The sequence below is a fragment of the Arthrobacter sp. SW1 genome, from assembly GCF_001766675.1.
Classification (GTDB): domain Bacteria; phylum Actinomycetota; class Actinomycetes; order Actinomycetales; family Micrococcaceae; genus Arthrobacter.
Genome location: NZ_MJLT01000045.1, coordinates 1 through 56,866 on the forward strand (window position 1 = coordinate 1; position 56,866 = coordinate 56,866).

52 protein-coding genes and 1 pseudogene (1 of these 53 cut by a window edge) are annotated in these 56,866 nt (G+C 65.7%); 25 read left to right on the forward strand and 28 right to left on the reverse strand.

From position 1 onward, the window contains the following. Positions 1-32: 32 nt before the first annotated feature. From purM to uraD, 5 genes are all read right to left on the reverse strand, one after another. A complete protein-coding gene (gene purM, locus BIU82_RS13415) occupies positions 33-1,178 on the reverse strand; it encodes a phosphoribosylformylglycinamidine cyclo-ligase (protein WP_070349971.1) in 1,146 nt (381 codons plus the stop codon). Beyond that, positions 1,175-2,782 (reverse strand): amidophosphoribosyltransferase, encoded by a 1,608-nt coding sequence (gene purF / locus BIU82_RS13420; RefSeq protein WP_070349972.1) that lies wholly within the window; start codon positions 2,780-2,782, stop codon positions 1,175-1,177. The genes purM and purF overlap by 4 nt, the downstream gene beginning before the upstream one ends. A 79-nt stretch (positions 2,783-2,861) precedes the next feature. Continuing rightward, the gene (locus BIU82_RS13425; protein WP_070349973.1) at positions 2,862-3,182 is read right to left on the reverse strand and encodes a hypothetical protein; all 321 of its coding nucleotides are present in this window, start codon (positions 3,180-3,182) and stop codon (positions 2,862-2,864) included. Positions 3,183-3,313: 131 nt separating this feature from the next. Next, a complete protein-coding gene (uraH, locus tag BIU82_RS13430; protein ID WP_070349974.1) occupies positions 3,314-3,655 on the reverse strand; it encodes a hydroxyisourate hydrolase in 342 nt (113 codons plus the stop codon). Further along, entirely contained in the window at positions 3,652-4,149 is a 498-nt protein-coding gene (gene uraD, locus BIU82_RS13435; protein WP_070349975.1) for a 2-oxo-4-hydroxy-4-carboxy-5-ureidoimidazoline decarboxylase, read from the reverse strand. Before uraD ends, uraH begins: the two co-directional genes overlap by 4 nt. 233 nt (positions 4,150-4,382) lie before the next feature. Here uraD and BIU82_RS13440 point away from each other — a divergent pair, with 233 nt between their 5' ends. Next, positions 4,383-5,477: an alanine--glyoxylate aminotransferase family protein gene (locus BIU82_RS13440; RefSeq protein WP_070349976.1), complete on the forward strand. Its 1,095-nt coding sequence runs from the start codon at positions 4,383-4,385 to the stop codon at positions 5,475-5,477. Positions 5,478-5,610: 133 nt separating this feature from the next. Here the strand turns inward: BIU82_RS13440 and BIU82_RS13445 are convergent, their stop codons facing one another. Then, positions 5,611-6,381 carry a cache domain-containing protein gene (locus BIU82_RS13445; protein WP_070349977.1) on the reverse strand — a complete coding sequence of 257 codons (771 nt, stop codon included), beginning with the start codon at positions 6,379-6,381 and terminating at the stop codon, positions 5,611-5,613. Then, positions 6,378-7,181, reverse strand: a complete 804-nt coding sequence (locus tag BIU82_RS13450) for a GntR family transcriptional regulator (RefSeq protein ID WP_070349978.1) — start codon at positions 7,179-7,181, stop codon at positions 6,378-6,380. The genes BIU82_RS13445 and BIU82_RS13450 overlap by 4 nt, the downstream gene beginning before the upstream one ends. 183 nt (positions 7,182-7,364) lie before the next feature. Between BIU82_RS13450 and BIU82_RS13455 the strand changes: the two genes are divergently transcribed. The 6 genes from BIU82_RS13455 to fmdA all read left to right on the forward strand — a co-directional run bounded on the left by BIU82_RS13455 (position 7,365) and on the right by fmdA (position 13,277). Then, positions 7,365-8,420 carry an ABC transporter ATP-binding protein gene (locus BIU82_RS13455; protein ID WP_070349979.1) on the forward strand — a complete coding sequence of 352 codons (1,056 nt, stop codon included), beginning with the start codon at positions 7,365-7,367 and terminating at the stop codon, positions 8,418-8,420. Between the two features lie 58 nt (positions 8,421-8,478). Continuing rightward, a complete protein-coding gene (locus BIU82_RS13460) occupies positions 8,479-9,672 on the forward strand; it encodes an ABC transporter substrate-binding protein (RefSeq protein WP_363968131.1) in 1,194 nt (397 codons plus the stop codon). 10 nt (positions 9,673-9,682) lie between these two features. After that, a complete protein-coding gene (locus BIU82_RS13465; RefSeq protein WP_139146636.1) occupies positions 9,683-10,642 on the forward strand; it encodes an ABC transporter permease in 960 nt (319 codons plus the stop codon). A 9-nt stretch (positions 10,643-10,651) separates the two neighbouring features. Next, the gene (locus BIU82_RS13470) at positions 10,652-11,476 is read left to right on the forward strand and encodes an ABC transporter permease (RefSeq protein ID WP_070349980.1); all 825 of its coding nucleotides are present in this window, start codon (positions 10,652-10,654) and stop codon (positions 11,474-11,476) included. Between the two features lie 158 nt (positions 11,477-11,634). Next, a complete protein-coding gene (locus tag BIU82_RS19370) occupies positions 11,635-11,982 on the forward strand; it encodes a zinc ribbon domain-containing protein (protein WP_083292339.1) in 348 nt (115 codons plus the stop codon). 38 nt (positions 11,983-12,020) lie between these two features. Further along, positions 12,021-13,277, forward strand: coding sequence for a formamidase (fmdA, locus tag BIU82_RS13475; RefSeq protein WP_070349981.1), 1,257 nt, complete (start codon positions 12,021-12,023; stop codon positions 13,275-13,277). A gap of 13 nt (positions 13,278-13,290) precedes the next feature. Here the strand turns inward: fmdA and BIU82_RS13480 are convergent, their stop codons facing one another. After that, positions 13,291-13,551: a hypothetical protein gene (locus BIU82_RS13480; protein ID WP_253182782.1), complete on the reverse strand. Its 261-nt coding sequence runs from the start codon at positions 13,549-13,551 to the stop codon at positions 13,291-13,293. Between the two features lie 45 nt (positions 13,552-13,596). Beyond that, complete coding sequence (locus BIU82_RS13485; RefSeq protein WP_070349982.1) at positions 13,597-14,535, reverse strand: Lrp/AsnC family transcriptional regulator; 939 nt, start codon at positions 14,533-14,535, stop codon at positions 13,597-13,599. A 268-nt stretch (positions 14,536-14,803) separates the two neighbouring features. Here BIU82_RS13485 and BIU82_RS13490 point away from each other — a divergent pair, with 268 nt between their 5' ends. The 4 genes from BIU82_RS13490 to BIU82_RS13505 all read left to right on the forward strand — a co-directional run bounded on the left by BIU82_RS13490 (position 14,804) and on the right by BIU82_RS13505 (position 18,934). Further along, positions 14,804-15,655 (forward strand): ABC transporter substrate-binding protein, encoded by an 852-nt coding sequence (locus tag BIU82_RS13490; RefSeq protein ID WP_070349983.1) that lies wholly within the window; start codon positions 14,804-14,806, stop codon positions 15,653-15,655. A gap of 21 nt (positions 15,656-15,676) precedes the next feature. Then, entirely contained in the window at positions 15,677-16,411 is a 735-nt protein-coding gene (locus tag BIU82_RS13495) for an amino acid ABC transporter permease (protein ID WP_070349984.1), read from the forward strand. Beyond that, on the forward strand, positions 16,408-17,199 hold the full coding sequence (locus BIU82_RS13500; RefSeq protein WP_070349985.1) for an amino acid ABC transporter ATP-binding protein: 792 nt from the start codon (positions 16,408-16,410) through the stop codon (positions 17,197-17,199). The genes BIU82_RS13495 and BIU82_RS13500 overlap by 4 nt, the downstream gene beginning before the upstream one ends. 61 nt (positions 17,200-17,260) lie before the next feature. After that, entirely contained in the window at positions 17,261-18,934 is a 1,674-nt protein-coding gene (locus BIU82_RS13505) for an amidohydrolase (protein ID WP_070349986.1), read from the forward strand. Between the two features lie 148 nt (positions 18,935-19,082). On the opposite strand, the gene BIU82_RS13510 is transcribed toward BIU82_RS13505, so the two are convergent. Both BIU82_RS13510 and BIU82_RS13515 read right to left on the reverse strand, forming a co-directional pair. Then, positions 19,083-20,273: a serine hydrolase gene (locus tag BIU82_RS13510; RefSeq protein ID WP_070349987.1), complete on the reverse strand. Its 1,191-nt coding sequence runs from the start codon at positions 20,271-20,273 to the stop codon at positions 19,083-19,085. Continuing rightward, entirely contained in the window at positions 20,270-21,685 is a 1,416-nt protein-coding gene (locus tag BIU82_RS13515; protein ID WP_070350396.1) for a cytosine permease, read from the reverse strand. Before BIU82_RS13515 ends, BIU82_RS13510 begins: the two co-directional genes overlap by 4 nt. 178 nt (positions 21,686-21,863) lie before the next feature. Between BIU82_RS13515 and BIU82_RS13520 the strand changes: the two genes are divergently transcribed. Continuing rightward, entirely contained in the window at positions 21,864-22,529 is a 666-nt protein-coding gene (locus tag BIU82_RS13520) for a TetR family transcriptional regulator (protein ID WP_070349988.1), read from the forward strand. Between the two features lie 9 nt (positions 22,530-22,538). Here BIU82_RS13520 and BIU82_RS13525 read toward each other — a convergent pair whose 3' ends face one another. Together BIU82_RS13525 and BIU82_RS13530 are read right to left on the reverse strand one after the other, a co-directional pair. Beyond that, positions 22,539-23,780, reverse strand: coding sequence for a PLP-dependent aminotransferase family protein (locus BIU82_RS13525; protein ID WP_253182783.1), 1,242 nt, complete (start codon positions 23,778-23,780; stop codon positions 22,539-22,541). Between the two features lie 11 nt (positions 23,781-23,791). Then, entirely contained in the window at positions 23,792-24,472 is a 681-nt protein-coding gene (locus tag BIU82_RS13530; protein ID WP_070349989.1) for a TetR family transcriptional regulator C-terminal domain-containing protein, read from the reverse strand. 228 nt (positions 24,473-24,700) lie between these two features. Between BIU82_RS13530 and BIU82_RS13535 the strand changes: the two genes are divergently transcribed. Genes BIU82_RS13535 through BIU82_RS13555 form a run of 5 tightly spaced genes read left to right on the forward strand, consistent with a single transcriptional unit; the run spans position 24,701 to position 30,550 of the window. Beyond that, complete coding sequence (locus tag BIU82_RS13535) at positions 24,701-25,675, forward strand: ABC transporter substrate-binding protein (RefSeq protein WP_083292343.1); 975 nt, start codon at positions 24,701-24,703, stop codon at positions 25,673-25,675. Next, positions 25,672-26,568: an amino acid ABC transporter permease gene (locus BIU82_RS13540; protein WP_083292344.1), complete on the forward strand. Its 897-nt coding sequence runs from the start codon at positions 25,672-25,674 to the stop codon at positions 26,566-26,568. The genes BIU82_RS13535 and BIU82_RS13540 overlap by 4 nt, the downstream gene beginning before the upstream one ends. A gap of 5 nt (positions 26,569-26,573) precedes the next feature. Continuing rightward, positions 26,574-27,332: an amino acid ABC transporter ATP-binding protein gene (locus tag BIU82_RS13545; protein WP_070349990.1), complete on the forward strand. Its 759-nt coding sequence runs from the start codon at positions 26,574-26,576 to the stop codon at positions 27,330-27,332. Between the two features lie 22 nt (positions 27,333-27,354). Beyond that, positions 27,355-28,944, forward strand: coding sequence for a thiamine pyrophosphate-dependent enzyme (locus tag BIU82_RS13550; protein ID WP_070349991.1), 1,590 nt, complete (start codon positions 27,355-27,357; stop codon positions 28,942-28,944). A 10-nt stretch (positions 28,945-28,954) separates the two neighbouring features. Then, entirely contained in the window at positions 28,955-30,550 is a 1,596-nt protein-coding gene (locus tag BIU82_RS13555) for a peptidase M20 (RefSeq protein WP_070349992.1), read from the forward strand. A gap of 262 nt (positions 30,551-30,812) precedes the next feature. Here the strand turns inward: BIU82_RS13555 and BIU82_RS13560 are convergent, their stop codons facing one another. From BIU82_RS13560 to BIU82_RS13610, 11 genes and pseudogenes are all read right to left on the reverse strand, one after another. Next, positions 30,813-31,340: an AAA family ATPase gene (locus tag BIU82_RS13560; RefSeq protein WP_070349993.1), complete on the reverse strand. Its 528-nt coding sequence runs from the start codon at positions 31,338-31,340 to the stop codon at positions 30,813-30,815. 40 nt (positions 31,341-31,380) lie between these two features. Next, positions 31,381-31,644, reverse strand: coding sequence for a hypothetical protein (locus BIU82_RS13565; RefSeq protein ID WP_070349994.1), 264 nt, complete (start codon positions 31,642-31,644; stop codon positions 31,381-31,383). Positions 31,645-31,654: 10 nt separating this feature from the next. Further along, positions 31,655-32,752, reverse strand: coding sequence for a C2 family cysteine protease (locus BIU82_RS13570; RefSeq protein ID WP_070349995.1), 1,098 nt, complete (start codon positions 32,750-32,752; stop codon positions 31,655-31,657). 103 nt (positions 32,753-32,855) lie between these two features. After that, positions 32,856-33,407, reverse strand: coding sequence for a hypothetical protein (locus BIU82_RS13575; protein ID WP_074466449.1), 552 nt, complete (start codon positions 33,405-33,407; stop codon positions 32,856-32,858). Between the two features lie 197 nt (positions 33,408-33,604). Further along, on the reverse strand, positions 33,605-34,072 hold the full coding sequence (gene bcp, locus BIU82_RS13580) for a thioredoxin-dependent thiol peroxidase (RefSeq protein ID WP_070349997.1): 468 nt from the start codon (positions 34,070-34,072) through the stop codon (positions 33,605-33,607). Between the two features lie 68 nt (positions 34,073-34,140). Further along, positions 34,141-34,800, reverse strand: a complete 660-nt coding sequence (locus tag BIU82_RS13585) for a winged helix-turn-helix domain-containing protein (RefSeq protein ID WP_083292345.1) — start codon at positions 34,798-34,800, stop codon at positions 34,141-34,143. A gap of 10 nt (positions 34,801-34,810) precedes the next feature. Further along, entirely contained in the window at positions 34,811-36,151 is a 1,341-nt protein-coding gene (allB, locus tag BIU82_RS13590; RefSeq protein ID WP_070349998.1) for an allantoinase AllB, read from the reverse strand. Beyond that, positions 36,144-37,325 carry a glycerate kinase gene (locus BIU82_RS13595; protein ID WP_070349999.1) on the reverse strand — a complete coding sequence of 394 codons (1,182 nt, stop codon included), beginning with the start codon at positions 37,323-37,325 and terminating at the stop codon, positions 36,144-36,146. The genes allB and BIU82_RS13595 overlap by 8 nt, the downstream gene beginning before the upstream one ends. Positions 37,326-37,355: 30 nt before the next feature. Then, positions 37,356-39,134: a glyoxylate carboligase gene (gene gcl / locus BIU82_RS13600; protein ID WP_070350000.1), complete on the reverse strand. Its 1,779-nt coding sequence runs from the start codon at positions 39,132-39,134 to the stop codon at positions 37,356-37,358. Positions 39,135-39,346: 212 nt separating this feature from the next. Further along, a pseudogene (locus tag BIU82_RS13605) lies at positions 39,347-40,237 on the reverse strand (2-hydroxy-3-oxopropionate reductase); the annotation flags it as partial. A gap of 37 nt (positions 40,238-40,274) precedes the next feature. Beyond that, positions 40,275-41,075, reverse strand: a complete 801-nt coding sequence (locus BIU82_RS13610; RefSeq protein WP_070350002.1) for a TIM barrel protein — start codon at positions 41,073-41,075, stop codon at positions 40,275-40,277. Between the two features lie 341 nt (positions 41,076-41,416). Here BIU82_RS13610 and BIU82_RS13615 point away from each other — a divergent pair, with 341 nt between their 5' ends. After that, complete coding sequence (locus BIU82_RS13615) at positions 41,417-42,568, forward strand: hypothetical protein (protein ID WP_139146614.1); 1,152 nt, start codon at positions 41,417-41,419, stop codon at positions 42,566-42,568. A gap of 773 nt (positions 42,569-43,341) precedes the next feature. Here BIU82_RS13615 and BIU82_RS19725 read toward each other — a convergent pair. Beyond that, positions 43,342-44,793, reverse strand: a complete 1,452-nt coding sequence (locus BIU82_RS19725) for a hypothetical protein (protein WP_139146615.1) — start codon at positions 44,791-44,793, stop codon at positions 43,342-43,344. 470 nt (positions 44,794-45,263) lie between these two features. Then, positions 45,264-46,157, reverse strand: a complete 894-nt coding sequence (locus tag BIU82_RS13635; RefSeq protein ID WP_070350401.1) for a LysR substrate-binding domain-containing protein — start codon at positions 46,155-46,157, stop codon at positions 45,264-45,266. A 111-nt stretch (positions 46,158-46,268) separates the two neighbouring features. Here BIU82_RS13635 and BIU82_RS13640 point away from each other — a divergent pair, with 111 nt between their 5' ends. The 5 genes from BIU82_RS13640 to BIU82_RS13660 all read left to right on the forward strand — a co-directional run bounded on the left by BIU82_RS13640 (position 46,269) and on the right by BIU82_RS13660 (position 53,110). Then, positions 46,269-47,036, forward strand: a complete 768-nt coding sequence (locus tag BIU82_RS13640; protein ID WP_070350007.1) for an enoyl-CoA hydratase/isomerase family protein — start codon at positions 46,269-46,271, stop codon at positions 47,034-47,036. A 12-nt stretch (positions 47,037-47,048) separates the two neighbouring features. Further along, on the forward strand, positions 47,049-48,647 hold the full coding sequence (locus tag BIU82_RS13645) for an AMP-binding protein (protein WP_070350008.1): 1,599 nt from the start codon (positions 47,049-47,051) through the stop codon (positions 48,645-48,647). Then, positions 48,644-49,966: an MFS transporter gene (locus BIU82_RS13650; protein ID WP_070350009.1), complete on the forward strand. Its 1,323-nt coding sequence runs from the start codon at positions 48,644-48,646 to the stop codon at positions 49,964-49,966. Before BIU82_RS13645 ends, BIU82_RS13650 begins: the two co-directional genes overlap by 4 nt. Positions 49,967-50,169: 203 nt before the next feature. Beyond that, positions 50,170-52,107 (forward strand): hypothetical protein, encoded by a 1,938-nt coding sequence (locus BIU82_RS13655; protein WP_070350010.1) that lies wholly within the window; start codon positions 50,170-50,172, stop codon positions 52,105-52,107. Positions 52,108-52,252: 145 nt separating this feature from the next. Further along, on the forward strand, positions 52,253-53,110 hold the full coding sequence (locus tag BIU82_RS13660) for a prephenate dehydratase (protein WP_070350011.1): 858 nt from the start codon (positions 52,253-52,255) through the stop codon (positions 53,108-53,110). A gap of 10 nt (positions 53,111-53,120) precedes the next feature. Here the strand turns inward: BIU82_RS13660 and BIU82_RS13665 are convergent, their stop codons facing one another. After that, complete coding sequence (locus tag BIU82_RS13665) at positions 53,121-53,705, reverse strand: dTMP kinase (protein ID WP_070350012.1); 585 nt, start codon at positions 53,703-53,705, stop codon at positions 53,121-53,123. A 242-nt stretch (positions 53,706-53,947) separates the two neighbouring features. Here BIU82_RS13665 and BIU82_RS13670 point away from each other — a divergent pair, with 242 nt between their 5' ends. Together BIU82_RS13670 and BIU82_RS13675 are read left to right on the forward strand one after the other, a co-directional pair. Further along, positions 53,948-54,880, forward strand: a complete 933-nt coding sequence (locus BIU82_RS13670) for a hypothetical protein (protein WP_070350013.1) — start codon at positions 53,948-53,950, stop codon at positions 54,878-54,880. A gap of 527 nt (positions 54,881-55,407) precedes the next feature. Further along, positions 55,408-56,076: a GntR family transcriptional regulator gene (locus BIU82_RS13675; RefSeq protein WP_253182784.1), complete on the forward strand. Its 669-nt coding sequence runs from the start codon at positions 55,408-55,410 to the stop codon at positions 56,074-56,076. Here the strand turns inward: BIU82_RS13675 and BIU82_RS13680 are convergent. After that, a protein-coding gene (locus BIU82_RS13680; RefSeq protein ID WP_216099024.1) for a hypothetical protein crosses the window boundary here: on the reverse strand, positions 56,053-56,866 show its 3' portion. The gene runs 158 nt beyond the window's last position; 814 of the gene's 972 nt are visible here — the last part of the coding sequence; its start codon lies beyond the right edge, outside the window; the stop codon is at positions 56,053-56,055. The two genes, BIU82_RS13675 and BIU82_RS13680, sit on opposite strands and share 24 nt — an antisense overlap.

Consider the following 56,866-nt stretch of genomic DNA (forward strand, 5'->3'; position numbering starts at 1 on the left):
GCGGGGGAGTGGACTAGAAAGCCGGCGTTCGCCTAGGCGTAGGCGTTCACCAAACGGACCGCGCCGCCGTCGACGCCCTTGGCACCCTGGACGTAGTCCGGGCCGCTCTTGTCGATCGAATCAGAGTCCGCGGACACGGTACCCATGATCCAGGACGGCAGGCCGCGTTCGTTGAGGCGTGCCACGGCGGCATCCGCAACGGACGGGGACACGATGGCCACCATGCCGACACCCAGGTTCAGGGTGCGCTCCAGGTCGGCCAGCGGAACGTTGCCGAGCTCGGAGACCAGCTTGAAGATGGCGGGCAGTTCCCAGGTGGCGCGGTCCACGGTGGCCACGAGGCCCTGCGGCAGCACGCGGGCCAGGTTGGCTGCGAGGCCGCCGCCGGTCACGTGGCTGAAGCCGTTGACGCCCTTGCCCGAGTTCACGGGGAAGGTGCGGGCCAGGTCCAGGCAGTCCGCGGCGTACACGCGGGTGGGCTCCAGCAGTTCCTCGCCCAGGGTGCGGCCGAGTTCGGAGACCTGGCGGTCCAGGGCCCAGCCGGCGTGGTTGATGACACGGCGGACCAGGGAATAGCCGTTGGAGTGCAGGCCGGAGGAGGCCATGCCGATGACGACGTCGCCGGCCTTCACGCGCTCCGGGCCGAGCAGGGCGTCGGCCTCGACAACACCGGTGGCGGCACCGGCAACATCGTATTCGTGCTCGCCCAGCAGGCCCGGGTGCTCGGCGGTTTCGCCGCCCACCAGCGCGGTGCCGGCCACGGAGCAGGCCGAGGCGATGCCGCGCACGATGCCGGCGATGCGCTCCGGGACCACCTTGCCGCAGGCGATGTAGTCGGTCATGTAGAGCGGCTCGGCGCCGACCACCACGATGTCGTCAACCACCATGCCCACCAGGTCGAAACCGATGGTGTCGTGGATGTCCATGGCCTGGGCGATGGCGACCTTGGTGCCCACGCCGTCCGTGGAGGTGGCCAGCAGGGGCTTCTTGTACGTCAGCAGCTTGGAGACGTCGTACAGGCCGGCGAAACCGCCGACGCCGCCGAGCACCGAAGCGTTGTGCGTCGCCTTGACGGCGTCCTTCATGAGTTCGACGGCGCGGTCGCCCGCTTCGACGTCGACGCCGGCGGAGGCGTAGGTGATGCCTGCGTTCTCAGCGGCGGGGGAGGCGGAGGTCATACGGACTCTTTCTTGTCGGCGTCGGTCAGCAGATTCTCAAACTCGGCATCGGGTCCTGGATCGCAGCCCGTTGCGCCCGGCTTCTCTGCCGGGTCTTCTGAATCGTTCACGGCGGAGTCCGACGCCGGCAGGCCGCCGAGGTCGGTGCGCTCCAGCAGGTTCTTGCCCAGTTTGTCCGAGGCAGGAAGCTCGATGGGGTACTTGCCCGTGAAGCACGCGGTGCAGAGGCGTTCGCGCGGCTGCTGGGTGGCGCCGATCATGCCATCTTCGGAGATGTAGGCGAGGGAGTCGGCGCCGATGGCCTGGGAGATTTCCTCGATGGTGGCGCCGTTGGCGATCAGTTCCGCGCGGGAGGCGAAGTCGATGCCGTAGAAGCAGGGCCACTGCACGGGCGGGGAGGAGATCTTGACATGGACGGCGGCGGCGCCGGCTTCGCGCAGCATGCGCACGATGGCGCGCTGGGTGTTGCCGCGGACGATCGAGTCATCCACCACCACCACGCGCTTGCCGCGGATCACGGACTCCAGCGCGTTGAGCTTGAGGCGGATGCCGAGCTGGCGCAGGGTCTGTGAGGGCTGGATGAAGGTGCGGCCCACGTAGGAGTTCTTCACGAAACCGTGAGCGAAAGGGATGCCGGACTCTTCGGCGTAGCCCACGGCGGCAGGGGTGCCGGATTCCGGTACCGGGATGACGATGTCCGCTTCCTGGGTGTTTTCGCGGGCCAGCTGGCGGCCCATCTCCACGCGGGATTCGTACACGGAGCGGCCGGCGATTGCGGCGTCCGGACGGGCAAGGTACACGTACTCGAAAACGCAACCGGCCGGCGTCGCGTCCGCGAAACGCTGGGAGCGGACACCGTTCTCGTCGATGGCGATGAATTCGCCGGGTTCGATCTCGCGGATGAAGCTGGCACCCACGGTGGCGAGGCCGGACTGCTCGGAGGCCACCACCCAGCCGCGCTCCAGGCGGCCGAGGCACAGCGGACGGATGCCGTAGGTGTCGCGGGCGGCGTAGAGGGTACCTTCATCCATGAAGACGAAGCAGAAGCCGCCCTTGATCTTGGGCAGCAGTTCCATGGCGGTTTCTTCGAGGGTCTTGCCGGCTTCGCCTTCGAGGAGGGCAGTGACCAGGGCGGTGTCAGAGGTGTTGCCCTGCTTCATTTCGCCCGTGAGCTGGCCGTTGTTGCGCTCCAGGATCATTTCGCGCAGTTCGGCGGTGTTGGTGAGGTTGCCGTTGTGGGCCAGGGCCACGGTGCCGGTGGCGGTGGCGCCCAGGGTGGGCTGCGCGTTGGCCCAGTGGCTGGCTCCGGTGGTGGAGTAGCGGCAGTGGCCGACGGCGAGGTGCCCGGTGAGGGTGTTCAGGGTGGTTTCGTCGAAGACCTGGGACACGAGGCCCATGTCCTTGTAGACGTTGATGCGCTTGCCGTCGCTGGTCGCAATGCCAGCCGACTCTTGTCCGCGGTGCTGCAGCGCATACAGCCCGTAATAGGTGAGTTTTGCTACCTCTTCGCCAGGGGCCCAGACTCCGAAGACGCCACAAGCGTCCTGGGGTCCTTTTTCGCCGGGGAGAAGATCATGTGAAAGTTTTCCGTCGCCACGTGCCACTGGTCGATTGTCTCATGTATCGGCCGTGGTATTTTCCCGTCCCGGCAAATGTGACCCGTCGAACTCCGGGCCGGGCTGCTCAGTCTTCCTGTGCTTCGTCTTCCGGGACGGCTTCCACGATGGCGTGCTCGCGTTGCTTGAAGCTCAGGCGGTCCAGGATCAGTGCGGCGATGCAGCCGAGGATCACGCCGCCGGCGGCGAAAGCAACCGTGAAGAAGCCGAAGACCGCGCCGGCATCGAACTCCGGGTGGCTGGGCAGGCCGAACGCCACAAACGCGGCCACAATGATGCCCACCACGCCGCCGAGCACCATGAACGGCACGAAGCGCGGGGCACGCCGTACGGTGATGCGCCGCTCGGAAGTGCCGTCCGTGGAGTTGCTCGAGTTCTCAGAAACCATGCCTTCCAGCCTACCGGTTCCCGCCCGACCCCGACTTCCCGCCCAAGCCAACGCGGAGTCACTTACGGCCCATGTTTGCTGCCCGGATGGGCCGTAAGTGACCCCGCGTTGGGAAGTGTCGGGAAAGGAGGTCAGCTGCCGCGGTACGTGGAGAACGCGAAGGGGCTCAGCAGCAGCGGCACGTGGTAGTGCTCGCCGGCGTCGGACACGGTGAAGCTCAGGTCCACCTCCGGGAAGAAGGTGTCCGCGCCCTGGCCCGCGTAGTACGCGCCGGTGGCGAAGTTCAGCTTGTAGGTGCCGCCGGGCACGCGCTCGGGGCCGAGGTTCTTGATGCGGCCGTCCGCATCGGTGGTGCCTTCCGCGACGGGAGCCCAGCTGCCGCCGTCGAGCTTTGAGAGCACGACGGCGACGCCCGCCGCCGGGCGGCCCGAACCGGTGTCGAGGATATGGGTGGTGATTTGGGAAACGCTCATGCGCCGATAACTCCTTCAAGGCGGAGCAGCGCGATTTCGCGGAGCTGCTCTGCGACGATGCGGTCTTCTTCTTCCGGGGTGTGGCCGAGGCGTTCGTTGAGGGACGCCAGGATCTCGGCGGCGCTGCGGCCGGCGGCGCGGATCAGGAAGACCCGGTTGAACTTTTCTTCGTAGGCGCGGTTGCCTTCGGCCAGGGCACGGGCGGTGGCGTCGTCGCTGGGATCGACGCCGGACTGCTCCGAGCGGGACATCGCGGCCTCAGTCGTGGCAGCCTGCGGGCGTTCGCCGATGCGCGGGTGGTGGGCAAGCGCGGACTCGAGTTCTTCCGCGGTGAAGGGGGTGGCGGCGTCCTTGGCGAAGGCCAGGAGATCGTCCTTGCCGTTGAACGGGCGGGCATCGGCGATTTCGCCGACCCAGCGCTCGACGTCGAGGCAAGGGCGCAGGACTCCAACGGCGTCCGCACGGTCTGCGCTGTTGAATACTGCAAGCTGCATGCTTGTTCATTCCTCGTGCAAATGCTGGCATCCATGGTGACGGCTATGTGGAGCTCCGGCGGTGGTGCCGAATAGGTGCCCGGTTGCCTTACGCAGCCCAGAACCTTCCACATCATGGAACTGTTATTTCAGCATGCGTAATAGTCAAGCCGAGTCGCCGCGCCGCTGTCAAGAGCGTACCGTCCGCGGCGGCGCTGCGGCAGAATGGGCCCCAACACGCGAAGGAGTCCGCCATGCCAGCCATCCTGACGTCAAGGTTCCTCTTCGGCCCCGGCCCGGGCAACGCCTATCCCGAGGCGATGGCCGCGCTTTCCCATCCGGTGATGGGTCACCTCGATCCCGTGTTCATTGAACGACTGGACCGCACGTGCGCCGGCTTGCGGGCGGTCTGGGGAACCGCGAACACCCGCACGCTGCCGCTGAGTGCCACCGGATCCGGCGGCATGGAGGCCGCCTTCGTGAACACCGTGTCCGACGGCGACGTGGCCGTCGTCGCGGTCAACGGCCTCTTCGGTGAGCGCATGTGCGAGGTGGCCCGGCGCTGCGGCGCTACGGTCGTCCGGGTGGACCATGAGTGGGGGCAGCCTGTCGACGTCGAACGCGTCCTTGCGGCGCATCCGGCACCCAAGGTGATTGCCGCCGTCCACGCGGAAACATCCACGGGAGTCATCTCGGACATCGCCACCCTCGGCGCGAACAAGGGTGACGCCTTGCTGATCGCCGACGCCGTGACCTCAATCGGCGGCCTGGAGCTGCTGGCCGACCAATGGGGGATCGACGTCGGCTACGCCGGAACCCAGAAATGCCTCGGCGTGCCGCCGGGGCTCTCGCCGTTCACTGTGTCCGAGCGGGCCTTCGAGCGGCGCATCCACGAGCCTCGCTCCTGGTACCTGGATATCGGCCTGCTCGGCGGCTATGCGGGTGCCGCCACGGGGAGCCGGACCTACCACCACACCGCGCCGGTCACCATGATTGCCGGGCTCGAAGCCGCCCTGGACCGCATACTCGCTGAAGGCCTGGACGCCGTGCAGGCCCGCCATCATGCGGCCGGCGCCGCCCTGCGCGCTGGCCTGCAGGAGCTGGGTCTGGAACTTTTCGCGGCGGAGGGCAGCCGCCTGGACAGCCTCACCACCGTGAAAGTGCCCGACGCCGTGGATTCCGTTGCCGTGCGCGCTTACCTTTTGCGGAACTTCAGCATGGAGATCGGCGCCGGAGTGGGGGCGTTCAAGGACTCGGTCTGGCGGATCGGAACCATGGGACCGAACGCCTCGCCGGCCGCAGTGACCCTGGTGCTCGGCGCGCTGGAGGAGGCGCTGGCGAAGGCGTGATGGTTGCCTCTATCCGGCAGCCGCGGTAATTGGTCCTGCAGATCAGGCGACATACGAGGCTTGAACGTCGCCTGATCTGCAGGATCGATGGCGGCGCCGCGGTGCGGCGAACGCCCCGCAGCCCAGCTCAGCCTCAGCCCAGTGCCGCTTCCACCGATGAGTAGATGCGGAACTGCCGGCCCGCCGGCCAGCTCTCCGCGCCTGAGGCGGGCACTACCCGGTCTCCGGCGTCAATGTCCGCGGTGGCGCAGATGACTGCGCGGCCGCCGTCGTTCGCAACAGCGGAGTCAGCGGAACCCGCCGCGGAAACGTTCACCAACGCGGCCCGCGGTCCGATCCGCCGCAGCGGCGGCAACCCGAGCCGCTCCAGGGTCTGCGCCGTGACATCCACGCCCACGATGCCCGCGATCTGCCCGCCCCTGAAGACGGGATGCGTGAACGTCAGCACGTACTCGTCGGTGCAGAGCAGGTCGATGTACGGGCCGGTGACATGCGGCCGCCCGGTCTCCACGGGGATCCTGAACCACTCGGCGCGGGTGTAGCGGCTGAGGGATTGCGGGCTGAAGTTGGCCAGGGCGTCCACGCGTTCCATGTCATCGCCCTGCCACCAGGCAATGTAGCTGCGGTCCGGGCCCAGCAGCCCGAGTGTGGCGATGAAGCCCGCCCCGGCCACCTTTGCGCCCGGCCCTTGGAGCAGGGTCTGCACCGAGGGACGGATGAACTTGTCCACGGCGGTGCCGGTGGGCTTGCCGCAACCGTCGAGCCAGGCCGAGGTGGCGGCGGCCCACTCGGCCACCTGCCCTTCGATGCCGGCCACGATGGCCTCGATTTCCCGCATTTCCGCGGAGTGGCCGGTGGTGTCACCGTGTGCAGGCGTGGTCACGCCGGCGCCGTTGCCGTTCATGGTGTTGCCTTCGTTTCGTGCGGCTGCCCGGCAGACAATTCGGCCAGGAGCCACGTGGTGGTCAGGTTGATGAGTTCCTTGGTGCGGGCCTCGGCAGCGGCGGCGTCGTGCCGGGACACGGCGTCGGCGATGGCCGCATTGAGCTCCGCGGTCTGTTCGCAGAAGGACGGATCGTTGAACGGCAGCAGCGTGAGGGTGCCCATGTCCACCTGGATCCGCAGCAGTTCCCGGGCCAGCCTCGCCGAGCGTGCCGCGGCTGCCAGTTCCAGCAGGAATTCCGACGCCGAAAGCCGCCACTCCAGCGGCGTGGCGGTTCCGCCTCCGCCCGGCTCAGCCGGGGCTGGGTCCGCTCCCGCGGGACGGATGTATTCGCGCATCGCCTGCACGTCGTCGTCGCCGGCGCGCTTGGCGGCCACGGCCGCGCAGGTGCCCGCGATCGCCTGGTAGTGCAGGCCGAGGTCCGTGATCTGCAGGCGGGTGAGGTCTTGCAGGCGCTCGCGGGCCCGGGCAGGGGAGGGCAGGGCGTCCTCGGCGATGAAGCTGCCGCCGCTGCGGCCGCGCACGGTGCGGATGAGGCCTTGGCCGCGCAGCTGGGAGAGGGCTTCGCGGGTGGTGACGGCGGAGACGCCCAGGGCGCTGGCCAGTTCGATTTCGTTGGGCAGCCGTTGCCCGCTCACCAGCAGCCCGGTTTCCACTGCCAGTTCGATGCGGCGGCACACCTCGTCCACCAGGCCGCCGGACTTGATGGGTGTGAACACCGCGGCCAGGCTGCGTGATGCCCCGAGCGGGGAAAGCGACATGGGCGGCCTCTCTGGTGCCTGGTGGTCCGGTGCTTACGCCATCGTAGCCGTCACATTTCCAAGGGTCTATACATAAAACCTCTTATGTAATAGTCTTTCCGGCAGATCGGCTGGAAAGTGCTCCGCATCACACGGATCGCTGGCCATATATGTCCCCTCATCACCCGCACGGAAAGGCACATCATGAGCGAAACGGCTCCCAGCGCAGAGGTCCCCGCCATCCGCCTCCGCCAACTGGTCAAGAGCTTCGGCGACACCAACGCGGTGGACGGCGTGGACTTGGACATCCGGCAGGGCGAGTTCTTCTCGATGCTTGGCCCCTCCGGCTCGGGCAAGACCACGGTGCTGCGGCTGATCGCAGGCTTCGAGCTGCCCACTTCCGGCACCATCGAACTCGAAGGCAAGGACGTCAGCGGCAAGGCCCCCTTCGAACGGGACGTCAACACCGTGTTCCAGGATTACGCGCTGTTCCCGCACATGAGCCTGGTGGACAACGTGGCCTACGGGCTGCGGGTGCGCGGCATGGCCAAGGCCGAACGCCGGGAGCGCGCCGTCGAAGCCCTGGAGCGGGTGCAGCTGGGCAAGTTCGTCTCCCGCCGCCCGGCCCAGCTGTCCGGCGGGCAGCGGCAGCGCGTTGCCCTGGCCCGGGCGCTGGTGGTGGAGCCCAAGGTGCTCCTCCTCGACGAACCGCTCGGCGCCTTGGACCTGAAGCTGCGCCAGCAGATGCAGATCGAACTCAAGGAACTGCAGCGCTCGCTGGGCATCACCTTCATCTTCGTCACCCATGACCAGGAAGAAGCGCTCACCATGAGCGACCGGATCGGCGTCTTCAACAACGGCCGGATCGCCCAGACCGGAAGCGCCCACGAAATCTACCAGCGCCCGCAGTCCGAGTTCGTGGCCAACTTCGTGGGCACCTCGAACATCTTCGGTTCCGAACTCGCCCAGGACATCTACGGCCGCCGCGAACAGTTCGTGGTGCGGCCCGAGCGGCTCGCGCTCGCCTGGGACGCGGTGTCGGGTTCTCCAGCCGGCGACGGCGGTGCGGCCTTGCGCGGCACGGTCACGTCCGCCGTCTACGTGGGGCACGCGACCCAACTGCACGTGGCGCTCGACGCCGGGCCCGCCGTCGTCGTCCTCAGCGGAGGTGAGCTGCCCCCGGCTGACCAGCTGATCGGCCGGCAGGTGACGGTGGGCTGGGCCGGACACGACGCCGTCTGGCTCCCCGACGCTGCATGAACAAAAGCAGCCTGAACAAAGACCCCAAGAAGTACCCGTACCAGGAAAGGCAAGAACAGTGGCAAACAAGATGAAAGCGCTCCGCACCGCCGGAGCCCTGGCCGTGGCCGCACTGGCCCTGGCCTCCTGCGGCACCGCCTCGGGAAGCAACACCGGCGGCAACGGCGCCGCGACTCCGGCCAAGACCGAAATCGGCGCAGGCGAAGGCAAGGTCTCCATCCTGGCGTGGCCCGGCTATGTGGAGGACGGCAGCAACGACCCCAAGGTGGACTGGGTCAGCGCCTTCGAAAAGGAATCCGGCTGCCAGGTGGAATTCAAGCCCTTCGGCACCTCGGACGAAGCCGTGACCCTCATGCGCACGGGACAGTACGACGTCATTTCGGCCTCGGGCGACGCCTCGCTCCGGCTGATCGCCGGCGGCGACGTCCAGGAAGTCAACACCGAGCTGCTCAAGAACTACGCGGACGTCTACCCGTTCCTCAAGGACAAGGCCTGGAACACCGTGGACGGCAAGAACTACGGCATGCCGCACGGCTGGGGAGCCAACCTGCTCATGTACCGCTCCGACAAAGTCACCCCCGCGCCCACCTCCTGGAGCGCCGTGTTCGACGACGCCGCCAAGAACACCGGCAAGGTGACCGCCTACGATTCGCCCATCTACATCGCGGACGCGGCCCTGTACCTGATGAAGCACAAGCCGGAACTCGGCATCAAGAACCCCTACGCCCTGGACGCCACCCAGCTGGCCGCCGCGGTTGAGCTGCTCAAGGAACAGCGCAAGCACGTGGGCGAGTACTGGTCCGACGTCGTCAAGGAAGTTCAGTCCTTCGCCTCCGGCAGCTCCCTGGTGGGCACCACGTGGCAGGTGGGTGCCAACATCGCCAAGGCCGACGGCACCAAGGTGGAAACCGTGCTTCCCGAAGAAGGCGCCACCGGCTGGTCCGATACCTGGATGATCAGCTCCAAGACCAAGAGCCCCAACTGCTCCTACAAGTGGCTGGACTACATCGCCAGCCCGGCAGCCAACGCCCAGGTGGCCGAGTACTTCGGCGAATCCCCGGCCAACCCCAAGGCCTGCGAACTGACCAAGGACAAGAAGCACTGCGAAACCTTCCACTCCGGTGACGCCTCCTACGCGGAGAAGATCTGGTACTGGACCACCCCCGTGAAGAAGTGCGTGGACGGCCGTACGGACGCCACCTGCACGGACTACTCGGAGTGGACCAAGGCCTGGACGGAAATCAAGGGCTAGGACAATGACAATGCAGCTCAGGCAGCCCGGCACCGGACCGGGCACCCAGAAGGCCCCGGGAAGCGGAGGCGGCGGCACCACCGCGCGCGCCGCCGTCCCGCGGGCCAGGAAGAACTCCCTTTCCGCCCTGCTGGACCGCTCACCGCGGCTCCGGCTGGCGGGCCTGCTCACGGCGCCGGCTGCCTGGCTGGGCATTGTCTACGTGGCCGCGCTCGCGGCCCTGCTCATCACCGCGCTGTGGACCGTGGACAGCTTCACCGGCAAGGTCTCGCAGACGTGGACCCTGGACAACATCCTCCAGGCGCTCACGGATCCGGTGTACCAGGCCATCGCCCTGCGGACGCTCTGGATCGCGCTCGCGGTGACCGTTATCGACGCCGTGCTGGCGCTGCCCATCGCGTTCTTCATCGCCAAGGTGGCCACGGCCCGCTGGCAGAAGCTCCTGGTGGTGGCGGTGCTCATGCCGCTCTGGGCCAGCTACCTGGTGAAGGCCTACGCCTGGCGCAACGTGCTGGCCGAGGGCGGCTTGCTCGAATGGCTGGGCACGCCGCTCGGCCTCAGCAGCCCCGGCTACTCGGAAACCGCCGTGATCATCACCCTGGCCTACATCTGGCTGCCGTACATGATCCTGCCCATCCACGCGGGCTTCGAGAAGGTTCCGGATTCCCTGCTGGAGGCCTCCAGCGACCTCGGCGCCAAGCCGTGGACCACCATGCGCCTGGTGGTGTTCCCCATCCTGGTGCCGTCCATCATCGCGGGAACCATCTTCACCTTCTCGCTGTCCCTGGGCGACTACATCACGGCACAGATCGTCGGCGGCACCACGCAGGTGCTCGGTACCGTGGTGTACGCCAACGTGGGCGCGGCCAACAACCTTCCGTTCGCGGCCGCGGTGTCCCTGATCCCGATCGTGATCATCATGGTCTACCTGTTCGCCGTCCGCCGTACCGGCGCCCTGAACAACCTCTAGGAGCATGCTGTGAGACTTTCCCGCAGTGCCAAGACCGTCCTGGGCATCATCACGGCGCTCATCCTGCTCTTCATCTACGCACCGCTGTTGCTCGTGGTGGTGAACTCCTTCAACACGGACCGCACCTTCGGCTGGCCGCCCAAGGGCTTCACCCTGGAATGGTGGGCCAAGGCCTTTGACTCCGCCGGCGTGCGCGAGGCCCTGGCCACCTCGCTGTGGGTGGCGCTGGTGTCCACGGCCATTTCCCTGGTGCTGGGAACCCTGCTGGCGCTGGCCCTGCAGCGCTACCGCTTCTTCGGCCGCGAAGGCGTGAACCTGCTGGTCATCCTGCCTATCGCCCTGCCCGGCATCGTCACCGGCATCGCGCTGAACAACATGTTCACCACCATCATGGGCGTCTCCCTGAGCATGTGGACGGTGATCATCGCCCATGCCACGTTCTGCATGGTGACCGTGTTCAACAACGCCATCGCCCGGCTGCGGCGTATGAACGGGCGGCTCGAGGAAGCGTCCGCGGACCTCGGCGCCGGGGTGTTCACCACCTTCCGGCTGGTGACGTTCCCGCAGCTGCGTTCGGCACTGTTGGCCGGCGGCCTGTTGGCCTTCGCGCTCAGCTTTGACGAAATCATCGTCACCACCTTCACCATCGGCGCCGGCGACACCACCCTGCCCATCTGGATCCTGCAGAACCTGTTCCGGCCCAACCAGGCACCCGTGGTCAACGTGGTGGCCGTGGTCCTCATCCTCATCTCGATCGTGCCGATCTGGCTGGCCCAGCGGCTCTCCGCGGACTCGGTGGGGGTGGCGCGGGTGAAGGCGGGCAGCAGCAAGTAGCCCGGCTCCGGCAGCGGCTGAGGTAACACGGAGCAGACGGCGACGGCGGCACCTGCGGCGGGTGCCGTCGTCGCCGTCTGCTCTGCCAGAGCTATCGGCGGAAGCATTCTGTGCGAAAACGGGGTGATCTCCCTGATCCATTGAAAGTTTGGTATTCCATGGATAGCCTCGGGGGACGCGCGCAAAACGTCCGACCGGGGGAAAGGACCGCATTAGTGGCACTCTACGAATACCGTTGCCCCACGTGCTCAGATTTCGAAGCCACCTTTCCAATGGGCGCCGCGCCGGATACGTTGACCTGCCCCCGCTGCCGGTCAAATGCCCGTCGCCGGATCAGCGCACCCCGGCTCTCCCGCACGGGCACGGCAGCCTTCCGGCTCATCGATTCCACCAAGCGCAGCGCGTACGAACCCGATGTCGTGACGTCACGTAATCCCGGGTCCGGCCGGGGCAAACCCCGGACCAGCTCAGCCAACCCCTTGCACCAGAAACTGCCGCGGCCGTAACCCTACGGGCGCGGCAAGCTATTTAAGGAGGATCATCAATGCCCGAGCATGTTTTCCGACTGGACTCAAGGAAGAAGTTCGAGGAGCAGGAGAAAGTCGGCCACAACCGCTGGCACCCGGACATTCCACCGGTGGCCACGGTAAAGCCGGGGGATTCCTTCCGCGTGGACTGTCGGGAATGGTTCGATGGCGCGATTGTCAATGACGACTCGGCCGAAGACATCCTCAATGCCCCATTGCTGACGGTGCACAAGCTCAGTGGGCCGTTCGCCGTGGAAGGCGCCAAGCCGGGAGACCTGCTGATCGTGGACATCCTGGATGTGGGGCCGATCCCACAGGAGGATTCCGGTCCCTTGGCCGGCCAGGGCTGGGGCTATACCGGGATCTTTGCCAGGAACAATGGCGGCGGCTTCCTGACGGAGCAGTTCCCTGACGCGTATAAGGCGATCTGGGACTTTTCCGGCCAGACCGCCACCTCGCGCCACGTGCCAGGCGTCTCCTTCACCGGGCTTATCCATCCCGGCCTGATGGGCACCGCGCCGTCGGCGGAGCTGCTGGCAAAGTGGAACAAGCGCGAAGGCGACCTCATCGCCACCGACCCGCACCGGGTTCCGCCGCTGGCGCTGCCGCCCGAGTCCGCGCACGCCGTCCTCGGAAGCCTGTCCGGCGCCGAATTCGACCGGGTGGCCCAGGAAGCGGCCCGCACCGCCCCGCCGCGGGAGAATGGCGGCAACCAAGACATCAAGAACCTCTCCAAGGGCACGCGGGTCTTTTACCCGGTGTTCGTGGACGGGGCCAATCTATCGGTCGGCGACCTGCATTTCTCCCAGGGCGATGGCGAGATCACCTTCTGCGGGGCCATTGAGATGGGTGGGTTCATCGACCTGCGGGTGGACCTGATCAAGGGCGGCATGGACACCTATGGGGTCCACGAGAATGCCATCTTCATGCCCGGCACTACGGATCCGCAGTACAGCCAATGGCTGGCGTTCTCCGGGACCTCGGTGACCCTGGACGGCGAGCAGCGCTACTTGGACTCCCACCTGTCCTACCAGCGCGCCTGTCTGCATGCGATCGACTACCTGACGAAGTTCGGCTACAGCCCGGAGCAGGCGTACTTGCTGCTGGGCGCTGCGCCGATCGAGGGCCGCCTCTCCGGGGTCGTGGACATTCCGAACTCCTGTTCCACCGTCTACCTCCCCACGGCGATCTTCGACTTCGACGTCCGGCCTTCCGCTTCCGGTCCGCACCAGATCGACCCGGGCATCGGCGCGCCACGGGCAAGCAACCGCTGACTTTTAGCGGGGCCTAGCGCTCAGGCAGGCCGGGCAATTCGCTGTTGGCGGCGGTCTCGATCCAGTCCACGGCTTCGTCCGAGAAATGGAAGCCTTCCGGGGTGGTTTCGCCGGACCACCACGCTTCGGACGAGATGGAACCGCCCGCCTCCACGATCTCAGCGATGATGTGGCGCGGAACGGCGTCGCCGTTGTTGTTGATCAGCCATTCCCGGGTGTCCGGGGTCAGCCGCAGCCACCATTTCGCCATGTCCAGGGGCTCGTCGAAGGTCATGCGCCCAGTGTCCCACCACGGCGGCGCGCGGGGGAGGGGTGGGTGCTACTTCGCCGGGGCGGCTTTCGCGGCCGCCACCTTCGCGGCGAGGATCTTGTCCAGCGGCTTGTCGTAGCGCTCCTGCACGATCTTCAGGTGCAGCCAGGACTCGGCACCTGCCACGGAATCCAGCGCGCGGAGGCTGTCCAGGATGCCGTGCATTTCGTCCGGCGTGGCCACACCCACCGTGGCCACCAGGTCGTACCGGCCGAAACACGTGGCGATGAACTCGACGCCCGGCGTCGCGGCCAGGAAATCGATGGCTTCCTCCGTGCCCTGCGAGGTGGAAATACCGAAGCCGAAAGCCAGCGACTGTGACGATCCGGAACGGCTGAGGATGGGCCCGATCTGCATGACCCGCGCGTCAAGCAGCCGCAGCACCCGGACGCGTGCGGCGCTCGCGGAGAGGCCCACCTTCTCGCCCAGCGCCTCGAAGCCGAGCCGGCCGTCCACCTGCAGCTCGCCCATGATTTGCAGGTCCGTGTGGTCCAGTTCCAGCCCCGGATCCGGAGGCTCCTGCCCCAGGAACAGGCTGCGGACCACGTCCTTGTACATCAGGACGTCGACGGCGGCCACGCCCTCCGCGAGGCGCAGCGTTTCGATGTCCTGGTAGAGCCGTTCCATGGTGGGCAGCCGGAGCTCCGCCACCACACCGTATTTGCCGGTGGTCAGCGAGGCGAAGACCGCGCCGTCTAGTCCGGCGAGGACCTCCAGTGCGGCCTGCGCGGAGCCGCTCAGCTGGACGGAGACATGCGCGACGGCGGTCAGGCCCAGCAGGCGCGGATGCACCGCTGCCACGATGCGCAGTTCGCCCGAGGACAGTAGTTCGTTGACCTTGGCTGTCGCCGTGGAGCGCGTGACGCCGAGCTGCTTCGAGAGCTCGCTGAACGAAGCGCGGCCGTCGGCTTGCAGGAGGCGGATCAGCCGCTCGTCCAGGGAATGCATGGTTCTCACCCTAGTCCCCACCGGCTCGGCAGCACGGGCAGCGGAATTGTCATGTGCCAATAGTGTCACGGGAGGTCTCTGCGGCAAAGAAATTTAGCTCCAAATATCAATCCTAAGAACAAAAACTCTGTCAAATATCAATCACGCAACGGAATCGCTTGATTAACTCCTCGTTTTCGCTACCATCGTGACCAGCGCCACATCCGGTTCCCCTCCGCCGTCGCGCATTGCATCAGACGTCCGCATCCCCCGTTCATTGGAGACGTACATGTCCACCTTCACGAAGGCCGCCCTGGCCGCGGCAGCACTCACCCTCGTACTGAGCGGCTGCTCCGGTGCCGCCACCCCCGCGCCCGCCGGCTCCGGCGGCGACAAAGCCCCCAAGGGCCTGGCCACCGCGGGGAAGCTGACGCTCTGCATCGATCCCGAGTACGCCCCGCTTGAGTACTATGCCAACGGCTCCAGCGGCGAGATCGTGGGCTTCGACGCCGACGCCGCCCGGGCCCTCGCCAAGCACTGGGGCGTGGAGACCAAGTTCGAGGTCACTACCTTCGACGGACTCATGCCCGGACTGCAGACCCGGCGCTGCGACGCGATCTTCGGCGGTCTCTACATGAGCAAGGCCCGCCTGGAAGTGGCCGACGCCGCGCCCGTGATGAACGCCGGTCCCGCCATCCTGGCCGCGCCGGACAACACCGGAAAGTTCAAGGAACCGCTGGACCTGTGCGGCCACTCGGTGGCTGCCCAGAGCGCCTCGGCCAACGCCGCCCGGATCGTGGAACTGAAGAAGGAATGCAAGGACGCGGGCAAGGAAGAACCGCGCCTCACCGAGTATCCGAAGACCGCCGAAACCGTGCTCGCCGTACTCAACGGCAAGTCCGAAGCCTTGATCGAAACCAATGTGGCCGCCGCGTACATGGCCTCCCAGAACGAAGGCAAGCTCGCCGTCGCGCCCGGCGTCTTCCCGCCGGACACCACCTTCGGCGTCTTCACCCGCAAGGGCGACCAGCTCAGCCCCGCCGTTGCCGAAGGCCTGAAGGCCCTGCATGCGGACGGAACCCTCGCCAAGATCGCCACGCAGTACAAGCTCGATCCGGCGATCGTCGACGTCAAGCACTGACGCCCTGAAAGGACCCTCCTGATGGAATTCGACGTCGGCATCTTCCTCGCGCAGCTGGTCAACCCCAGCTACCTGAGCGGTGCCTTCCTGTCCGTCGCCGTCGCGGTGCTGTCCCTGGTGCTGGCCACGGTGATCGGCTTCGTGGTGGCGCTCGGCCGCACCTCCCGCAGTCGGATCGGCCAGGGGGCGGCCGGGCTGTACACCTGGTTCTTCCGTGCCATTCCGGCGCTGCTGGTGCTCCTCATCATCTGGAACGCCCTCCCTCAGCTCTTCCCGGTGCTGCGGCAGGAATGGTTCTCGCCGTTCATCGCCGCGTTCATCGGCCTGGGCGTGGTGGAGGCCGCGTTCATGGCGGAGATCATCCGTTCGGCCTTGCTCAGTGTGGACGAAGGCCAGGCGCTGGCAGGCCGCGCGCTGGGTATGTCCCCGGCGAAGGTCATGCTGAAAGTCATCCTTCCGCAGGCCATCCGGATCGCCCTGCCGCCCACCGGCAACGAATTCATCGGCTTGGTGAAGTTCTCCTCGCTGGCCTCCGTGATCTCCCTGCAGGAACTGCTCACCACGGCGCAGGTGGGTGTGAACATCACCTTCCGCTACGCCGAGTACTACGCCGCGGCGATCGTCTACTACCTGATCATCGTCAGCCTGCTGACCTTGGTCCAAAGCCAAGTGGAGAAGAAATTCGTATGGACCTCACGGAAAAAACCCAGGAAGCTTCCCGCGCAGGAACCCGCAGGCCAGGGAGTGTTCTCGTGAGCGAAACAACCGCTCCTGCCAGCCCGGTCCTCAGCGTCCGGAACCTCCACAAACGCTACGAAGACCAGCACGTGCTGCGCGGCGTCGGGTTCGACATCCACAAAGGCCAGGTCAAGGCCGTGCTGGGCCCCTCCGGTTCGGGCAAGTCCACCATGCTGCGCCTGATGGCGCTCCTGGAGCCGGCCGACGACGGCGAGATCCTCCTGCACGGAAAGCGCATCGGGGTGCGTGAAGGGGGAGCCCGGGGCGGTGCTGCTGTTGCCTTGCCGGAGCGCGAGCTTGCCAAGGAGCGCCGCAACATCGGCATGGTGTTCCAGAAGTTCAACCTCTTCCCGCACCTTTCGGCCTGCCGCAATGTGATGCTCGGCCTCACCTCGGTCAAGGGTGTTCCGCACAAGGACGCCGAGGAACAGGCCATGGCCATGCTGGCCCGGGTGGGCCTGTCCCACCGCTCCGGGCACTTCCCCTCGGAGCTTTCCGGCGGCCAGCAGCAGCGCGTGGCCATCGCCCGGGCCCTGGTGATGAACCCGGACGTCCTCCTCTTCGACGAACCCACCTCGGCGTTGGACCCCGAACTGGTGGGCGAAGTCCTGGACGTCATGGAATCCCTGGCGCAGGACGGCATGACCATGATCGTGGTCACCCACGAGGTCCGCTTCGCCCGCCGCGTGGCGGACGAGGTCACGCTGTTCGACGGCGGCGTGATCGTGGAGCAGGCCGCGCCCGACGACTTCTTCGACAACCCCCAGCACGAACGCACCAGGAAATTCCTGAGCCATGTTCATTAACGGCAGCGTCCATTAGTGCAACTGACGTTTTGACCAACAACAACACGTAAGGCCCTTATCCATGTCACGCCTGGCATCGCACGAAACTTCGCCCATCGCCCCCGCGGCCACCATCTTCCACGGCGGCACCATCCGCACCGTTGACGAACAGAACTCCACCGCTGAGGCGATGCTGGTCATCGGCAACCGGATCGCCGCCGTCGGGACCCTGGCGGACTGCCGCACCGCGGCGGGCGAACTGACGACGGCGGCCCCCGCCGTCGTCGACCTCCAGGGACGCACAGTGGTGCCCGGCTTCCTGGACCCGCACGCGCACCCGCTCATGTACGGGCAGCTGCTGTCCTGGGTGGACTGCGGGCCGGACGTGGCGCCGGACATTCCCACCATGCTCGAACGGCTGAAGAAGGCCGCCGAGGAAACCCCCGGCAACACCCCGATCCGCGGCTACGGCTACGAACACCGCAACCTGGCCGAACGCCGCCATCCCACGCGGCAGGAATTCGACACCGTCTCCACCACCCGCGAGGTGTACGTGATGAACGCCAGCGGGCACGGCGGCGTGGTGAATACCTTCGTGCTGGAGCAGGCCGGAATCGGCAAGGACACCCCCAACCCGCCCGGCGGCACCTTCTTCCGGGACGCCGACGGCGAGCTGACCGGTGAGCTGTCCGACTCCGCCTGCGACATCCTCACCGGCGCGGACGGCGTGAAGCTGGGCCACCACGGACCCAACTTCCACCTGGGCGACAGCAAGGAAGAGCACCGCGCCCAGCTGCTGCACGCCCAGCGTGAATTCCTCAGCCACGGCGTCACCACCATCGGTGACTGCCAGGTCACCAAGCGCGAATTCGCAGCCTACCTGGACCTCGTGGAGCGCGGCGAACTGCGGGCCCGGGTGAACGCGTACTTCCTGTCGAGCCTGTTGGACGAGGTGCTGGAGCTGGGCCTGGTGGACAAGTTCGGCGACCCGCTGCTGTCCTTCGCCGGCATCAAGCTCTACGCCGACGGCACGCTGGGCGGCTGGACGGCGTACTTCCCCGAGGGCTACCGGGACGATCCCTGCCGCACCGGATCGCTGTACCACGAGCCCGCCGAGTACAAGGCGCTGGTGGCCAGGGCGCACAGTGCCGGGCTGCAGACCGCCACCCACGCGCAGTCGCCCACGGCCATCCAGCTGGTCCTCGACGCCGTGTCCTCCGCGCTTGAGGCTTCGCCGCGGGAGGACCACCGGCACCGGATCGAACACTGCGGCCTGCCCACGCTGGAGCAGATCGACCGCATGGCTGAGCTCGGGATCATGCCAGTCAACCAGCCGCAGCACTACTACAACTGGGGACCCGGCGTTACGGATGCCATCGGTTCCCCGGGTGAGCGCTTCAACCCGCTGGGCGAATTCGTGGCCGCGTCCGTGCCCGTGACCATGAGCTCGGACGCTCCCGTGGCGGATCCCCGCCCGCTCGAGGCCATCCAGACCTCGGTGACCCGCCTGACCCGCTCCGGCGTCCAGCTGGGCGGAGACCAGTTGAAGATCGACGCCGTCGAGGCCCTCCGCGCCCACACCATCAACGGCGCCCGGGCCATGGGACGCGAGCACGAACTCGGCTCGCTGGAGCCGGGCAAGCTGGCGGACTTCGTGGTGCTGGAAGCCGACCCCTTGGAGGTGCCCCACGGCGACATCAGCGGCATCGGCGTGCAGGAGACCTGGGTCAACGGGGTGCAGGTGTACGCAGGGTAGGGGTTTCCTTGGGGCCGGTGGTTGAGCCTGTCCAAGCCGGTGGTTGAGCCTGTCGAAGCCGGTGGTTGAGCTTGTCGAAACCGATCTCGACAGGCTCGATCACCAAACGGGTGGTTGAGTTTGTCGAAACCGATCTCGACAGGCTCGATCACCAGTCCTGCTCCAGGGCGCGGGACATGTCCAGGAGCAGGCCGTCCTGCAAGCGGTCCAAGGCCTCTGTTCCCGGGTGGGGCCAACTGGACAACTTCACGATCACCGCTCCGGCCTGCGGGTCAATCCACAGGCTCTGGCCGTGGATTCCGATCCCGAGCACCACACCGCGTTCGTTCCCGGTACACCACCACTGGCGTGTGTACGAGCCGCGCGGATGGATCGCCGTGAAATACGGGGCGGTCATCGCCAGCGGATCTCCGCCGTCGAAAATACTGCTGACCCAGTGTTCGGGCACCACCCGTCCGCCCGGTGCCATGCCGCCGTCGAGCATCAACTGCCCCACCCGCGCCAGGTCCCGGGCCGTGCAGGACACGCCGCCGTTCGCGAAGCCGAAACCGGTGTGATCGACCGTGATCGAGGCGTCATGGTCCGCGCCGATCCTGGACCAGAGGTATTTGGCGAGCGCCTCGCTGTACCGCAGCCCCGTGACCGACTCGACGATCCACGCCAAGACATCCGTGTTGGCGGAACAGTACTGGAAAGTGCCCACCGTCCCGTTGCCCCGAAGCGTGGTGAGGAACGCGTAGGTGCCTGCCGGATCGCCGTCCCGGCGCGTCCGCCAGCCGCCCGAGCGGTCGTGCTTCTGCACCTCGGCTGACGGGTCCAGGTAATCCTCCCGGTAGTCAATGTGGATGGCCATGTCCAGCACTTGCTGGACCGTGGGGCCGTCGTACACCGAGCCCTTCAGTTCCGGAACATAATCGACGACGGCGGCCTCCGGGTTGATCCTGCCGTCACCGACCAGCGCGCCGACCGTCAGCCCGCACAGCGATTTGGACACGCTCATGATCAGGTGCGGACTGTCCGGCGCGAATCCGGGACGGTAGTACTCGGCCACCACCTCATTGCGGTGCAGCACCAGGAAGGCGTCCGTGTACGTGTCCTCCAACCGCCTGGCCAACTCGGGGACTTTGCCTGCCAAGCTGCCCAGCCGCTCGGTAGCCGCCGGCGTGGCGGGCGGGAAACGGCGCGGAACCACCGCCGTCGGGATGAGTTCGCGCAGGTTGGCGAAAGCCCAGCTGATGTTCGGCGGCTCCTGCCAGTTATCCAGCGTGGGGCCGCCGGCCGGGGCGCCCGGGTAACGGTCCGGATGGCGGGCACTGGCTGCTGCGCTCCCGGACGTCACGCGCTGGGTCCTTCGGCCGCGATGATCGGGCGGCTCCGGAATGCCGGATCCCGGCGGGACAGGACGGTATAGGACACGGAGGTGACAATCATGGACACCGGCACGGACAGGTCGATCAAGCCCATGGCCTCGGAGGCCGGGCCCGTCCAGAGCTCCGTGGCCAGGAAGAAGGAAGCGACGCCTGCGCCGAGGACCACGGAGCACAAGCCGGCGAGGTTCCAGCCGCCCGAATACCAGAACGGGGCGCCGGGAGCCTGGTTGAAGAGGTCGACGCCGTCGTAACGGTTCCGGCGCCGGATGACGTCCGTGGCGAAGACCGCCATGGTGGGGCCTGAGATGAGGATCAGGACCTGCAGCATCATGTTGACGGCTTCGAGCAGGCTGGTGGACATCACCAGGTAGATGGTCAACAGGGTGCCGATGGCCCCCACCACCACGGCCGAGGGAATGCGGCGGATCGGGACGCCGATGGATTGCAGGGACATGCTGGCGGTGTAGGTGGTCATCCCGTTCAGCGAGATGGTGTTGAGGACGACGCCGAGGACGAAGAGCGGGCCCAGCCACGCCGGAAGGAGGCCCAGCAGTGCGGATTCGATGCCCAGGTCCATCGCGGCGGGCTCGACGGCGGTGGCCAGGAGGGCGCCCACGGCCGTGAAAACGATGCAGGGAATGGCGCCGCCCAGGGCGGTGGCGGCAACAATGTGCCCCGGCTTGGTGGACCGCGGCAGGTAGCGGGCCAGGTCCGGGCTGTTGGAGTAGGAGAGCGGCGTGGAGGCAAGGATCGCGAAGCCGATGGAGACGGCGGACCACAGCGCCGTGCCCTCCAAGGGTTCTGCTGCCTGGTAACCCCAGTCCGCCTGGGGCAGGACGAAGACGGTAACCAGCACGAAGATTGCCAGCAGCACCGCCGTCACGGCGGGGTAAGTGCGCAGGATCATGCCGTGCCCGTACACCGCCACGATGACCGTGATGGCGGCAACCACCACGGTGACCAGCACCGGGCCAAGCACCGGATCGCTGAGGCCGGCCTGGGCAAGGAGTTCGGCTCCCAGGAACGAGGAAGCCAACCAGTTCAGGGCCAGGAACACCGCGGAGATGAACCAGCCGTAGAAGGCCACCACAACCTTGTTGCCGCGGATCCCGTAGATGGCGCGGGTAATCACGGAGCCCGACGTCCCGGCGGCCGGGCCGCTCGCGGCCACGATGCCGGTGAAAATCCAGGGCAGGCTGCCGGCCAGGATCACCAGGAAGGCCTGCCACAATTCCAGGCCCGTCAGGATCAGGGAAGCGCCCACCGTGAAATTCAGGACGCTGACATTCGGCGCAGCCCAGACGGGGACAAGGTCGCGGGCGCGGCCGTGGCGCTCGCCGGCGCTGATCAGTTCGATGCCGCGGGTTTCCGGGGTGCGCAGTGTTTCAGTAGTTGCGGGGCCGGCGGGGGCCGGGGCGGTAGGGGTAGCCGGATCATGCAATGGAGATGGGGACACCGTTGTTCCTCTCGACAGATCCGGGACAGGACCGGACCTTGATTGCACTATTGGTCACTAGACCAAAAGCGATATTGGTCACTAATCCAATAGACTCGAGGGCATGGTGTCAAGCCCCTCTCCGCGCATCCGAAAGCTGGCCCAGGACCGCCGGGCCGAAATCCTGGCCGAGGCCGCCGGCATTGCGCTGAATGACGGGCTGGAGCGGATTACCTTGCGTGCGGTTGCGGACCGCCTGGGGGTGCGCCCGGGGCTGATCACCCATTACTTCCCGGCAGCCGAGAATCTGGTGGTCGAGGCTTTTGTCCAAGCGGTTTCGGAGGAGCGCGAAGAACTTTTTCCCGACGGCGGAACCCCCGTGGAGCGCTTGGCGCACATCATTGCGCGGATTGAGTCAGGCCGGGCGTTTGCGCTGAGCCGCTTGTGGCTGAATGCCCGCCATGCCTGCCGTTTCAGTCCCTTGCTGGCGGAGGCCCTGGACAGCCAGGAGCACCTGGACCGGACACGGCTGGTGGCGCTGATCGAAGACGGAGTGCGGTCCGGAGACTTCAGCCTGGCGGATCCGTTCGCCGCCTGCATCCGCATTTTCGTCGCCATTGACGGCGTTGGTGCCTACGTGAACAACCCGAACCCCTTTGATTACGAGGCTTTTGCCCGCTTCGTCACCGACGTTGCCGAGTGGAGTGTCGGGATGCCTTCGGGCGCCCTGCGTTCGGCCGTGGATGAGGCGGCGGCCCGCCTTCCGGACCCGCCCGCCCCCACCCCGTAATCGACCGGGCTACAACCCCCGGATCGCCTCGCCCAGGCGCCGAACGCCCTCGCTGAGCTGCTCTTCGTCCGCGTAGGAGAAGGCGATACGGAGCTGGTTGGCGCCGCCGCCGTCGGCGTAGAAGGCACTGCCGGGGACGAACACGACGCCGGAATCGATCGCGGCGGCGAGGACCTGTTCGGTGTCGATCCCCTCAGGCAGGGTCACCCAGGTGAAGAAGCCGCCGGTGGGGGTGGTCCAGCGTGTGCCTTCAGGCATGTGGGCGGCGAGGGCATCCAGCGTGGCACGGCAACGGGAAGCGTACACGGAGCTGTAGGCCTCGATCTGTCCGCGCCAGTCGTAGGAGGAGATGTAGTTTTCCACGATTAGCTGGCTCAGTACGGAGGGGCAGATGGTGGTCGCTTCGGAGGCGATCTGCAGCCGGCCGCGCACGTCCTCGGGCGCCACCACCCAGCCCACCCGCAGGCCCGGGGCGAAGATCTTGGAGAAGGAGCCCAGGTACAGCACGTTGTCCGGGTCCAGGCTGTGCAGGGCGGGAGCCGCGGTCGCATCAGGAGAAGTGCCGTCGAAGGCCAGCAGTCCGTAGGGATTGTCTTCCACGACCAGCACGCCTTCGGCCCGGCATACGTCCACCACGCGCTGCCGGCGCTCCGGGGAGAGCGAAATGCCGGAAGGGTTGTTGAAGTTGGGGATGGTGTAGAAGAACTTGATGGTCTTCCCGGCTGCCTTGAGCCCGGCGATTACCTGCTGCAGGCGCTCCGGGTCCACGCCGTCGTCGTCCATGGCAACATGCGCCACTTCGGCCTGGAAGCCTTCGAACACGCCCAGCGCCCCAACGTAGGTGGGGCCCTCGGCGATCACCACGTCGCCGGGATCGCAGAAGAGCTTGGTGACCAGTTCCAGCGCCATCTGGGAGCCGGCGGTGACCTGGATGTTTTCGGGCGAGGCGGAGATTCCCTCGAGCTTCATGACCTGGCAGATCAGCGCCTGCAGCTCCTCGGTGCCGGCGCCGGAGCCGTACTGCAGGGCCTCCAGTCCACGCTCAAGGACCACGGACCGAGCCAGCTGCGCGATCCCCTCCAGCGGAAGGGCAGGCAGGAAGGGGTTGCCGCCGGCCAGGGAAATCATGCCGGGCTGCATGGAGACGTCGAAGACGGCGCGCACCGGGGAGGGCTGGAAGCCGGCGGCGCGGGCGGCCATCTTGGCCAGGTGGGACGGGCGGTCCACGGGGGAAACGGCAGTGACGGTCACGGTGGTCCTTTCTAGCGCGCGTCCACCAGTTTGGAGCGCTTGTTGCGGATGAATTCTTCGGCGTCGATGCCGAATTCCCGGGCGGCGAAGCGGTGCAGCGTGGTGACGAGCTCGTCAGGGGTGACGGTGTGGACGCCGTTGAGGGCCTGGATGGCCAGTCCGTCGATCGTGGCTACCAGGAGGGTTGAGAGCTCGTTGATGTCGATGGAGGGCTGGAGCAGTTTTTCCTCGGCGGCTTCCTCCAGCGCCCGGACGAAGAGCCCGCGCCAGGAGTTCCACACTGAGGCCACGCTGTCCCGGATTTCGGCGTTCTTGTGGGCCGCGGCGTAGATCTGCAGCCAGAATCCCCAGGCTTCCTCGAACGGGGTGTCGCCTTTGATGGAAAACGTCAGGAGGTCGTGGAGGCGTTCCAGGGCGTTGTCGCCGCGGTCGTAGATGCGCTGCCATTCGGCCAGGGATTCCTCGATCCGGTACTCCACGGCTGCGCCGATCAGCCTGTCCCGGTGCCGGAAGTAATGCTGGATCATGCCGATGCTGTAACCGGTGGCCTCGGAGAGTTCGGCGAAGGAGCAGCCCTCCACGCCGCCACGGGCGATGACCTGGGACGCGTGGTGCAGGATGCTCGCCCGGCGCTCGGCCATGGCTTCCGCCGTGACGCTGCGTGTGCGCTTGGCTGCTGTTGCTTCCTTCATCCTGCTTCTCCTTTTGCTGCTGCCCGACGGCGGATGTTCCGGCGGCGGGTTCCCCTGCGGGCGCTTTGTGGGCGCCTCGCCTGGTTCGGGTGATGGTGTCCGTCTCCACGATGGTGCCATGTAACCCGCCGCGGTTCCGGTGGAACTCCCTTGACAGGTATTGTGGCTGATCTCACAATAAGTTGAACATATTGTTATTTCAACCCAACGCGAACCGGAGATCCCCCAATGATGTTCACTGGCGTAAAGCGGCCCCTCCTTGCAGCAGCCGCCATCAGCTTCCTGGCGCTGACCACCGCGTGCACCAACACCGAAGGCCCCGCCGCAAACGCCCCGGCCAGCAGCAACGGCGCAGGCGGCGGAGCCGCCGGGGAAAGCGCCAAGAGCGGGCAGGAACTGGCCAAGGCCGTGCAGGCCGATCCGAAGGTACAGGAACTGGTACCCGCCGCCATCAAGGCCAAGGGCAAGATGACCCTGGTCACCGACCCCACCTACGCGCCCATCGACTTCACGGACGAAACCGGCAAGATCGTGGGCCTGGAGCCGGACATGGCACTGGCCGTGGCCAGGAAGATGGGCGTGGAAATCACCATCGAAAAAGGCGATTTCAACGGCATCATCGCCGGCATCGAGGCCAAGCGCTACGACGCCTCCTGGGCGGCCTTCTCCATCACTGAGGAACGCAAGGCCAAGGTCAACATGGTCAGCTTCATGCAGGGCGGCACCTCCGTGCTGGTCCGCAAGGGCAACCCGCTGGGCATCAACTCCGAGCTGGATCTCTGCGGCAAGACCGTGGCAGCGCAGACCGGCACCACCCAGGCGCTGGACGTCCTTCCGGACTTCGACAAGAAGTGCGTGGCCGCGGGCAAGGACAAGCCCACCGCGCTCCTGCTTCCGCAGCAGGACACCGTCAACCAGTCGCTCGCGGCAGGCCGCGCCCAGGCGCTCGTGGCGGACAACGCGCTCACCGCGTACTACGCCCAGCTGCAGCCGGATGCCTTTACCTCCGTGGACTCCATCCTGGTGGAGCCGGCCCTGTCCGGCGTGGTGAGCACCAAGAACGACGGCGGCCTGGCCAAGGCGTTCCAGACGGCCATCCAGTCGCTCATGGATGACGGTACCTACGCCAAGATCATGGAGGCCTGGAACCTGAAGTCCGGCATCGTGGAGAAGGCCGAAGTCAACCCGACGGTGGGGTCATGACCGTGACTGAACGGACCGCCGTCGCCGAATCCCGGCCCGACTTCGCGGAACTGGCCTCCCGGCCGGTGCTCAAGCGCAAGCGGCCCGGGCAGCTGATCGCCATGGTGGTGGTGGGCTTGTTCGCGCTCATGGGTGCGTACATCCTGGTCACCAACCCGGGCTTCGGCTGGCCCACCGTGGCCAAGTACCTGTTCGATGTCCGCATCCTCAACGGCCTGCTCACCACGATCGAGCTCACGGTCATCGCCATGATCCTGGGCTTCGTGATCGGCCTGGTGGTCGCCGTCATGCGCATGTCCGAAAACGGGCTGCTGCGCGGCGTGGCCGGGGCCTACATCTGGTTCTTCCGCGGCACCCCGCTGCTGGTGCAGATGCTCTTCTGGGGCTTCGCGGCCGTGCTGTTCCCCACCATCGGGATCGGCATCCCCGGCGGGCCCATGCTGGTGGAGTGGAACACCAATGACGTGCTCCCGCTGTTCGTGGCCGGCATCCTGGGCCTCGGCCTGAATGAGGGCGCCTACATGGCGGAGATCGTGCGCGCCGGGCTCATGGGCGTGCCGGCCGGGCAGTCCGAGGCCTCGCACGCCATGGGCTTCAGCCGGATGGAAACCCTGCGCTACGTGGTGATTCCGCAGGCCATGAAGATCATCCTGCCGCCGGTGGGCAACGAGACCATCTCCATGCTGAAGACCACCTCCCTGGTGATCGTGATCGGCGTGGGGGACCTGCTCTACAACACCCAGCAGATCTACGCCCGCAACCTGCAGCAGATCCCGCTGCTGATCGTGGCCAGCCTCTGGTACATCCTCCTCACCACGCTCCTCTCCATGGTGCAGTCGCGCATCGAGAAGCGGTACTCCCGGGGCAACGTGCTCCAGGTACGAAAGGCATAAGCTCCATGTCCGAAGTCCAGTTCCTCAATGTGCACAAGGATTTCTCCGGGGTGGAGGTGCTCAAGGGCATCAACTTCACGGTGCAGGCCGGGCAGGTGGCGTGCCTGATCGGGCCGTCCGGTTCGGGCAAGTCCACCCTGCTGCGCTGCGTGAACCACCTGGAAACCACCAGCTCCGGCACCATCCTGGTGGGCGGCCGGATGATCGGCTACGAAGTCCACGGGGACCGGCTGATCGAAGCCCACCAGAAGGACATCAACAAGCGCCGCTCCAGGATCGGCATGGTGTTCCAGTCCTTCAACCTCTTCGGCCACATGACCGCGCTGGAGAACGTGATGATGGGCCCGGTGAAGCTCCTCAAGGTGCCCAAGGCCCAGGCCGAAGCGGAGGCCAAGGAACTCCTCGCCAAGGTGGGCCTGGCCGAACGCACCGGCCACTACCCGGCCCAGCTTTCCGGCGGCCAGCAGCAGCGCGTGGCCATTGCCCGGGCGCTGTCCATGAAGCCGGACCTCATGCTCTTCGACGAACCCACCTCCGCCCTTGACCCCGAACTGGTGGGCGAAGTGCTGGACGTCATGAAGGCCTTGGCCCGCGACGGCATGACCATGATCGTGGTCACCCACGAGATGGGCTTCGCCCGCGAAGTGGCGGACGTGGTGGCGTTCATGGACGGCGGCGTCATCGTCGAAGCCGGCGACCCGCGCGAGGTCATCTCCAACCCGCAGCACGAACGCACCAAGGCCTTCCTCTCCAAAGTGCTCTGACACCAGATTCCTAAGGACCCCCATGACCATCCCCAGCAACAACGTCGGCCTCGCCGTCATGACCACGCTGCGGAACTACGGGATCGACACGATCTTCGGCATTCCCGGCACCCACAACCTCGAGTTCTACCGGCACCTGAAGCCGCTGGGCATCCACGCCGTGACCACCCGCCACGAGCAGGGAGCCGGGTACGGTTCGGACGGCTGGAGCCAGCTCACCGGACGTCCCGGCGTCGTAATCACCACCTCCGGCCCCGGGCTGTTGAACGCGCTGTCCGCCGCCGCCACCTCGTATTGCGAGTCGCGGCCCATGATCATCCTCTCGCCCGGCACCCCGCGCGGCAGCGAGTTCTCGGACATCGGCCTGCTGCACGAAACCCGCGACCCCACCGGCGCCGTCCGTGCCCTGATCGTCCGCAGCACCCGGGTGCAGAGCGGCAGCGAGGCCGTGGAACTCGTCCACGAGGCGTTCCGGCTCTTCGCCCACGGCCGCCCGCGGCCGGTGCACATCGAGATCCCGCTGGACGTGCTGGAAGGTCCCAGCGATGTTCCGGAGGACGCACTCGCCGCCCGCCCGCTGGGCGCTCCGAAGAAAGCCGACGACGACGCCGTCGAGGCCGCCGCGGACATCCTCCGCAACGCGTCCAAGCCGGTGATCCTGGCCGGCGGCGGTTCGCTGGGAACCGGCGGCTTCCTTTTGGAGCTCGCCGAAACCCTGCAGGCCCCCGTGGTCACCACCATCAACGGCAAGGGCGCCATCCCGGAATCGCACCCGCTGTCCCTCGGTTCGGAAATCCGCCTGGCCGCGGCGCAGGACCTCTGCAACGGCGCGGACGCCCTGCTGGTCATCGGCTCCAAGGTGGGCGAGTCCGAGCTGTGGGGCGGCAAGATGGTCCCGCAGGGCACGTGCATCCGGATCGACATCGACCCCGCACAGCTGAGCTGCAACCTCGAACCGGAGCTGGCGCTGGAAGGCAACGCGGCCGCCGTCGTACCCCAATTGCTGGCCGCACTGAAGGGACACCGGGCCGCCGGGGCACCGGATCTCGCACCGCTGCGGCAGCAGCTGCGCCAGGAGGCCCGGGACATGGCGCCGGTGCTGTCGCGCATCAACGAGATCCTGGCCGAAGCCCTGCCCGCGGACACGGTGATCGCCGGTGATTCCTCGCAGATCACGTACTTCGGCACCACCTCCTTCTTCCCCATGCAGCAGCCGCACCAGCTGCTCTACACCCCGGCGTACGCGACGCTCGGCTACGGGCTGCCGGCCGCGATCGGGGCCAAGGTGGCGGACCCGGAGCGGCCGGTGGTGTGCCTGCTGGGCGATGGCGCGCTGATGTTCGCGGTGCAGGAATTCATCACGGCCGTGGAACAGGGCGTTGACCTGCCGATCATCTGCGTCGACAACGGCGGCTACGGCGAAATCAAGCAGAACATGGCGGACCGGGACCTCGAGCCCGTGGGCGTGGATCTGGTGCAGCCGGACTGGGTGCGGATGGCCGAAGGCTTCGGGCTGACCGGATTCGCGGTGGAATCCCTGGATGACCTGGCCGCGACCGTCACCAAGGCCCTGGCAGTCAAGGGTCCCAGCCTGGTCCACGTGAGCATCTGAGGGGGCTTTCATGAGTGAAATGAAGCAGACCGCGTGGGACTGGGTGGAGCGGCGCCGGGAGGATTTGTCCGCCTGGCACAGCACCATCTGGGAGCTGGCCGAACCCGCCTGGCGCGAATACGAATCCTGCGCCTGGTACGTGAAGACACTGAGGGAACACGGCTTCACGGTGGAGGAGGGCAGCGGCGGCATGCCCACGGCCTTCGCCGCCGAGTGGACGTCGCCCGCCGGTCCCGGCCCGCGGATCCTGGGCTACGCCGAGTACGACGCCATTCCCGGCAACTGCCAAGCGGCGTCCACCAAGCGCGAGCCCCGGCCCGGCATGTCCCGCTTCGCGCCCGGCCATACGGACCCGCACTCGGCGCTGGGCATCTCCACCCTGGCCGGATTCCTCGCAGCGAAGGAGTCCATGGAACGGCACAACATTCCCGGCACCCTGGTCTACACGGGCGAGCCGGCGGAGAAGGTGCAGGGTTCCAAGGTGGTCCACGGCCTGCGCGGCTACTACGACAAGCTGGACGCGATCATCTCGTACCACCCCTTCTACATGCTGCCCCTGTGCAACACCGCACGCTGGGACACGCACTGCGGGGCGTACTACAGCAAGATCTACACCTTCACCTGCGACAACCCGGAGGACTGGAACAACACCTACGGGGACAGCCCCATCCCGTCATCACACTCCGCTGCGCGGGCGCCCGGAGCGGACGCGGCCCTGTTCACGATGTTCTCCGTCACCAAGACCACGCAGGATTCCATGCTCCCGCAGGCCGGCGGCTGGTCCCTCTCCGAAGCGATCCTCACCGCGGGGCAGGCGACGGCGGACAACCAGCCCGCGGGCCTGGCCCAGATCCAGTACTCCTGGCGCTGCCCCGGCATCGCCGAGGCGGACTCGGTGCTCGCGGTGCTGGACCGGAATGCGGAACTGGCCGCGGCGGCGTCGCACTGCACGGTCAGTTCGCGCTGGGTGGCGCGCAACCGGCCCGGCATCGCCAACCACACGCTGGCGCAGCTGGCCTGGGAGAACATCTCCGCGGTGGGTGCGCCGGTGTTGGATGAGCGGGCCCGGGAGATCGGCCGCGAAATCCAGGCGTCCTGCGGGGTTGAGCCCATGGAGGATCCCTTCCACCCGGCGACGGCGGAGCTCATCAGCCCGGTCGACGCCGAGGCCGAACTGCGCCGCCACATCCCCGCCACGCAACTGAACTGGACCAGCGACGACTACGTGGAGATGACTTGGTACGCGCCGACCATCCGCTTCTACACGGCCCGGCCCACGCTCGCGCCGACGCCGGACGGCAAGCCCTACCCGGCTTGGGCCATGACAGCGCTGGGCGGCATCCCGGAGACCATCGATCCCACTATCACCGCCACGGGCAAGATGATCGCGGGCATGGTGCTGGACATGCTCACCTCGCCTGAGGTGCTGGCTGAGGCCAAGGCAGAGTTCGACGCCGAACGGTCCCGCCGCGGGTCCGTCCCGCCGCTGCTGCCCGCCGACTTCAGCGCGCCGACGGATTTCCGCTGGCCCGCCTATGTCGGCTCCGGGCCGGAGCGCGACTGGTGGATTCCGGTGTCCGAGGAGGCCTGGAACTCGGCGGGGTAGGCCGGGCTTCTTGATTAGCCTGCGGGGTCGCGGGAAAGCTGCGGGGTCGCCGGAAATTTCCGGCGACCCAGCAGCTTTCCCGCGACTTCGGCGTATCCGGCCAGTTACTCCGACTGCCTGCCGCAACCGTCCAGACCTTCTTTGAAACGCCGACTGCCCCGGCACGCCGTAAACAACGGCGTGCCAGGGCAGTTCAGTGGGCAAAGAAGGTCAGGAAGCGCGGCTTCTAGGTCCAGCCTCCCGCAGCACGGTGATCGGCAGGCTAACGGGCAGGCTTTCCTGCCGCTCCACTCAAGGCCAGTATCTCGTCGACAACATGCGCGAGCGGAGCGGCAGCGTTGATGACGATGGCCCCTCGCGGAACGTCCGCCTTCGTTCCATGCAACTCCAGTATGAGGTTCCGTTCTGCTTGCCGGCTCTGTCCTCCCCACTCGTTCTCCGGCCGGTCATCGAGCCGGCGGATCAAGGTTGTGGTGTCAACCTCGAGCACGAAGACGCCGTCGAAAAGGTAGCTGAACTGCATGAAGTTTCGCGATCCCCCGCAGAAGAACGTCACCGCCTCGCGCTGATCCGCTACGAGCGCCTTCACTTTGTCGACCTGCCAAAGATGGTGGTCATGAACGGCCAAGCCAGTAACGTTCTCCACCGGATCCCCAGTCTCCGGATCACCCTGGTATGCGAGTTCCCGATCGCCGTGAACGGCCTGGTAACCGCGTCGTGCCAACTCCTCACACACGGAGGTCTTCCCAGTTCCGGAACCACCTTCAACGAGGAAGTTTCTCTTGCCCATAGGGAATGGTAGTCAGACGCTGAAATTCACGGCGGGGTAGCTACTCGCTCCCTGTGTACGCCAAGGTTGCGGTGGCTGCGGCGTCTCCCTGTGCGGGGGTGATGGAATCAATGCGCAGGGTGCCGGTCCCTGGCAGGGGCGTGGACTGGCCTTCCCGGAAGGCTTGTTTGCGTTCCTGCCCTGCGGTCCGGATCCAGAGCTGGATGGCCGGCGCGCCCTCGGCCACGCCGATCTTCACGATTCCCACAAGCACGTTGCCGAAGCGCGGCTGCATGCCCTGTTTGACGGTGACGAGCTGTTCCACGGGGGAGTCCTTACTTCAGGCCTACGGAGTACACGGAGTCGAAGTTCTCTTTGTACTCTTCTTCGGTCAATTCCAGGGTGCCGGACTTGTGTTCGCCGTCCAGGGTGCCGCCTGCAGGGCCCCACGGGTTGGCCAGGACGATGACTTTTTCGCCGTTGTCGTTGGTCTTCACATCGGTGACGATGTAGGCGTGGTTGGGCACGACGTCATTTCGGTTGACCTCATCGGACTCCCAGAACCAGTCGAAGTCGTCGTCCTTGACGTCCTCCGTGCCCACGGACACGGCCTCGCCGTTGCCGAGTTTCTCTTCGATGTCGTCGAGGTCGAGTTCGCCGTCCTTGTCGGCCGATTTGCCCGTCATCAGTTCCATCGCTTCGTTGCTGAAACCACCGTCAATGTCCTCATACGAGCCGCCGCGGTGTTCGGCCGCGGCACGTTCGTAGATGGACAACCAGTTGGGCTGCCCGTCGCCGTCGCGCACACCGTTTTCCGTGGATTTGGCTTCAACGGTGACTTCCACAGGCTTCCCGTCTTCGTACAGGGTGACCTTCCAATGCGTCGGCGGGTCGCCCACCGGCTGCATGTGTTCCTGCAGGAACTCGTCCAGCTTGCCCTGGCTTTCCAAGGTCTGCGCGACTGAGCCAATGCCGGCGAGAAGCCAGCAGTCGCCGATGCTGCCCTGCCGGATGTCGCCGGGGTCGCCGGCATTCGGGTCATCGCGTACGTCACCGGGGACGTCCTGGTCCTCGCCGTCTTCCAGCGGCTTCGGGTCCCCGGGCGGGTTTCCGTCGGGCGTTCCGGAATCGCCGACGCCGGAAGAACCGGAGGAGCCCGAGTCGCCGCCCGTACTGGCCTTGTCCTGTTCATCTGCGTTGCGCTTCAGCTCCCGGGACTGGCTTTGCAGTTCGGCGGCTACGCGTTTGAGTAGGGGGCGGTGCTCGGAATCCCAGGCCCTGCGGAACGTCTCGGCGTCGCGGCCGTCCCAGGGCGCCGATGCGATCAGCTTGCCGAGATTCATGGACAACAGCGTCATTTTGTCGGCATGCATGGACATGGTCTTCGCGAGAGTCCGCAACTGCTCAATGTCCGCACCGTAGAAGCCCGGCATGGTATTCCCCCTGGTTTTTTGAAGCCTTTTCCCTTGCCACGATAGGCCGGAGCCGGGTGGTCCGCCATGGGCAGAACTTCCCGGTCCACGTCCGCGGCAGGCCCTAGCCCGCCGGAATCTCCTTCGGGTCACAGTCCTCGGAGTTCACCGGGACGTGGAGGCGCACATACGCCATTCCCTTTGACTCGATGCGGAGGGAGGCGCCGGCGCTGTCCGTGCTGCTGGCAACCATCCAGCCACCCGGTACCTTGTCCGTTCCGCCGAACGCTTCGAAGCCGTGCTTAGCCAGGACCGGGTCCACGGCATCGAACACCGCTTGGAACTTCTTGGAGGGCTCCACGATGTCCTGGGGACTCTTCATGTCGGCGAGGTACAGGATGCAGCGGCCCTCATTCTTGCGCTGCATCGTGGCGGGGGAATCGACGCTCCAGCTGATGCCCGGCAGCTTCTCTTCCAGTGCGGCCACGACGTCCGTGCGGACGGCATCGTATTTCGCGAAGCTCTTGTCCACGGAGGAAGGGGCCACCGCAGGCGGCGTGCTTCCCGTGCCGGCAGGCGGCGGAGCTTCCCCGGTGCAGCCGGCCACAGCCGCCGCAACCGTCAGCGAAAGGGCCGCCGCGAGCATAAGGCGGTTCCGGCGTCGTGCGCTGTTCATGGTGATTCCCCCGGTCCTGTCCGAACAATCCTGCCGTAATCCTTCCATGCCTTCAGGGGCGGCAGCGATGGGGAGAACGGCCCACCGTCCTGACCTTCTTTGAAACGCAGACTGCCCCGGTACACCGTAAACAACGGTGTACCGGGGCAGTTCAGTTGCGCAAAGAAGGTCAGGAAGGCGGACCTCCAGAGAGGAAGCTACAGTCCCAGTTCAGCCTTCAGTTCGGCCACGTGGCCCTGGGCCTTCACCTGGTACTGGGTGAGGACAACGTTGCCTTCGCCGTTGACCACCACGGTGGAGCGGACCAGGCCGTCAACCACTTCGCCGTCCACCAGCTTCTCGCCCCAGGCACCGTAGGCCAGTGCCACGGCGTGGTCCTCGTCGGAGAGCAGCGGGAAGGTGAGCGAGAATTCGTCCACGAATCCGGCGATCTTCTCCGGGGAGTCCGGGGAGATGCCGATGACGTCGTAGCCGGAGCCCTGGAGGCTGGCCAGGCTGTCGCGGAAGTCGCAGGCTTCGGTGGTGCAGCCCGGGGTGGAGGCCTGCGGGTAGAAGTAGACGATCACGTTGCGGCCGCGGTAATCGCTGAGCGAAACCTTGTGGCCGTTGGAGTCGAGCAGGGCGAAATCGGGGGCCTGGGTTCCGGCGAGGAGTTTCTGGGTCATGTTGCGATCCTTGACTAGTCGGGTAACCGCCGTGGCCGGCGATCTCTCAAACAAAATTAACGGTCTGCCTAGATGCAGTATTCCGCCGGCCCGCGCACCGTGGACCCGGGTCCGGGCACGAACTGGTAGCCGCCACCGCGTACTGTGGCGATGGCATTGCGGGCGGAGCCCAGCTTGCGCCGGACGCGTCCAACATACACGTCGATCGAACGGAACGCGGCGCCGGGGCAGTCCAGTGACTCCAGGAAGCGTTGCAATTCTTCACGCGGGATGGGACGGGAAAGGTTCTCCACGAGGTAGCGCAGGAGCTTGTGCTCCATGAACGTGAAGGTGACCGGTTCGCCGTCGAGCAGTACGGTGTCGGCGGCGAGGTCGACGGCGAGGTTGCTGCGCCGTCCGGACAGGGCGATCGGTGTGGCGACGACGCCGGATTCGGCGCCGTGCCGCAGGTGCAGTTCCGCCTGGGGAGCCAGGCGGCGGGCCCGGGCGAGGACTGCCTGTGCGGCTTTTGCCCAGATTTCGGGGTCGATCTCCTGGCCTTCGGCAGGCTCCACCCAGACGGCCAGGCCGCGGGCTTCGACTCCTGGAGCCAGGCCGTGGCGCAGTCCCGGGTGGTGGCCGGGGCCGGCCGGCCGGGCACCTGCGATGGTGCCCGTGCCGGGCCGGTGGCCGGCGCGCACTGCCTGGAGCGCGCCGGCGGGCGGAAGCGAATGGGCGTTGACGGCCATCGCGTCCGCCTTACACGTTGCCGCGGCGGATCAGCTTTCCGCCGGGGGTCTGGCCGTCCACCACCGAGCCCCGCAGGAAGGTCTTGCGGACGACGCCGGACAGGGTCTTTCCGTCGTAGGGCGTGATGGGGTTCTTGTGCTTGAGCTTGGTGACGTCCACGACGAACGCCTCGTCCGCGGCGAACACGGCGAAGTCGGCGTCGTAGCCGAGCGCCAGCTGGCCCTTGTTCTGCAGGCGGGCGAGGGCGGCGGGCTTGGCACCCATCCAGGACACCACCTGTTCCAGGGAGATGCCGCGCTGGCGTGCTTCGGTCCAGATCAGGGACAGGCCCAGCTGCAGCGAGGAGACGCCGCCCCATGCCACGGCGAAGTCACCGTTCTCCAGGTCCTTGAGGTCAAGGGTGGAGGGGGAGTGGTCGGACACGATGCAGTCGATGGTGCCGTCCTCGAGGCCCTTCCACAGCAGTTCGCGGTTGGAGGCTTCGCGGATGGGCGGGCAGCACTTGTAGGCGGTGGCGCCGTCCGGGATTTCCTCGGCCATGAGGGTCAGGTAGTGCGGGCAGGTCTCAACGGTGAGGTTGACGCCGTCGCGCTTCGCGGACTCGATCATGGGCAGGGCGTCCGAGGAGGACAGGTGCAGGATGTGGGCGCGGGCGCCGGTCCAGCGGGCACGCTCGATGACCTCGGCGATCGCCTTGTTCTCCGCGCCGCGGGGGCGGGAGGCCAGGAAGGTGGCGTAGTGGTCGCCGCCCGGGTGCGGGGCGCGGTCGATCGCGTGGGAGTCCTCGGCGTGGACGATCATGAGCGAGTCGAAGGACTTCAGCTCGCGCATGTCCTCTTCCATCTCGTCCGCGTCAAGGTGCGGGAACTCGTCCACACCGGAGTGCAGCAGGAAGCACTTGAAGCCGAACACGCCTTCGTCGTGCAGGCCGCGGAGATCACCCTTGTTGCCGGGAACCGCGCCGCCCCAGAATCCGACGTCCACGAACGCCTGGTCCTCGGCCACTTCGCGCTTGAGCTTGAGGCCTTCCACCGTGGTGGTGGGCGGGATGGAGTTCAGCGGCATGTCGATGATGGTGGTGACGCCACCTGCGGCTGCGGCACGGGTGGCGGAGGCGAAGCCTTCCCACTCGGTGCGGCCGGGCTCGTTGACGTGGACGTGGGTGTCCACGAGGCCCGGGATCAGGGTCTCGTCGTCGGCGAGGTCGATGACCTGGGCGCCGGCCAGGCCGTTGCCCAGGGGTTCGATCGCGGCGATCACGCCGTTGCGGACGCCGACTTCACGGGCAGCGATGCCGGCGGTGGTGAGGATCCGCTGGCCGCGGATGACGAGGTCAAAGCTTTCAGACATTGAGAGACTCCTTCGTGCGGGATGCGGCCAGCAGCTGTTCGCCGATGGTCCGTCCCAGCGTTTCGAGCAAGGTTCCTGCTTCCCTTATACATACATCGACGTCGGATTCAAGACCGGTCAGGGGGAGAACCTGCTTGAATCCGGAGTCGCTTTGCTGCTCCTGGCTGAGGGTGGTCCGGCCGCAGACGGCCACCACGGGAACGCCCGCGGTTTCCGCTGCACGGGCCACGCCCATGGGGGTTTTGCCGAGCAGGCTTTGTTCGTCCAGGCTGCCTTCGCCGGTGATCACCAGATCGGCGCCGGCCAACTGTTCTGCGAGCCTGGTGAATTCGAGGACGACGTCGATTCCCGGCCGCCGTGATGCGGCCAGTGCCGCGATCGCGATGAAGCCGACGCCGCCTGCCGCGCCCGCGCCGGGCGCTTGTGCTGCGGCCTGGGCGCGGTCGCCGATTTCTTCGCCGAGGACCTCGACGAAGCGGGCCAGGGCCGCATCCAGCGCGGTGACGTCGTCCGGCGTCGCGCCTTTCTGCGGACCGAACACCGCCGGGGCGCCGAGCGTCCCGAAGAGGGGATTGTCGACGTCGGACGCGAGGACGAAGCGGCTGTCCTCCAGCCGGACGTCCAGGCCGGAGAAGTCGATCCGGGCCAGGCGGGACAGCGCGCCGCCGCCGGCGGGGAGTTCGTTGCCGTCGGCGTCCAGCAGCCGGGCACCGAGGCCCTGCAGCACGCCGGCGCCGCCGTCGGTGTTGGCGCTGCCGCCTACGCCGAGGATGATCTTCCGGCAGCCCAGGTCCAGGGCGGCGCGGATCAGTTCGCCGGTGCCGAGGCTGGTGGCGTCCTTTGCCGTCTCCGAGGACGGACCCTCCGGGAGGAGGGCCAGCCCGGAGGCGGCCGCCATTTCGATGACGGCTTGGTTGCCGCGGACGGCGAAGTCCGCCGTCACCGGCTCGCCGAGCGGACCGGTGACGGTGGCGCTGCGGCGAGTGAAGCCGGAGCCGACGGCGGCGTCGAGGGTTCCTTCGCCGCCGTCGGCCACTGGAATGAGCGTGGTGGTGAGCTGATCCGCGGCAGTTGCCGCGGCGAACGCGCTCTCCAGCCCGGCCGCGAGGTGCTGGGCAACCTCGGGCGCGGACAGCGAGCCCTTGAACTTGTCCGGGGCGATGACCACACGCATTCCGTACCTCCTTGTACTTGCTTCTTGTGACTAGTCGAGCAGGGCGATGATCGCGGTGGGGGCGTCCTCGCCGCGCTCTGCCAGCTCTTCGAACTCGTTCACGCCGTCGATCTCAACACCCATGGAGATGTTGGTGACCTTTTCCAGGATCACTTCGACCACCACGGGAACCTTGAATTCCTCCATGAGCGCCTTGGCCTTGTCGAAGGCAGCGGGCAGGTCGGAGGGGTTCTCGACGCGCAGGGCCTTGCAGCCCAGGCCTTCGGTGACCTTGACGTGGTCCACGCCGTAGCCCATGGTCTCCGGGGAGTTGATGTTGTCGAAGCCCAGGGAGACGTTCTGCTCCATCTGGAAGCCGCGCTGGGACTGGCGGATCAGGCCCAGGTAGGAGTTGTTGACCACCACGTGGATGTACGGCAGGTTGAACTGCGCGCCCACGGCCAGCTCTTCGATCATGAACTGGAAGTCGTAGTCACCGGAGAGGGCAACAACGGTCTCGCCCGGCTTGCCGCGCACGACGCCGAGGGCCGCCGGAGCGGTCCAGCCCAGCGGGCCTGCCTGGCCGGCGTTGATCCACTTGCGCGGGCCGAAGACGTGCAGCAGCTGCGCGCCGGCGATCTGCGACAGGCCGATGGTGGTCACGTAGGTGGTGTCCTTGCCGAAGGCCTTGTTCATCTCTTCGTAGACGCGCTGCGGCTTGATCGGCACGTTCTCGAAGTGGGTCTTGCGCTGCAGGGAACCCTTGCGCTTGGTGCAGTCGGCAACCCAGCTGGAGTAGTCCGGCAGGGTCTTTGCGGCCTTGCGCTCACGGGCGATTTCCAGCAGGCCGTCCAGGGCTGCGCCGGCGTCGGAAGCGATGCCGAAGTCCGGGGAGAACACGCGGCCGATCTGGGTGGGCTCGATGTCGATGTGCACGAACTTGCGGCCCGCGGTGTAGGTGTCCAGGCCGCCGGTGTGACGGTTGGCCCAGCGGTTACCGATGCCGATCACGAAGTCGGAGGCCAGCAGGGTCTCGTTGCCGTAGCGGTGGGAGGTCTGCAGACCGACCATGCCAGCCATCAGCTGGTGGTCGTCCGGGATGGCGCCCCAGCCCATCAGGGTGGGGATAACCGGAACGTTCAGCAGTTCGGCCAGCTCAACCAGCTGCGCGGAGGCACCGGCGTTGATGATGCCGCCACCGGCGACGATCAGCGGACGCTCTGCCGCGGTGAGCATGTCCAGGGCCTTCTCCAGCTGCTTGCGGGAAGCCTTGGGCTTCTCCACGGGCAGCGGCTCGTAGGCGTCGATGTCGAATTCGATTTCGGCCATCTGCACGTCGAACGGCAGATCCAGGAGCACGGGGCCCGGGCGGCCGGAGCGCATCACCTGGAAGGCCTTCTGGAAGGCGCCGGGAACCTGGCCCGGTTCCAGGATGGTCATGGCCATCTTGGTGACCGGCTTGGCGATGGACTCGATGTCCACGGCCTGGAAGTCTTCCTTGTGCAGCTTGGCAACGGGTGCCTGGCCGGTGATGCAGAGCATCGGGATGGAGTCGGCCCAGGAGGCGTACAGGCCGGTGATCATGTCGGTGCCGGCGGGGCCGGAGGTACCGATGCAGATACCGATGTTGCCGTCCTTGGCGCGGGAGAAGCCGTCAGCCATGTGGCTGGCGCCTTCAACGTGGCGGGCCAGGGTGTGGCGGATGCCGCCATTGGCGCGCATCGCGGAGTAGAAGGGGTTGATGGCCGCGCCGGGCAGGCCGAACGCCTCAATGGCGCCTTCCTTAACCAGGATGGCCACGGCAGCGTCAACGGTGCGCATCTTTGCCATTTTGTGCTCCTAAAGTTTTTTGGTGGTCGAGCCTGTCGAGACCCGGTGGTTGAGCTTGTCGAAACCCGAAACCCGGTGGTCGAGCCTGTCGAGACCCGAAACCCGGTTTTGGGTGTGTCGGGCTGAGCCGCCGTCGTTTCGGTACGACGGCGGCTGCCCTGTTTTGCTTGTTTCCGCTCCTTTAGGAGCGGGGTGGTCGAGCTTGTCGAGACCTACTTGCGGCCGGAGAGCTGCAGGACCTGCTTGAAGAGTCCCGAGTGGTCCAGGCCGCCGTCGCCCTGGTTGACAGTGGCGGCGACCAGCTGGGCGACAACGGCGCCGAGCGGGATGGAAACGTTGGCCTCGCGGGCTGCGGAGGTGACGATGCCCATGTCCTTGTGGTGCAGGGCGAGGCGGAAGCCGGGGTCGAAGTTGCGGTCGAGCATCTTCTGGCCCTTCTGGTCCAGGACCTTGGAGCCGGCCAGGCCGCCGCCGAGGACCTTGAGGGCGGCGTCGGTGTCCACGCCGTAGGCCTCGAGGAAGGCGATGGCTTCGCCGAGGACCTCGATGTTGACGGCCACGATCAGCTGGTTTGCAGCCTTGACGGTCTGGCCGGAGCCGGACGGGCCGACGTGCACGATGGTCTTGCCGACGGCGTTCAGGACGTCCTGGGCTGCGGCGAAGTCTTCAGCGGAACCGCCCACCATGATGGAGAGGACGGCGTCGATTGCGCCCTGCTCGCCACCGGAAACCGGGGCGTCCAGCGGACGGATGCCGGCAGCCTTGGCGGCTTCGGCGAGGCGGACGGCCACGTCCGGGCGGATGGAGGAAGCGTCGATCCACAGGGTGCCCTGCTTGGCGTTGGCGAACACGCCGTCTTCGCCGGTGACGACGCCTTCAACGTCCGGGGAGTCCGGAACCATGGTGATGACGACGTCGGCATCCTTCACGGCGTCGGCGATGCTGGTGGCACCCTTGCCGCCTTCGGAGACGAGCTTCTCGATCTTGTCCTGGCTGCGGTTGAAACCGGTGACGGTGTGGCCGGCCTTGACGAGGTTGATGGCCATGGGCAGGCCCATGATTCCGAGGCCGATGACTGCAACGTTGCTCATTGTGAATCCTTTACTGAAAGTCTTTGTTAACTCGGGTGTGCTGGTTGGTTTAGCGGGCGGCGCGTTCGCGGATGGCCCAGGCGAAGGCGGTTTCCTGCGGTTCCTTGTACTCGAGGCCGATGTAGCCTTCGTAGCCGAGTTCGCGGCTGCGGGCGATCCATTCGCCGAGCGGGAGTTCGCCGGTGCCGGGGGCGCCGCGGCCGGGGTTGTCGGCGATCTGGATGTGGCCGAAGTCCTTGGCGTGGTTCTCGATCACGGCGGCGACGTCGTCGCCGTTGACTGCCAGGTGGTAGAAGTCAGCCAGCAGCTTGACGTTCTCGACGCCGGACTCTTCCTTGACGCGGGCGATCACGGCGAGGGCGTCGGCTGCCTTGAGGAGCGGGTACTTGGGTGCGCCGCTGACGGGCTCGAGGAGCACGGTGCCACCGATGCGGGCCACGCCCTGGGCTGCCTTGGCGAGGTTCTCGGCGCCGATTGCGTCCTGCTCTTCGGCGGAGACGCCGTCAACGCGGTTGCCGTAGAGGGCGTTGAAGGCCTTGCAGCCGAGGCGTTCGCCGATGCCGGCGACCACGTCGATGTTGTCCTGGAACTCGGAGGAACGGGCGGGCCAGGAGACCAGGCCGCGGTCGCCGCCGGGCATGTTGCCGGCGTTGAAGTTCAGGCCGGTGAGCTGCACGCCGGCGTCCTTGATGGCGTTTTCGAATTCGGTGACCTGGGCGTCGGTGGGGACGGAGGTTTCGAACGGCCACCAGAACTCGACGGCGTCAAAACCGGCGGCCTTCGCGGCGGCGGGGCGCTCGAGCAGGGGCAGCTCCGTCAGCAGGATGGAGCAGTTCACTGTGTACGTCATCGTAGGTGTCCTTCCGAGGAGGGGCTTTGGATCGTGGTTCCGCTTGGCTTCACTTGCTTGTTTCCGCTTTGTGGAATTTAGATTCTGCTTTATGAAAAGTGTAGGGAAGGTGGGGTGGGGGAGTCAAGAGGTGACGTGGGCAGGGCACGGTTTGGGATACCAACGTGGGAGTGCTAGCCACCAGTCGCGGGCTCGACTCGTGCCGTGTTTGAGGTGCATCGATATAGAGTGAGCGCGTGATTTTTCGAAGACGCAGTGCGGCCATTGATGAAGGCTTGGCGCTTGCATCCATGGTGCTTGATTCTCCGAGTTGGATTCATCGAAGGGTTGAGGCTCTGAGGATGGATGAATCTGGCAATTCTCGTTGGCACATTTCCCATGACGTCACGATTCCTCCGGAGTACAGGATCGATGGCAGCCGGGACAGGGTCATCGTTCCTCTGGGATCGCTTCGAAAAGGCGCCCTGAGGCGCGTGAACACTTCGGGGGCGGGGTCTGCAAGCCTCTCAATCCTGGAGGCAAGCGAAAACAGTGAGCATTCTCTACGTCTTCTTATGAGCCTCGCGAAGTCGGTGTTGCCTAGGACGGCCTACCAGTCACCAGAGTGTCGGCATCAATTGGAATCCCTTGTGCGTGCGGTGCCTGACGAAGCTTTGAAGGTGGCCGAAGAGTTTCTCCAGTGGCTGGAATCCGTGCAGTTGCGACCTGAGGATCCCGCAAAACGTAACCAAATCGACCTGTTTAGACACTTTGCGTTGCAGTTCGCTACAAACTTTCTGCTTCTTGTAGAAGTGGATGCGGGCTTACTGGGCACACGGACCGTGATTAAGTATTCCCGAGACGATGATCCGCCTGAAGCGCAGGGGCCGAACACAAGGCACATCGCGTGGGAGGTGCCAGATTTCGGCATGGCTGGTAGCTATCACTTAGAAGTTGAAGTACCCCATGGCTTGTGTCTCTCAAGCCTCAAGCTCGTCCAGTACGATTCGGATGGCACGGTCATCTCGGAGCACCTAGATGCATCCGTGCGGCCGAGGTCGCTTGGCCATTTAGCCTGTGCACCGGACAGTCGCCTTGCGACCGCGGAAGCGGAACTAATCGTGGAGCCGGCTCCACAGGGGATCTATACCGTATCGAGGATCAGCAGTTTTGTTGTGTCCGGTGTAGTCCTGATTGCGTGGGTCGTATCTCTTGTGCCCGGCCTGATTGTTTCTGCTGACGTCGGCCTTCCGACTTCGGCCGTTTCCGTGATCCTCACCGCCCCAGCATTGCTGCTTTCATGGCTAAGCCGGGCGCCTGAGCATGAGATCGTTGCTTTGATTCTGAGGCCATATAGGAGAGTCCTCATAGCGTCGGCCACAACACTCGTGATCATGGCGATCGCGGCAGCAGTTCCGTTTGTCTTCCCTTGGTCCCAGGTTCTGTGGACTCCGATCGTTGCAGTGCAGACATGGGCATTCCTCGAGGCCTTGGCGAAACGGAAGGTTTCCTGACAGCATGTGGGCCTACACTGAGAGGAAAAGGGGAGTGATATGGCGAAGTTGAATGCCGGGGCCGGGACGGCGAGCGGCAATCGTACCGCCAAGGTCGCCTCACCGACTCGAACCGCGGGCCTGGTGATTCGGACGGCTGCTGGCCGGACAGTTGGCCAGGTGTCCTCTTTCAGCGGCGCACGCGAAACTAAACAGACTATTGATGGTCTGCTTCGTCGTACGGCAAAGGGTTCGAGCTAGGTCCATCCCCGGGATTTTCGAGGAGTTACCCTCCGGAAGTGGACGACACAGATGCATGATCGCCTAAAGCGACCCTGATCTCACCGGCGGGCCGACGCGAAAACTGTACGTCCTAGGCTAAAGTCTCTCGACCCAAGGTTGCCTGTCGAAGAATACTGTGGCTTGTTCCTCCGAGAGGTATTGGAAGCTCTGCGGGGCTCTGCCCACTCCGTCCAGCGTTGACAAGAGAAGCGGTTGCTCAAATTTGACGACAGAGCCAACGCGTATTCCAGTACCGCTTTCCTTCGCGCTGAAGTACTCGAAGAAGCGGTCCTTTGATATTGCGCCAGAACTTCGGAACCTCCTCCACAAGTTGTGAGGCTCGGTAGTGTACTGGCCCTCAACTACAAACCAACCTAGCAACGCCCCTATCGGCATGGTTGCGTAGATGAGAACGTGGCTAACATCGGAGGCCACGGGACGCTTCCGGAATTCGACGGTCTTGGTGCCTTCCAAGATGGCATGGGCAAATTCTGGCCGAATCGACATGAGGGCTACTCGTCCGCGACGGTTTGGGCCCATGACTTTCCCCTCTGACTCGTGAGTTCGGCGATAGATTGCGGTGACCTCGCTATGATCCCCTGTTCCTTGAGCTCTCCGATGGATCGAGGCCTATCTAGTATGCCATTGAGCCGGAACCGGATCGCGAGGACTGGCCGATCGCACATGTGTTCGATTTCCGCGCGGGAGAATACAGTACGGCTTCCGGAAAATTCGATAATCTGCTCCGCCTCGGTGGTCCGAAGCGTCTCCTCAAGGACCCCGACGGCGTGCACGGCTTGGCTGTAGTGAGTCCGGAGGAAAAAGAGTGAATCACCCGGCCTTAGCTTCTCGATTCTTGAGTGGCAAAGGTATACCTTGCGCACGGCATTGCCGTAGGTCTGATCGAACAAACTCGGTTGAAGGCTAGTCGCTGGAAAGAGCATGTCGTGCCATGCGGGTATGACCGGAATCATGTATGCCCGCCTCACCAGCATCGCGCCCGGGCCGTACTTCCGGTTGTATGCCAGAGGATCGTCGCATGGGTCGGGGTCGAGCTGTGGGGTCAGAATCTTGCCAAGTATCTGCTCCCCGGGTCGTTTTTCGCCGATTCGGAAAAATCCAAATTCCAGAAGAAGTGCGACAAGTGAATCATGACGACTATGTACTTCGACGAAGCACGAATCATATGTGTTATCTCGAGCGTGATCGATGACTGTTCCCAACAGAAGCTCGCCACGTTTTGCGCCTATAGCGTTATCGGATATCTTGAATGTGCAGATCTTAAGAATTTTTCCGGGAAGCGAGCCGCTGTCAGGTAAGTCTTGTTTTAGAACAGCGAGTCCCAGGATATTTTCGACCGAGCCTAGTATGAGGCAGTGGCGATTTTCCGCCACAACTTTAGTCTGCCACCAGCGGTTAAACCCGGGATATCCTTCGCGGAGCGAGTCAAATATTCCGTCAGAGAGGTCCAACTGGTGGGGGCTGACGCTTTCGACTGCATAATGCTCGATGGGCTCAAAGAGCAGGGCTTTGAGGCTTGCTACCGCGTCGCCCAGAAGCATAACCCTGTCCGCGAGTCCGAGCGCCTGGGCTTTTCGGTGAACACCACGATCTTCCGTCACTAGCCAGGACGCGGCATTGCGATAGACGGCTAGTAGGTGAGCGGCATCAACTTTGTCGTTGTCGCTCAGCGGTTCTTTGTAGCCGGCGAGCTTTGCGAAATCATGGGGGATTGTCACGCGTGCCAGAGGGAGATATTTTGAGATTTCTCGAAGTCTACGCTCACGAAGAGACTTTTCGGTCGACCTGACGAAGTCATCGCGCACATTGTCGATAATGCAGGGAGTTCCGCCAACCGCAAGAATTAGGCGGTGCAGCTCTGCCGCAATATCGGAATTCACATGCTCGCGATTGGAATCCCCCTCAATTGCGATTAAGATGTTCGCATCAAGCAGCACTTTCATGATTCTCCCCCACTCTACCGCCTGCCAGTCGGATCGTCCGCAGAATACGCATCCCTTGGAAGGCGCTTGCTTTCCAATAGAGTAAGGCCGGCACCCCTTACCCGCAGGCATATTCGGCGTGCGTTTGCATAAGAGGAGCCGGTGCGTGACGTTGCTGGAATCTTGGATCGCATCCGGAAGGCGACGACCCGTGTTTTTTGGGTGGGTAGCGCCCGAAGCCTTGACCAACGATGACATTCCTTGCGTACGAGACCACGAATGTATCGTTCTTGCGGGTTGCTGGGATCGCTGTTCCCGGGATGGACAAGTGTCGTTGCCAAGCTAGGTAGTCAGTTTCCGACCGGCGGCGGACGTCGCAGATCTGTGCTGGGTCCTGGGGGGAGGTTGTTCGCTACGGCGCGCTGTTGGGGCTGTCGTTCGACCAGTCCGGACTTGCCCGCTGATACTTGTCGGCCCGTCTGCTCCGCGCCTCACCCGTGCCCACCGGCCCCCAGCCCCACACCAACCGCCTCCACAAACGCGTCCGTCTCCGCTGACCTGCGGCTCTTCAGCCATAGCGCCGAGGTCCGCCAGGCCAGCGGATCACCAACAAGCGGCCGCCACACAATGCCGGAAGGAAGCGGCGTCCACGGCTCTTCGTTGAAGTGCACGCCGCGGCCGGCCAGGACCAGGCCGTGCGTGAAGTGCTGGTTGCGCGCATGCACAATGGCCGCCGGCAGATAGCCAGCATCCCGGCACGTCTGCAGAAACGAGTCGTACAGCGGCGGGGCCATGTGCCGCGGGAAGATGATCAGTGGGTTCCCGGCCAGCTTGCCCAGCGGCACCGCATCAAGCGAAGCCAAAGGATGCGAAGCATTCAGCACCACGCCCAGAGCCTTCGAAAACACCGGCCCCGACTCAAAGCCCACCGCGCTCAAAGGGTGACGGACCACCGCAACGTCCAGTTCGCCGTCGCGCAGTCGTTCCACCTGCTCGACCGTGGTGAGCTCGTGCAGGTTCAGGAGCACGTCGGGGGCAATCGAGCTGAACGAAGACACCATCGCGGACAAAGCCACCGGGTTGGTGTCCGGCGGCACCGCCACCTGCAGCACGCCGGAGGCGCCGGGCCTGATCCGCCGGATCGACTCCTGCGCCATCGCCACGTTATCCAGCACGGCCCGGGCGTGCTCCAGCAGCAGCGCCCCGGCCTCGGAAAGCTCCACGCCGGTCCGCCGCCGGTGGAACAGCAGCACCCCCAGCTCCTTCTCCAGGTCCTTGATCCGCTGCGAAAGAGGCGGCTGCGCCATGTGCAGTCGCTGCGCCGCCCGTCCGAAATGCAGCTCCTCGCTGAGCACGACGAAGTACTTGAGATGGTGGAGATCCATGCCCGGCACCATATCAGTTTGGTATCACGGCGAGTGGATTTTGATGTTAGACGGGTCACATCACGCGGTGCTCTGATGGGACACAAGAACAAGCAAGAACAAAGGAACACCATGTCCCAGGACGTCCTCTTCGAACAGATCGGCCAGACCGCCGTCATCACCCTCAACCGCCCGGAAAAGCTCAATGCCTGGACCGAATCCATGCGCAACGAACTCATCGACCACCTCGAAGGCCTCAAGGGCAACGAGGACATCCGCGTGGTCATCCTCACCGGCACCGGCCGAGCCTTCTGCGCCGGCCAGGACCTCGCCGAAACCACCACCATGGATCCCGAAGACCACGCCGCCGCCGAGGCCTGGATCGACGGTTTCGACCGCCTCTACCGCGCCGTCCGCAACCTGGACCAGATCACCATCGCGGCCGTCAACGGCGTGGCCGCCGGCTCAGGCTTCCAGTACGCGCTCCTCACCGACCTACGCGTGGGCGATTCCACCGTCCGCATGGGCCAGCCCGAAGTCCTCTCCGGCATCCCCAGCATCACAGGTATCTGGGCCATGTGGAGCATCCTCGGCAAGTCCAAGACTTCCCAGTTCGTCCTCACCGGCGAGCTGGTGGACGCCGCGGAAGCGCAGCGCCTGGGCCTGCTCAACTACTTGGCCGACGACGGCGCCGTGCTGGAGTACGCGAAGGAGCTCGCCAACCGCTTGAGCCTCCTTCCTCCGGGTGCGGTCCGCCTGACCAAGGGCCGCCTGCGCAGCCTGGAAGAGGACGATCTCAGCGACGCCATGGCCGAGGCCAAGCGTGTGCACCGCGAGGCCTACGGCACCGGCGAGCCGCAGCGCGAGATGGCCCGCTTCCTGGCCGGCCGCAAGGGTTAAGGCGCAAACACGATGACCACCCAACTCACCGAAGACCGCTACGCCGCCATGGTGAAGGACCACCGCTGGGAGGTTCCGGAGCTCTACAACATGGCCTCCGACGTCGCCGACCGGCACCCGCGGGACAAGCGCGCCATCATCCTGGACTCCGCCGTCGAAGGCTGCCGCGAAGTCCTCTGGGGCGAGATCCAGGACCGCTCCCGGCAGATCGCGGCCACCCTGCACGCCGCGGGGGTCAGGAAAGGCGACCGCGTGGCGGTGCTGCTGCCCCAGCGCGCGGACACACCCGCCGCTTATCTGGGCGTGCTGCGCACCGGCGCGATCCTGGTGACGATGTCCCTGCTCTGGGCCGCGGAGCCCATCCGCTTCCGGCTGGAGGACAGCGGCGCCACTGTGATCATCGCCGAAGGCGCCGCGCGGCACCTTTTCGAGGGTTACCAGGGCCGCTTCATTGACATCGACAGCCCGGAGATTGCCGCAGCCCCCACGGAATTCGAGGACGCCGAAACCAAGGCAGACGATCCCGCGCTGATCTTCTACACCTCCGGCACCACCGGCCGGGCCAAGGGAATCGTCCACGCCCACCGCACGCTCCTGGGCCACAACGAGTTCGAGTACTGCCACAGGATCGGCGACGGCGACGTTTTCTACGGCGCGGGGGACTGGGCCTGGTCCATGGCCAAGCTCATGGGCCCGCTCCGGCTCGGCGCCACGCACCTGGTCTTCCGGCCCGCCGGCGGCTTCGACCCCGCGGCGCTGCTGGCCAGCATGAGCCGCCACGGCGTGGACAGCGCCCTGGTCAATCCCACCTTCCTGCGGAAGATGCGCGAGGACGTGCCCGACGCCGGAACCCGCTTCCCGCTGTCCCTGCGGACGGTCTGTTCCTCCAACGAGCCGCTCACCGCTGAGCTGATCGACTGGTTCCGCGCGCAGTTCGGCGTGACCCTGCAGGACTACTACGGCTCCACCGAGTCCTACCCCTTGCTCGGCAACTTCCCGGACGTGCCGGTGAAGCCCGGATCCATGGGCCGCCCGCTGCCCGGCTGGGAGGTGAAGCTGCTGGACGACAACGAGCAGGAAGTCCCGCGCGGCGAGGCCGGCGAAGTCTGCCTCCGCGCCCGCTCCAACCCGCAGTTCCCGCTGGGTTACTGGAACATGCCGGAAGCCTCGGACGCGGCGTTCGGCGGAGACTGGTACCACACCAAGGACCAGGCCTACGAGGACGAGGACGGCTACTTCTGGTTCCTCGGCCGCACGGACGATGTCATCAAAACGTCCGGATACCGCGTGGGCCCGTACGAGATGGAAGCCGTAATCCGCGAGCTCGACGCCGTCCGCGACGTTTCGGTGACCGGCGTCCCGGACGAGCTGCGCGGCCAGTCCGTCAAGGCCTGGATCGAACTCGCCCCGGGGTACTCTTCCGGGCCTGAACTGGACCGGCAGATCGTGGACCACGTCAAGGAACACTTCTCCCGCTTCGCCTACCCCCGATTCATCGAATACCTTCCCGAGCTGCCAAAATCAGCAACCGGAAAGGTCCAGCGCGCTCAACTCCGTGCACTCCCGCACCCCGTCCCTTCTTCTCCCCAACGCGAAGGACAAAACTCATGAACACGCTCACCAGCAACCCCGTGGAAACGGACGCTTCACCGCGCCGCAGCCTCAAGCGCGTCGCCGCCGCGGCCGCCGTCGGGAACTTTGTGGAATGGTTCGATTCGGCCGCCTATGCGGTGATGTCCGTGACGATCGCCAAGCTCTTCTTCCCGAGCTACTCGACGACGGCGGCCCTGCTGGCCGTGTGGGCGATCTTCGCCGGTGGGTTCATCGCCAGGCCGCTCGGGGCGGCGTTCTTCGGCCGGTACGGCGACCGGATCGGCCGGAACAAGATGCTGGGCCTGTGCGTGCTGATCATGAGCGCGGCGACGTTCTGCATCGGCATCCTTCCGCCGTTCGCGGTGATCGGCGTCTGGGCGCCCATCCTGCTGTTCATCTTCCGCGCCGTGCAGGGCTTCACGACAGGCGGCGAATACACCGGTTCCTCGGCGTTCATTGTCGAATACGCTCCGGCCGGGAAGCGGGCCACCTACGCGAGCATTATCCCCGCCACCGTGGGCCTGGCCTCCGTGGCCGGTGCGCTGCTCGGAGCCGCGATCACCGCGACCCTCAGCGCCGAAGACCTGCAGTCCTGGGGCTGGCGCATCCCGTTCCTGCTGGCCGCACCGCTGGGCCTGATCGGCCTCTACATCCGCTCCAAGGTGGACGACACCCCGGTGTTCCGCGGCCTGGAAAAGAAGGGCGAGCTGGCGAAGCGGCCGCTGGGCGACGCCGTCCGGATGTGCGCCCGGCAGATCTTCACGCTCTTCGGGTACAGCATCACCAACGCCGTGGCGTACTACCTGATGAGCAGCTACATGATCGCCTACATGACCTCGAGCCTGCATTACACCAGCACGGATTCGATGATCACCAGCATGGTCACGATGCTCGTCTACACCATCACCTGCCCGCTGGCCGCCCGGGCCAGTGACCGCTTCGGCCGCAAGACCATGCTCCTGTTCGCCTGCCTGGGCTTCGTGGTGATGACCATCCCGGCGTTCGCGATCATGCCGCTCGGCCTGGGCTGGGCAATCGTGGGCACCAGCATCCTGGGCGCCCTGGTGGCGGTGATCGGCACCTCCAACGTCCCCGCCCTGGTGGAGATGTTCCCGTCCTCGGTCCGCGCTTCCGGCTCGGCCATCGGCTACACCCTGGCCTACGTGCTGTTCGGTGGAACCGCCCCGTTCGTAGCGACGGGCCTCGTGGCCGGATTCGGGACTCCGCTGGCCCCCGCGTTCTACCTGATGGGCGTCGCGGTGGTGTCCGCCGCCGTCGTGATCCTGTTCTTCCGCGAAACGAAGAACCTGTCCCTTTCGCGGACCACGGTGCTGTAGTTCGTTCTTGCCGCTACGCAAAGGGACTGGCGCTACGCATAAGGACTGGCGCTGCGGGAATTCCCGTAGCGCCAGTCCCTTTGGGGCGTCGGGGAACCGGAGACGTCTGGACGCTGGAGCGGTGCAGGTCTAGGCTGTGCGCCATCTGGGGGGACCAAACTAATTTCCTAGCCGGAAGGCATGTCATGCTAAACCGCGGCAGATTGGTTTTTCTTGCAGCACTCAGCACTCTCGCACTCTCAACTTTTGGACTCACCGGCGCCAGCGCTGACCCGGACGGACAGCACGGCAGCGACGAAGGGCACCTCATCGGAACCGGAGCCACCGGGAAGATCCAACTCCTCGACGTCGTCGACGTCACCGATACTCCCGACCTGATCGCAGACGTCACCGTGTCTCCGGACGGAAACACGGCATTCCTCGCAAACTGGGGCGAACCAGACTGCGCCGGCCCTGAAACCGGCGGACAGAACAGCCCTGATGCGGGCGCCTACGTCATCGACATCACGAACATTGAGACCGACCCGGAATCAGCTAAGCTGATCGGCTTCATTCCATCGCATCAGGACACCCGGCCGGGCGAAGGAATGCAGGTTGTCAACGTCACCACCGCGCAGTTCAGCGGCGACATCCTTGTCATGAACAACGAGGCATGCGGCAAAAACGCCAAGGGCGGCGTGTCGCTCTGGGATGTCACCGATCCAGCCAATCCGAAGAAGCTGTCTGAGCATTTCGGCGACCGGGAGCCTGGCACCCGGGATGCCAATGAGATCCACAGCGCCTTTGCGTGGGACGCCGGGAACAACGCCTACCTGGTCATGACCGACAACGAACAGTTCCCGGACGTGGACATCCTGGACATCACCAACCCGCACCGTCCCCGCCTGATCGCGGAATACAACCTCAACGACTTCGCCGTGGACCAGCCCGAACTCGGACTCACGGAATCGTTCCTCCACGACATGGTGGTCAAGGAAATCGACGGACGGTTCATCATGCTGCTGTCGTATTGGGACGGCGGTTACGTCCTCCTGGACGTCACGGACCCGGCCAACGCGGTGTTCATCGGCGATACCGATTTCGCGGCAGTCGATCCCGAACTGTTCGAATCGCTTGGCGTTGCCCTCACCCCTGAAGGAAACGGCCATCAAGCCGAATTCACCAAAGACAACGCGTTCTTCATCGGCACCGACGAAGACTTCGCCCCGTACCGGACCGACGCACTGCGCATTACCAGCGGCGCCTTCCAGGGCGAGTACGAATCGGTGATCGTCCCCGGAGGCCAGCCGCCCGCCGTCCTGGAAGACCTGACGCTCAGCGGCCCGGTTGTCTATGGTGGCTACGGCTGCCCGGCTTCTGCTCCGGTGCCGAGCCCGGAGGACGTTCCAGGCTACGTGGCCTCGCTGCAGCCGGGCGACGAAACAATCCTGGTCCTCCAACGCGGACCGAGCGGCGACCCGAGCGCCACGGAGGAAGCATGCTTCCCCGGCGAGAAAGCCCACGAAGCCGCCCTGGCCGGATGGGACGCGGTGCTGTTCGTTCAACGGCACCTGCCAGCTGGCGAAGAGGACACCGCCTTCTGCGGTTCCGGTGCCTTTGTCGACAGCATTGTCGCCGTCTGCACCACCCATGAGGCGTTCCACAAGCTGTTCAACCTGGAGCCACTGGACCCGGCGCAATGGAGCTATCCGGAGAACCTTGCTATCGGCGCCATTGGCGACAGGATCAGGGTCGGGTCCATCTTCGATGGTTGGGGTTACGTCCACCTCTTCGACACCGCGACCTTGCAGGAGCTGGACACTTACGCCATTCCGGAAGCCCATGATCCTGCGTTCGCCTTCGGCTACGGCGACCTCAGTGTCCACGAGGTAGCGGTCGATCCGCAGGATCCGTCCCTCGCCTACCTGTCGTACTACTCCGGCGGACTCAGGGCGATCCAGATCCAGTGCGGCGGCGTGCCCTACGACGCCGACAATCCTCCTGCGGACAAGGGCAGTTGCGAGCTCGTTGAAGTCGGCAGCTACCTGGACCCAGCCGGAAACGACTTCTGGGGAGTGGAAACGTTCATCGGGGACGACGGGCGCACCTACATCCTTGGCAGTGACCGCGACAGCGGCCTTTGGATCTTCACGGATCCGTAAGGAGCATTGGGTTGTAACGCTTTTACGCTACGCAAAGGGACTGGCCCTACGGGAATTCCCGTAGCGCCAGTCCTTTTGGGCGTCGGGCCGTCCAAAGCTCGGACCGCTTCGGCGCCCGGGCGGGCGCAGTGAAAAGATAAGCTCCATGGTCCAAAAGATTGCCTATCAGGGAGAGCCGGGAGCCAACTCGGACCTCGCCTGCCGGGAGATGTTCCCCGACGCCGAAACCGTTCCGTGCGCCAGTTTCGAAGACGCGTTTGAGCTGCTGTCCACCGGAGCCGTGGACCTGGGAATGATCCCGATCGAAAACTCCATCGCCGGCCGGGTGGCGGACATCCACGTGCTGCTTCCGCAGTCCAAGCTGCAGATCGTGGGCGAATATTTCCTGCCTATCCGCTTCGACCTGATGGGCATTCCCGGCGCCACCATCGAGGACGCCACCGAGGTCCACAGCCACATCCACGCCCTGGGCCAGTGCCGGCGCATCATTCGCGAAGCAGGACTCAAGCCGGTCATCGCTGGCGACACCGCCGGCTCCGCCCGAGAAGTGCGCGACTGGAACGACCCCCGCAAACTGTCCCTCGCTCCACCGCTCGCCGCCAAGCTGTACGGACTGGACGTCCTGGCCTCCGGCGTCGAGGACGATGCCAGCAACACCACCCGCTTCGTGGTCCTCTCGCAGGAACGGCCGCTGCCCAGCAAAACGGAACTGCCCGGTCCGGCAATCACCAGCTTCGTGTTCCGCGTCCGCAACGTCCCGTCCGCCCTGTACAAGGCGCTCGGCGGCTTCGCTACCAACGGCGTGAACATGACCCGCCTCGAAAGCTACATGGTGGGCAACGGCTTTGCTGCCACCATGTTCATGACCGACGTCGAAGGCCACCCCGAAGACCCCCGGCTGCGCCGCGCGTTGGAGGAACTGGAGTTCTTCACCACCGAGGTGCGCATCCTCGGCGTATACGCCGCGGACGAGTACCGCGCGAAGCACGCGGACGACGCCTAAGCGGGTACCCCTAAGAAGCGACGCCTACGGTCTCAATCCCCGCCGCCCGGCGCAATTGCGCCAGCACCTCTTCAGGCGAGGCCCCGGCGTCGAGCTCGAGGAAATTCCGGTGCTCCGGCAGGGACCGGTAGGCATCGCGAAGGGCCGTCAGATCCTCCAGGGTTTCCTCGTCGGTACCGCGTTCCGTGATGCGCTGCAGTGCCAGCCGGGGTTCGATGTCCAAATAGGCGATGACGTCCGGGGTGGGAAGCGTAGCGATCAGCCACGGCAACAGCCGGCCGCGTCCGATGCCCCGGACCTGCCGCAGCGCCAACTGGCATTGCAGGTGCCGGTCCATGATCACCAGGCCCCGGAAGCGCCGGGCCTTGGCATGGTTGATGATCACGTTGGTGACGCGGACTGCGGTCTCGACGGCGTCGGCCATGCGTGGCGGCAACTTGATGCCAACTTTCCGGCTGAGCAGCGACATCCCCCGTCGTCCCGCGTGATTGCTGAGAACCATGGCATCGAGGCCTTGTGCCCGGGCGGATTCGAACAAGGCGCGGGCCGCCGTTGACTTTCCCGCACCGTCGATTCCCGTCAGGACAATGAGCATGGGCCCTCCCTCCGCGCGTGCCTGATGAAATCCGGTCCTGGTAAAACGTGGTCCTTGTTCAACGACGCCCGACGGCGGGGTGTCCCGTTTTCTGCCCGAATGAGACGGAGCTCACGGCGCGGAGGACTGTGCCCCTGGCAACGCCGGAGCGGGAGGGTAGGCGCCCGCGCCGGTAGAATTCGAGCGTTACTACAGTGGTTGGATTTAATCCGGCCGGACGTTCGCTACCGCAAGGACTCTTCATGAAACTCGCTACCAAGCTGCTCGGCGGGCTCGCTGCCGGGGCGCTGGCCCTCTCCGGCGCGGCACCCGCGGGTGCCGCCACCCTCTATCCCACCCCGACGCCGACTCCGACGGATTGCCATGGCGCCCTCCTGACCATGGAGCCGAACCGGAACCTTGGCGCAGTGTTCCTTTCCGGCGGCAAGCTCCGCTGGGAGCACACTAACTGGTCTTCGCCGGTGCCGTTCGATGCGACGTACCTGACGCAGCTCGGCGGCTACGGGGACGAAACCTTCGGAAAGTTCACGTACTTCGGCACCGCTGCCGATGGCACCGCGAAGTTCTATGACGAACGGACCGACCTCCAGGTGGACGGCAGTTGGAAGCGCTCGATTGACGGCCCCGTGACCACCATCGGCAACGGCTGGTTCCAGAAGTCCATCACCACCACTTACAGCGGCTCCGTGAGTGGATCCACCGTCGTGCGGGGCCAGCAGTTTGTCTTCCGTCTCACCAGTGGCGGTGAGCTTTACCGTTACACGATCGACCCGCACGCCCGGACCATCACTGGAACGGTCAAGGTGTTCGGCGGAGGCGCGTCCATTACGTCGATCGGATCTGCCCCGGCGGTCGCCATCAACGGAAAGCCCGTGGCGGTACTGATGGCCACGCTCTCCACCGGCGAGCTGCGCCAGTACCTGATCCCGGACGCCACGCCCACCCTGTGGACCCACAAGACCATCCGCCCGGCCGCGTCCAACGGATGGCAGAACTTCACCGCCATCACCGCCAGGAAGTGTGACACCAAGGGCCAGATCGTCCTCGGCTACATCAAGCAGCGGCTGGTGGCCGCCTACTACGATCCCACCGGCCTGACCGCCAATGACAAGGACATCAGCGGCGGCGCCTCGTCCATGCCCGTCATGCCCGAAGGCATCCGCGTCTTCGGGTGACCACGGCTTACTGACGCCCCTGCAAGGCGGGCCGACGACGGCGGCAGCACGCGCCGTCGTCGGCCCGCCTGGTGCTGTTCCGGGCTTACCGTTCGACGGCGTCACCGCTCGATCGTGAGCATTCCCATTGGCGCACCGCAGGAAACGCGGACAAAGTCCGTCCCTGCTGCAGAGGACGACGGCGGCGGGCTGCTCGGTGAGCTGACGTCCGGGCCAGTGGGCGGCAGTTCCGCCGTGAAGCACCACCAGAACAGCGCAGATCCGGAACGGTTCCTCATTCTTGTGCCTCAACCATCAACGGCACGAAGGGAATGGCGCAGGAACCCCAAGCGATCATCCAGAATTTCGCGGGCCCCATTTCCCCATTGTTGCCACGAACCAACAAACACGAAACAGCAGTCCGGTTGCGATTCAGCGGCGATTCGGCAGCGGCCGCCGACGTGTTGACAAGCCGCCACCCCTCTGGCTTTTCTTGGTATACCGAACGACGGGGTTTTGGATTGGACGCGATGTTTTCCGCAGACGTAATGAACAGCAAGCCGCAGCCTCTCCGCGAGACGGTCAGGGAGACCCTGCGCCACAGGATCGTTGAAGGCCACTATGCTCCCGGCGCCCGCCTGGTGGAACGCGAGCTGGCTGCGGAGTTCGACGTATCGCGCCTTCCCGTCCGCGAAGCCCTGCGGATGCTCAGCCAGGAAGGCCTGCTCAGCGAACCGGGGCCGCGCGGCGCTGAGGTGAATGCCATGGGCGCCAAGGACGTCGAGGACCTTTTCGAGATGCGGCAACTCCTGGAATCCTTCGCCTGCCGCCTGGCCGCGGAACGGGCCACGTCTGAAGACCTGGACAAGCTCGCGGGACTCCTGGACTACTCGGCCCGTTGCCTGGCCCGGGGCGCCAAGATGGCCGGCTACCACGCCAACATTGAATTCCACGAGGAGATCATCAGGATCGCCAACAACAGCTTCCTGAAATCGTCCCTCGATCCGCTCCAAGGGCGCATGCATCTGCTGTTCCAACATCGCAGCGAGCTCTCCGGGCTCATCCAGGAACACCGGGATCTGTACGAGGCGATCGCCAGCGGAGACCCGGAGCGGGCCGCCGCGCAGGCCGCATCCCATGTGGCCCGGTACCGGGACGAACTCATCCGCTCGCTGGGCCTCAGGCTCACCGCATCAAAGGCCCGGCCGGCTTCCTGACTGCAGCGTGCCGCCAGGCGCCGCCGCTGTTGTTTGCCGCCGCCTGCGCAGCAGTTCCATAACGCCCGTTCCGAGCAGGCCAATGGCCAGGGCCAGCAGCACGCTGGGGCCGGCACCTCCCGCCGGACCCAAGGTTGCCGCCAGGATCTGCCTGCCCATCAACGCCATCTCCTGGAAATCGCCCAGCGCCACCCGGGTGCCGAAAACGTACTGGACCGAGATGAATAACGCCGGGACGACCCACAGAAGCGCAAGGTTAACCACCCACACCGCCACATTCCTGACAGGCCGGAAGCCGCACCAGGCAAGCGCCGCGCCCACTACTACGGCCGGCAGCCAACGTGCCAGCGCCAGCAGCTCGGACGGTCCTCCGCCGGGCCCGGAGAATACGTCGTGCCAAGCGGTCGCCCAGCTTGCGAAAGGCACAGCCGCAAGCCCGATGCCCAGCGCCGCCACGCCCTGTGGCCTCGCGGAGATGAGCAGCAGCACCACGGCACCTGCAAGGATGGCCGCAATGACGCCGCCCAGCAGCCCGCTGAAATAGATGCTGCCCTGGCCTTCCAGGGGCCGGCCTGCGGGTGCGAGGCCCTCCCGCAGCACGGCGAACGACTGTACCGTTGCAACCGCCTGCACCAGCAGGACCCCCGCGGCGGCGCACCAGGCGAGTTGCCGCCGTCGGGCAGGGTCTTTCCGCCCGGACCAGTACCTGACCGCCATTCCCGCGGCAGCTCCGCCCGTCGTCAGGAGCGCCACGAGGGTGACGAGTTTGTATTGGCTCAGCGGCAGCAGG

Coding starts and splice junctions, on each gene's coding strand:
- purM (WP_070349971.1), bottom strand. CDS start 1,178: ATGACCTCCGCCTCCCCCGCCGCTGAGAACGCAGGCATCACCTACGCC.
- BIU82_RS13425 (WP_070349973.1), bottom strand. CDS start 3,182: ATGGTTTCTGAGAACTCGAGCAACTCCACGGACGGCACTTCCGAGCGG.
- uraH (WP_070349974.1), bottom strand. CDS start 3,655: ATGAGCGTTTCCCAAATCACCACCCATATCCTCGACACCGGTTCGGGC.
- uraD (WP_070349975.1), bottom strand. CDS start 4,149: ATGCAGCTTGCAGTATTCAACAGCGCAGACCGTGCGGACGCCGTTGGA.
- BIU82_RS13440 (WP_070349976.1), top strand. CDS start 4,383: ATGCCAGCCATCCTGACGTCAAGGTTCCTCTTCGGCCCCGGCCCGGGC.
- BIU82_RS13445 (WP_070349977.1), bottom strand. CDS start 6,381: ATGAACGGCAACGGCGCCGGCGTGACCACGCCTGCACACGGTGACACC.
- BIU82_RS13450 (WP_070349978.1), bottom strand. CDS start 7,181: ATGTCGCTTTCCCCGCTCGGGGCATCACGCAGCCTGGCCGCGGTGTTC.
- BIU82_RS13455 (WP_070349979.1), top strand. CDS start 7,365: ATGAGCGAAACGGCTCCCAGCGCAGAGGTCCCCGCCATCCGCCTCCGC.
- BIU82_RS13465 (WP_139146636.1), top strand. CDS start 9,683: ATGCAGCTCAGGCAGCCCGGCACCGGACCGGGCACCCAGAAGGCCCCG.
- BIU82_RS19370 (WP_083292339.1), top strand. CDS start 11,635: ATGGATAGCCTCGGGGGACGCGCGCAAAACGTCCGACCGGGGGAAAGG.
- fmdA (WP_070349981.1), top strand. CDS start 12,021: ATGCCCGAGCATGTTTTCCGACTGGACTCAAGGAAGAAGTTCGAGGAG.
- BIU82_RS13480 (WP_253182782.1), bottom strand. CDS start 13,551: ATGACCTTCGACGAGCCCCTGGACATGGCGAAATGGTGGCTGCGGCTG.
- BIU82_RS13485 (WP_070349982.1), bottom strand. CDS start 14,535: ATGCATTCCCTGGACGAGCGGCTGATCCGCCTCCTGCAAGCCGACGGC.
- BIU82_RS13490 (WP_070349983.1), top strand. CDS start 14,804: ATGTCCACCTTCACGAAGGCCGCCCTGGCCGCGGCAGCACTCACCCTC.
- BIU82_RS13495 (WP_070349984.1), top strand. CDS start 15,677: ATGGAATTCGACGTCGGCATCTTCCTCGCGCAGCTGGTCAACCCCAGC.
- BIU82_RS13505 (WP_070349986.1), top strand. CDS start 17,261: ATGTCACGCCTGGCATCGCACGAAACTTCGCCCATCGCCCCCGCGGCC.
- BIU82_RS13520 (WP_070349988.1), top strand. CDS start 21,864: ATGGTGTCAAGCCCCTCTCCGCGCATCCGAAAGCTGGCCCAGGACCGC.
- BIU82_RS13530 (WP_070349989.1), bottom strand. CDS start 24,472: ATGAAGGAAGCAACAGCAGCCAAGCGCACACGCAGCGTCACGGCGGAA.
- BIU82_RS13535 (WP_083292343.1), top strand. CDS start 24,701: ATGATGTTCACTGGCGTAAAGCGGCCCCTCCTTGCAGCAGCCGCCATC.
- BIU82_RS13540 (WP_083292344.1), top strand. CDS start 25,672: ATGACCGTGACTGAACGGACCGCCGTCGCCGAATCCCGGCCCGACTTC.
- BIU82_RS13545 (WP_070349990.1), top strand. CDS start 26,574: ATGTCCGAAGTCCAGTTCCTCAATGTGCACAAGGATTTCTCCGGGGTG.
- BIU82_RS13550 (WP_070349991.1), top strand. CDS start 27,355: ATGACCATCCCCAGCAACAACGTCGGCCTCGCCGTCATGACCACGCTG.
- BIU82_RS13555 (WP_070349992.1), top strand. CDS start 28,955: ATGAGTGAAATGAAGCAGACCGCGTGGGACTGGGTGGAGCGGCGCCGG.
- BIU82_RS13560 (WP_070349993.1), bottom strand. CDS start 31,340: ATGGGCAAGAGAAACTTCCTCGTTGAAGGTGGTTCCGGAACTGGGAAG.
- BIU82_RS13570 (WP_070349995.1), bottom strand. CDS start 32,752: ATGCCGGGCTTCTACGGTGCGGACATTGAGCAGTTGCGGACTCTCGCG.
- BIU82_RS13575 (WP_074466449.1), bottom strand. CDS start 33,407: ATGAACAGCGCACGACGCCGGAACCGCCTTATGCTCGCGGCGGCCCTT.
- bcp (WP_070349997.1), bottom strand. CDS start 34,072: ATGACCCAGAAACTCCTCGCCGGAACCCAGGCCCCCGATTTCGCCCTG.
- BIU82_RS13585 (WP_083292345.1), bottom strand. CDS start 34,800: ATGGCCGTCAACGCCCATTCGCTTCCGCCCGCCGGCGCGCTCCAGGCA.
- allB (WP_070349998.1), bottom strand. CDS start 36,151: ATGTCTGAAAGCTTTGACCTCGTCATCCGCGGCCAGCGGATCCTCACC.
- BIU82_RS13595 (WP_070349999.1), bottom strand. CDS start 37,325: ATGCGTGTGGTCATCGCCCCGGACAAGTTCAAGGGCTCGCTGTCCGCG.
- gcl (WP_070350000.1), bottom strand. CDS start 39,134: ATGGCAAAGATGCGCACCGTTGACGCTGCCGTGGCCATCCTGGTTAAG.
- BIU82_RS13610 (WP_070350002.1), bottom strand. CDS start 41,075: ATGACGTACACAGTGAACTGCTCCATCCTGCTGACGGAGCTGCCCCTG.
- BIU82_RS13615 (WP_139146614.1), top strand. CDS start 41,417: ATGGATGAATCTGGCAATTCTCGTTGGCACATTTCCCATGACGTCACG.
- BIU82_RS19725 (WP_139146615.1), bottom strand. CDS start 44,793: ATGAAAGTGCTGCTTGATGCGAACATCTTAATCGCAATTGAGGGGGAT.
- BIU82_RS13635 (WP_070350401.1), bottom strand. CDS start 46,157: ATGGATCTCCACCATCTCAAGTACTTCGTCGTGCTCAGCGAGGAGCTG.
- BIU82_RS13640 (WP_070350007.1), top strand. CDS start 46,269: ATGTCCCAGGACGTCCTCTTCGAACAGATCGGCCAGACCGCCGTCATC.
- BIU82_RS13645 (WP_070350008.1), top strand. CDS start 47,049: ATGACCACCCAACTCACCGAAGACCGCTACGCCGCCATGGTGAAGGAC.
- BIU82_RS13650 (WP_070350009.1), top strand. CDS start 48,644: ATGAACACGCTCACCAGCAACCCCGTGGAAACGGACGCTTCACCGCGC.
- BIU82_RS13660 (WP_070350011.1), top strand. CDS start 52,253: ATGGTCCAAAAGATTGCCTATCAGGGAGAGCCGGGAGCCAACTCGGAC.
- BIU82_RS13665 (WP_070350012.1), bottom strand. CDS start 53,705: ATGCTCATTGTCCTGACGGGAATCGACGGTGCGGGAAAGTCAACGGCG.
- BIU82_RS13670 (WP_070350013.1), top strand. CDS start 53,948: ATGAAACTCGCTACCAAGCTGCTCGGCGGGCTCGCTGCCGGGGCGCTG.
- BIU82_RS13675 (WP_253182784.1), top strand. CDS start 55,408: ATGAACAGCAAGCCGCAGCCTCTCCGCGAGACGGTCAGGGAGACCCTG.